The sequence below is a fragment of the Brevundimonas mediterranea genome, from assembly GCF_011064825.1.
Taxonomy (GTDB): Bacteria; Pseudomonadota; Alphaproteobacteria; order Caulobacterales; family Caulobacteraceae; genus Brevundimonas; species Brevundimonas mediterranea_A.
On record NZ_CP048751.1, the window covers coordinates 1,903,538 to 1,958,757 of the forward strand.

Annotated in this window: 57 protein-coding genes and 1 pseudogene (2 of these 58 running past the window's edge); 29 read left to right on the forward strand and 29 right to left on the reverse strand. The window is 65.9% G+C overall.

All coding sequences use genetic code 11. The annotated features are described in order from the left end of the window. From trbL to GYM46_RS09335, 8 genes are all read left to right on the forward strand, one after another. Positions 1–688 carry the end of a P-type conjugative transfer protein TrbL gene (gene trbL, locus GYM46_RS09300; protein WP_164952689.1) on the forward strand. It extends 728 nt beyond the left edge of the window, so the window shows 688 of its 1,416 coding nt (coding positions 729–1,416); the start codon falls outside the window, past its left edge; its stop codon occupies positions 686–688. Between the two features lie 2 nt (positions 689–690). Beyond that, positions 691–1,374, forward strand: a complete 684-nt coding sequence (trbF, locus tag GYM46_RS09305) for a conjugal transfer protein TrbF (protein WP_164952690.1) — start codon at positions 691–693, stop codon at positions 1,372–1,374. Then, a complete protein-coding gene (locus tag GYM46_RS09310) occupies positions 1,353–2,381 on the forward strand; it encodes a TrbG/VirB9 family P-type conjugative transfer protein (RefSeq protein WP_244304237.1) in 1,029 nt (342 codons plus the stop codon). Before trbF ends, GYM46_RS09310 begins: the two co-directional genes overlap by 22 nt. After that, the gene (locus GYM46_RS09315) at positions 2,378–3,595 is read left to right on the forward strand and encodes a TrbI/VirB10 family protein (RefSeq protein ID WP_035306090.1); all 1,218 of its coding nucleotides are present in this window, start codon (positions 2,378–2,380) and stop codon (positions 3,593–3,595) included. Before GYM46_RS09310 ends, GYM46_RS09315 begins: the two co-directional genes overlap by 4 nt. Then, positions 3,592–4,107 (forward strand): S26 family signal peptidase, encoded by a 516-nt coding sequence (locus GYM46_RS09320; RefSeq protein ID WP_164952691.1) that lies wholly within the window; start codon positions 3,592–3,594, stop codon positions 4,105–4,107. Before GYM46_RS09315 ends, GYM46_RS09320 begins: the two co-directional genes overlap by 4 nt. An 8-nt stretch (positions 4,108–4,115) precedes the next feature. After that, positions 4,116–4,706, forward strand: coding sequence for a lytic transglycosylase domain-containing protein (locus tag GYM46_RS09325; RefSeq protein ID WP_244304239.1), 591 nt, complete (start codon positions 4,116–4,118; stop codon positions 4,704–4,706). A 270-nt stretch (positions 4,707–4,976) separates the two neighbouring features. Then, the gene (locus tag GYM46_RS09330) at positions 4,977–5,183 is read left to right on the forward strand and encodes a hypothetical protein (protein WP_035306095.1); all 207 of its coding nucleotides are present in this window, start codon (positions 4,977–4,979) and stop codon (positions 5,181–5,183) included. Next, positions 5,171–5,575 carry a helix-turn-helix transcriptional regulator gene (locus tag GYM46_RS09335; protein ID WP_081836093.1) on the forward strand — a complete coding sequence of 135 codons (405 nt, stop codon included), beginning with the start codon at positions 5,171–5,173 and terminating at the stop codon, positions 5,573–5,575. The genes GYM46_RS09330 and GYM46_RS09335 overlap by 13 nt, the downstream gene beginning before the upstream one ends. 17 nt (positions 5,576–5,592) lie before the next feature. On the opposite strand, the gene GYM46_RS09340 is transcribed toward GYM46_RS09335, so the two are convergent. Both GYM46_RS09340 and GYM46_RS09345 read right to left on the reverse strand, forming a co-directional pair. Continuing rightward, the gene (locus GYM46_RS09340) at positions 5,593–5,838 is read right to left on the reverse strand and encodes a DUF7662 domain-containing protein (RefSeq protein WP_035306098.1); all 246 of its coding nucleotides are present in this window, start codon (positions 5,836–5,838) and stop codon (positions 5,593–5,595) included. Between the two features lie 81 nt (positions 5,839–5,919). After that, positions 5,920–6,492 carry a hypothetical protein gene (locus GYM46_RS09345; protein WP_035306100.1) on the reverse strand — a complete coding sequence of 191 codons (573 nt, stop codon included), beginning with the start codon at positions 6,490–6,492 and terminating at the stop codon, positions 5,920–5,922. Between the two features lie 731 nt (positions 6,493–7,223). Here GYM46_RS09345 and GYM46_RS09350 point away from each other — a divergent pair. The 6 genes from GYM46_RS09350 (at position 7,224) to GYM46_RS09375 (ending at position 15,518) form a co-directional block, all read left to right on the forward strand. Continuing rightward, on the forward strand, positions 7,224–10,202 hold the full coding sequence (locus GYM46_RS09350) for a TrlF family AAA-like ATPase (RefSeq protein ID WP_035306104.1): 2,979 nt from the start codon (positions 7,224–7,226) through the stop codon (positions 10,200–10,202). Between the two features lie 129 nt (positions 10,203–10,331). After that, positions 10,332–11,021 (forward strand): HNH endonuclease signature motif containing protein, encoded by a 690-nt coding sequence (locus GYM46_RS09355; protein WP_197019703.1) that lies wholly within the window; start codon positions 10,332–10,334, stop codon positions 11,019–11,021. 168 nt (positions 11,022–11,189) lie between these two features. Further along, the gene (locus GYM46_RS09360; protein ID WP_164952693.1) at positions 11,190–12,590 is read left to right on the forward strand and encodes a DUF6035 family protein; all 1,401 of its coding nucleotides are present in this window, start codon (positions 11,190–11,192) and stop codon (positions 12,588–12,590) included. Positions 12,591–12,701: 111 nt separating this feature from the next. After that, on the forward strand, positions 12,702–13,166 hold the full coding sequence (locus GYM46_RS09365) for a DUF6932 family protein (protein ID WP_035306160.1): 465 nt from the start codon (positions 12,702–12,704) through the stop codon (positions 13,164–13,166). Next, positions 13,166–14,425: an XRE family transcriptional regulator gene (locus GYM46_RS09370; protein ID WP_164952694.1), complete on the forward strand. Its 1,260-nt coding sequence runs from the start codon at positions 13,166–13,168 to the stop codon at positions 14,423–14,425. Before GYM46_RS09365 ends, GYM46_RS09370 begins: the two co-directional genes overlap by 1 nt. Before the next feature lie 7 nt (positions 14,426–14,432). Continuing rightward, positions 14,433–15,518 (forward strand): beta family protein, encoded by a 1,086-nt coding sequence (locus GYM46_RS09375; protein ID WP_035306113.1) that lies wholly within the window; start codon positions 14,433–14,435, stop codon positions 15,516–15,518. Here GYM46_RS09375 and GYM46_RS09380 read toward each other — a convergent pair. The 10 genes and pseudogenes from GYM46_RS09380 to GYM46_RS09425 all read right to left on the reverse strand — a co-directional run bounded on the left by GYM46_RS09380 (position 15,475) and on the right by GYM46_RS09425 (position 24,341). Next, on the reverse strand, positions 15,475–16,116 hold the full coding sequence (locus tag GYM46_RS09380) for a sce7726 family protein (RefSeq protein ID WP_146756758.1): 642 nt from the start codon (positions 16,114–16,116) through the stop codon (positions 15,475–15,477). The genes GYM46_RS09375 and GYM46_RS09380 overlap by 44 nt on opposite strands. A 335-nt stretch (positions 16,117–16,451) precedes the next feature. After that, the gene (gene istB, locus GYM46_RS09385) at positions 16,452–17,180 is read right to left on the reverse strand and encodes an IS21-like element helper ATPase IstB (RefSeq protein WP_003170613.1); all 729 of its coding nucleotides are present in this window, start codon (positions 17,178–17,180) and stop codon (positions 16,452–16,454) included. Then, positions 17,167–18,680: pseudogene (istA, locus tag GYM46_RS09390) on the reverse strand (IS21 family transposase). Before istA ends, istB begins: the two are co-directional and overlap by 14 nt. 84 nt (positions 18,681–18,764) lie before the next feature. Beyond that, positions 18,765–19,814, reverse strand: coding sequence for a hypothetical protein (locus GYM46_RS09395; protein ID WP_164952695.1), 1,050 nt, complete (start codon positions 19,812–19,814; stop codon positions 18,765–18,767). A gap of 3 nt (positions 19,815–19,817) precedes the next feature. Continuing rightward, a complete protein-coding gene (locus GYM46_RS09400; protein WP_184279839.1) occupies positions 19,818–20,669 on the reverse strand; it encodes a hypothetical protein in 852 nt (283 codons plus the stop codon). Continuing rightward, positions 20,666–21,664 (reverse strand): type II toxin-antitoxin system HipA family toxin, encoded by a 999-nt coding sequence (locus GYM46_RS09405; protein ID WP_231492452.1) that lies wholly within the window; start codon positions 21,662–21,664, stop codon positions 20,666–20,668. Before GYM46_RS09405 ends, GYM46_RS09400 begins: the two co-directional genes overlap by 4 nt. 241 nt (positions 21,665–21,905) lie before the next feature. Continuing rightward, the gene (locus GYM46_RS09410) at positions 21,906–22,241 is read right to left on the reverse strand and encodes a helix-turn-helix domain-containing protein (RefSeq protein WP_035306118.1); all 336 of its coding nucleotides are present in this window, start codon (positions 22,239–22,241) and stop codon (positions 21,906–21,908) included. Between the two features lie 76 nt (positions 22,242–22,317). Then, a complete protein-coding gene (locus GYM46_RS09415) occupies positions 22,318–22,869 on the reverse strand; it encodes a hypothetical protein (RefSeq protein WP_035306119.1) in 552 nt (183 codons plus the stop codon). Between the two features lie 200 nt (positions 22,870–23,069). Further along, a complete protein-coding gene (locus GYM46_RS09420; RefSeq protein WP_035306121.1) occupies positions 23,070–24,002 on the reverse strand; it encodes a hypothetical protein in 933 nt (310 codons plus the stop codon). A 12-nt stretch (positions 24,003–24,014) separates the two neighbouring features. Beyond that, positions 24,015–24,341, reverse strand: coding sequence for a hypothetical protein (locus GYM46_RS09425; protein WP_035306123.1), 327 nt, complete (start codon positions 24,339–24,341; stop codon positions 24,015–24,017). 190 nt (positions 24,342–24,531) lie between these two features. On the opposite strand from GYM46_RS09425, the gene GYM46_RS09430 reads away from it, so the two are divergent. Then, positions 24,532–25,404: a DUF2726 domain-containing protein gene (locus GYM46_RS09430; RefSeq protein WP_052004753.1), complete on the forward strand. Its 873-nt coding sequence runs from the start codon at positions 24,532–24,534 to the stop codon at positions 25,402–25,404. A 24-nt stretch (positions 25,405–25,428) separates the two neighbouring features. After that, positions 25,429–26,247 carry a hypothetical protein gene (locus tag GYM46_RS09435; protein WP_052004755.1) on the forward strand — a complete coding sequence of 273 codons (819 nt, stop codon included), beginning with the start codon at positions 25,429–25,431 and terminating at the stop codon, positions 26,245–26,247. A 128-nt stretch (positions 26,248–26,375) separates the two neighbouring features. Here GYM46_RS09435 and GYM46_RS09440 read toward each other — a convergent pair whose 3' ends face one another. The 3 genes from GYM46_RS09440 to GYM46_RS09450 all read right to left on the reverse strand — a co-directional run bounded on the left by GYM46_RS09440 (position 26,376) and on the right by GYM46_RS09450 (position 29,591). Beyond that, positions 26,376–27,668: a tyrosine-type recombinase/integrase gene (locus GYM46_RS09440; protein ID WP_035306125.1), complete on the reverse strand. Its 1,293-nt coding sequence runs from the start codon at positions 27,666–27,668 to the stop codon at positions 26,376–26,378. A 482-nt stretch (positions 27,669–28,150) separates the two neighbouring features. Next, positions 28,151–28,855 (reverse strand): integrase arm-type DNA-binding domain-containing protein, encoded by a 705-nt coding sequence (locus tag GYM46_RS09445; protein WP_008259777.1) that lies wholly within the window; start codon positions 28,853–28,855, stop codon positions 28,151–28,153. A gap of 463 nt (positions 28,856–29,318) precedes the next feature. Next, positions 29,319–29,591, reverse strand: a complete 273-nt coding sequence (locus GYM46_RS09450) for a DUF3429 domain-containing protein (protein WP_198004302.1) — start codon at positions 29,589–29,591, stop codon at positions 29,319–29,321. A 138-nt stretch (positions 29,592–29,729) separates the two neighbouring features. On the opposite strand from GYM46_RS09450, the gene GYM46_RS09455 reads away from it, so the two are divergent. From GYM46_RS09455 to GYM46_RS09465, 3 genes are all read left to right on the forward strand, one after another. After that, positions 29,730–30,116: a thiol-disulfide oxidoreductase DCC family protein gene (locus tag GYM46_RS09455; protein ID WP_050771674.1), complete on the forward strand. Its 387-nt coding sequence runs from the start codon at positions 29,730–29,732 to the stop codon at positions 30,114–30,116. A 3-nt stretch (positions 30,117–30,119) separates the two neighbouring features. Then, positions 30,120–31,658: a cryptochrome/photolyase family protein gene (locus GYM46_RS09460; protein ID WP_008263851.1), complete on the forward strand. Its 1,539-nt coding sequence runs from the start codon at positions 30,120–30,122 to the stop codon at positions 31,656–31,658. Between the two features lie 78 nt (positions 31,659–31,736). Next, positions 31,737–32,495: a M48 family metallopeptidase gene (locus tag GYM46_RS09465; RefSeq protein WP_008258901.1), complete on the forward strand. Its 759-nt coding sequence runs from the start codon at positions 31,737–31,739 to the stop codon at positions 32,493–32,495. On the opposite strand, the gene GYM46_RS09470 is transcribed toward GYM46_RS09465, so the two are convergent. From GYM46_RS09470 to ccmA, 6 genes are read right to left on the reverse strand one after another with little or no spacing between them, the layout of a single operon-like run. Beyond that, complete coding sequence (locus GYM46_RS09470) at positions 32,496–32,750, reverse strand: hypothetical protein (RefSeq protein WP_040349819.1); 255 nt, start codon at positions 32,748–32,750, stop codon at positions 32,496–32,498. 58 nt (positions 32,751–32,808) lie between these two features. Continuing rightward, positions 32,809–33,375 (reverse strand): DsbE family thiol:disulfide interchange protein, encoded by a 567-nt coding sequence (locus GYM46_RS09475; RefSeq protein WP_008261245.1) that lies wholly within the window; start codon positions 33,373–33,375, stop codon positions 32,809–32,811. Next, complete coding sequence (ccmD, locus tag GYM46_RS09480; protein ID WP_008264393.1) at positions 33,372–33,590, reverse strand: heme exporter protein CcmD; 219 nt, start codon at positions 33,588–33,590, stop codon at positions 33,372–33,374. The genes GYM46_RS09475 and ccmD overlap by 4 nt, the downstream gene beginning before the upstream one ends. A gap of 1 nt (position 33,591) precedes the next feature. Further along, positions 33,592–34,311, reverse strand: a complete 720-nt coding sequence (gene ccmC / locus GYM46_RS09485; RefSeq protein WP_008259219.1) for a heme ABC transporter permease CcmC — start codon at positions 34,309–34,311, stop codon at positions 33,592–33,594. 54 nt (positions 34,312–34,365) lie between these two features. Next, entirely contained in the window at positions 34,366–35,073 is a 708-nt protein-coding gene (gene ccmB / locus GYM46_RS09490) for a heme exporter protein CcmB (RefSeq protein ID WP_008259007.1), read from the reverse strand. Then, a complete protein-coding gene (ccmA, locus tag GYM46_RS09495; RefSeq protein ID WP_008261036.1) occupies positions 35,070–35,693 on the reverse strand; it encodes a heme ABC exporter ATP-binding protein CcmA in 624 nt (207 codons plus the stop codon). Before ccmA ends, ccmB begins: the two co-directional genes overlap by 4 nt. A gap of 354 nt (positions 35,694–36,047) precedes the next feature. On the opposite strand from ccmA, the gene acnA reads away from it, so the two are divergent. Then, positions 36,048–38,774 carry an aconitate hydratase AcnA gene (acnA, locus tag GYM46_RS09500; RefSeq protein WP_008264282.1) on the forward strand — a complete coding sequence of 909 codons (2,727 nt, stop codon included), beginning with the start codon at positions 36,048–36,050 and terminating at the stop codon, positions 38,772–38,774. 56 nt (positions 38,775–38,830) lie between these two features. Here the strand turns inward: acnA and GYM46_RS09505 are convergent, their stop codons facing one another. From GYM46_RS09505 to GYM46_RS09515, 3 genes are all read right to left on the reverse strand, one after another. After that, the gene (locus tag GYM46_RS09505) at positions 38,831–39,187 is read right to left on the reverse strand and encodes a hypothetical protein (protein WP_155988185.1); all 357 of its coding nucleotides are present in this window, start codon (positions 39,185–39,187) and stop codon (positions 38,831–38,833) included. A gap of 96 nt (positions 39,188–39,283) precedes the next feature. Continuing rightward, positions 39,284–39,805 carry a hypothetical protein gene (locus GYM46_RS09510; protein ID WP_008264401.1) on the reverse strand — a complete coding sequence of 174 codons (522 nt, stop codon included), beginning with the start codon at positions 39,803–39,805 and terminating at the stop codon, positions 39,284–39,286. A 106-nt stretch (positions 39,806–39,911) separates the two neighbouring features. Then, the gene (locus GYM46_RS09515) at positions 39,912–40,811 is read right to left on the reverse strand and encodes a hydrogen peroxide-inducible genes activator (RefSeq protein ID WP_008259481.1); all 900 of its coding nucleotides are present in this window, start codon (positions 40,809–40,811) and stop codon (positions 39,912–39,914) included. 143 nt (positions 40,812–40,954) lie between these two features. Between GYM46_RS09515 and katG the strand changes: the two genes are divergently transcribed. Next, positions 40,955–43,225 carry a catalase/peroxidase HPI gene (gene katG, locus GYM46_RS09520; RefSeq protein ID WP_040349818.1) on the forward strand — a complete coding sequence of 757 codons (2,271 nt, stop codon included), beginning with the start codon at positions 40,955–40,957 and terminating at the stop codon, positions 43,223–43,225. Positions 43,226–43,294: 69 nt separating this feature from the next. On the opposite strand, the gene GYM46_RS09525 is transcribed toward katG, so the two are convergent. The 3 genes from GYM46_RS09525 to GYM46_RS09535 all read right to left on the reverse strand — a co-directional run bounded on the left by GYM46_RS09525 (position 43,295) and on the right by GYM46_RS09535 (position 45,908). Continuing rightward, positions 43,295–44,068, reverse strand: a complete 774-nt coding sequence (locus GYM46_RS09525; RefSeq protein ID WP_008262462.1) for a glutaminyl-peptide cyclotransferase — start codon at positions 44,066–44,068, stop codon at positions 43,295–43,297. 4 nt (positions 44,069–44,072) lie between these two features. Further along, positions 44,073–44,900, reverse strand: a complete 828-nt coding sequence (locus GYM46_RS09530; protein ID WP_008260276.1) for a TerC family protein — start codon at positions 44,898–44,900, stop codon at positions 44,073–44,075. 111 nt (positions 44,901–45,011) lie between these two features. Further along, positions 45,012–45,908 (reverse strand): endonuclease/exonuclease/phosphatase family protein, encoded by an 897-nt coding sequence (locus tag GYM46_RS09535; protein ID WP_008260377.1) that lies wholly within the window; start codon positions 45,906–45,908, stop codon positions 45,012–45,014. Between the two features lie 265 nt (positions 45,909–46,173). On the opposite strand from GYM46_RS09535, the gene GYM46_RS09540 reads away from it, so the two are divergent. From GYM46_RS09540 to GYM46_RS09575, 8 genes are all read left to right on the forward strand, one after another. Further along, entirely contained in the window at positions 46,174–46,728 is a 555-nt protein-coding gene (locus GYM46_RS09540; protein WP_008260465.1) for a F0F1 ATP synthase subunit delta, read from the forward strand. Positions 46,729–46,803: 75 nt separating this feature from the next. Further along, positions 46,804–48,336 carry a F0F1 ATP synthase subunit alpha gene (gene atpA / locus GYM46_RS09545; protein WP_008260776.1) on the forward strand — a complete coding sequence of 511 codons (1,533 nt, stop codon included), beginning with the start codon at positions 46,804–46,806 and terminating at the stop codon, positions 48,334–48,336. A 34-nt stretch (positions 48,337–48,370) separates the two neighbouring features. Then, a complete protein-coding gene (locus GYM46_RS09550; protein ID WP_008263082.1) occupies positions 48,371–49,249 on the forward strand; it encodes a F0F1 ATP synthase subunit gamma in 879 nt (292 codons plus the stop codon). Positions 49,250–49,286: 37 nt separating this feature from the next. Then, positions 49,287–50,822 carry a F0F1 ATP synthase subunit beta gene (atpD, locus tag GYM46_RS09555; RefSeq protein WP_008261723.1) on the forward strand — a complete coding sequence of 512 codons (1,536 nt, stop codon included), beginning with the start codon at positions 49,287–49,289 and terminating at the stop codon, positions 50,820–50,822. 2 nt (positions 50,823–50,824) lie between these two features. After that, on the forward strand, positions 50,825–51,340 hold the full coding sequence (locus GYM46_RS09560) for a hypothetical protein (protein WP_035308967.1): 516 nt from the start codon (positions 50,825–50,827) through the stop codon (positions 51,338–51,340). Then, entirely contained in the window at positions 51,340–51,609 is a 270-nt protein-coding gene (locus GYM46_RS09565) for an ATP synthase F1 subunit epsilon (protein ID WP_008260049.1), read from the forward strand. The genes GYM46_RS09560 and GYM46_RS09565 overlap by 1 nt, the downstream gene beginning before the upstream one ends. Before the next feature lie 151 nt (positions 51,610–51,760). Then, the gene (locus tag GYM46_RS09570; RefSeq protein WP_208861698.1) at positions 51,761–52,636 is read left to right on the forward strand and encodes a hypothetical protein; all 876 of its coding nucleotides are present in this window, start codon (positions 51,761–51,763) and stop codon (positions 52,634–52,636) included. Positions 52,637–52,675: 39 nt separating this feature from the next. Then, on the forward strand, positions 52,676–53,809 hold the full coding sequence (locus tag GYM46_RS09575) for a serine hydrolase domain-containing protein (protein ID WP_008259976.1): 1,134 nt from the start codon (positions 52,676–52,678) through the stop codon (positions 53,807–53,809). On the opposite strand, the gene rarD is transcribed toward GYM46_RS09575, so the two are convergent. Further along, positions 53,806–54,729 carry an EamA family transporter RarD gene (gene rarD / locus GYM46_RS09580; RefSeq protein WP_008262675.1) on the reverse strand — a complete coding sequence of 308 codons (924 nt, stop codon included), beginning with the start codon at positions 54,727–54,729 and terminating at the stop codon, positions 53,806–53,808. The genes GYM46_RS09575 and rarD overlap by 4 nt on opposite strands. A gap of 194 nt (positions 54,730–54,923) precedes the next feature. Then, positions 54,924–55,220, reverse strand: the 3' portion of a protein-coding gene (locus GYM46_RS09585; protein ID WP_008259247.1) for an aspartate-semialdehyde dehydrogenase. It continues 750 nt past the right edge of the window; the window shows 297 of its 1,047 coding nt (coding positions 751–1,047); the start codon falls outside the window, past its right edge — the gene reads right to left on this strand; it ends in the stop codon at positions 54,924–54,926.

The window sequence follows — 55,220 nt, forward strand, 5'->3', positions numbered from 1 at the left end:
GATCCTTCTGGCCATGCTGTCGATGTTCATCCCCAATCTGGCCTCGGCCCTGGTGACGGGCGGGCCGGCCCTGGGCGCCGGAGCCGCCATCACGGCCGGAATCGCCGTCGGCGGCAGCACCGCCCTGGCCGGAGCCGGGATCGCGGGTGCGGGCACGGCGGTCGCAGGCGGCGCGGCGAAGATGGCGGGGCCGGCGCGGGCCGCAGCCGGCGCTGGAGCGGGCCGGTCTCCGACCCCGCCGATGTCGCCTCCGCCATCCACACCTCCCAAACCCTCCAATGACAATCCCTCACCGTCGGGTCCGCGCCGACCGTCGGGCGGGGCGATGTCCGCCGCGCCGACATTTCCCTCCAACGGCGTCTCCGAACCTGCGGTCGCCTGGCAACCTCGCCAAACGTCGGGATCGCCTTCGGGAGAAGCGTCGGGATCCGGCGGCGCGGCCAATGACGGCGCCGGTGCCGTGGCGCGGCCCGGCAGGCCCGCCGAAAAGATCGCGGCGGAGGCCCAGGCCGCCCGGTCCGATTTCCATCGGGCGGCCTCAGGATCGACCTCGTCAGGCGGATCGAGACCGCCGGCCCGCGCCCAGGCACTGCAAGCCTTCTTCGTCGCCAACGCCGGGCGCGGGCTCATGCCTGCCGGCGAAACCAGCGGCGTCCTGTCTCCCAATCTGAGAACCGAGGAGTCCTGACCATGCACCCCTTCTTTCGTCCCAAACGCGCCCTGGCCTCGGCGCCCGAGACGACCCCCTATCAGCGCGCCGGCCAGATCTGGGACGACCGGATGGGGCTGTCCCTGGCCCATGCTCGCAACTGGCGCCGTATCGCCGTCGCCAATCTGGTCCTCGCCGGTTTCCTTGGCGCGGGTTGGTGGGTCCAGGCCGACAGGGCCATAGTCAAACCCTTCGTAGTCGAGGTCTCCGACTGGGGCGAGACCCAGCGGATCACGGCGATCGGCGGCCGCTACGAACCGACCGAGGCCCAGATCGGCCATGCCCTGGCCGGCTGGGTGCGCGATGTCCGCTCCAAATCCATCGACCCCATCGTCATCCGGCAGAACTGGCTTCGGGCCTACGACCTGATGACGCCGAAGGCGGCGAGCTTCCTCAACGCCTGGGCCCAGACCCATGACCCGTTCGCCGAGGTCGGGCGCGAGGCTGTCAACGTCGAGGTGCTGAACGTCGTGCGGCGCACCGAGCGGACCTACGACCTGCAATGGCGCGAGACCCGCTTCGTCAACGGCCAGCAGGCCGGTGTCGAGCGCTGGCGCGCCCTGATCACAACCACGACCCAGCCGCCCCGCACGGAGGCCGAGCTGATGAAGAACCCCCTTGGACTGAAAATCGAGGACGTATCATGGACCCCCGACGCTTCCTGATCCTGGCCGGCCTGGGCCTCAGTCTGTCCGGCTGCGCCGTGTTCGGCCGAATCGCTGGGCCGCCGCCGGTGTCGCCCCTGCCTGTCTTTGCGGCCGAGGCCACAGCGGCCACGGAGACCGAGTCCCTGCCGCAGATGACGGCGCCGGTCGACGTGGAGCCGGTCTCCGATCCGACGCCGGTGGCCGCCGAAACTGTCGGTGTTCCCTACGAGGCGCAGCCGACGGCCGTGGCGCCCGCGACCGGCCTGACCGGCCGCCGCGCCATCGTCGCCGCCAATCTGGACGCCCGGGCCCCGTCCCGTTCGGACGCCTTCGTTGGCGGGGTCCAGGTGTTCGCCTGGTCTCCGGGTCGGGTGTTCGAGGTCTGGACAGCGCCTCTGCGGGTCACCACCCTGACTCTGGCGGCCGGCGAGACCCTGATCTCCAAGGCGGCCGGCGATACCGTCCGCTGGCAGATCGGCGAGACCAGCTCAGGCGACGGCGCAGGTCAGCGAACCCACGTCCTGCTCAAGCCGCTGCAACGAGGGCTCGAGACCAACCTGGTCCTGACCACCAACCGGCGGGTCTATTTCATCGACCTGAAGAGCGGTGACGCCTCAGGGTTCAATGCCGCGATCGCGTGGGACACCGAGGCGATGGATCCCCCGACCAGGGCGCCGATCGCCGAGGCGGCAGAGATCCGCGTGTCGGACCCGGTGGCGATGCCGGAGGGACCGATCGACGCCCGTTACCGGATAGAGCCGCAAGGGCGCCGTGCACGGTGGACGCCGGCTTCGGTCTTCAACGACGGGCAGCGCACCTTCATCACCTTCAATCCCGATCTTCAGATCGACGAGGCGCCGGCCCTGTTCGTGATCGCCGCCGACGGCGAGAGCCAGATGGTCAACTACCGCCAGGCCGGGGGTCTGTTCATCGTCGATCGCGTCTTTGATCGCGCCGAGCTCAGGCTCGGCGATCGTCGCCCCCAGATCGTTCGTATCCGCCGCCTCCAGGGAGCCGCCCGATGACCTCTTTCCAGGATAGCCCCCACAATCCCGACGACGTCGCTTCCTCGGCAGCGTCCGGCGTCGGCCCTGAGGTCAGACCCGACCTGGCCAGCGCGGCGAAGGCGCCGCCGCCCGGCCTGTCGATGCGGGCGCCGCGGCCGCCGGTCACCCGGCTGCGTAAGTCGGTCGTCCAGACGATCGTGATCGGCGGCGTGATCCTCGTCTCCGGCTCCTTGGCCTGGGCCTTCGTCGTCCAACCGGAACTGCGCGACAGCGCCCGGCTCCGCGCCGTCGAAGGCCGGGAGGACCAGGCCCGGGGCTCCGTTCGGCCCTCCGAAGCGGTCACCGATCAGCCGGCGACCTATGACCGGCTGCCCGAGCCCCGCGTTGGGACCGAGCCCGAGACGGCTGAGCCTGGTGTTCCGCCACCGCCGCCCGCGCCGGGCCGGTATAGCGCCGGTTATGCGCCATCGCGGACGACCCGGGCGACCGGGCCAAGTCCGGGCGAACAGGCGGCGCGATCGGGCTTGTTCTTCGAGGGGCAATCGACCGGGGCCGGTCCTGCCGCGCGTGCCGGGACGGCTCCAGCGACGGCCGGCGCTCGTGCGGACGCTGCGGACGTCGGCGCCACCTATAATGGCCACACCCTCACGGCGCCGCTGTCACCCTATGAGCTGAAGGCCGGCGCGATCATTCCTGCGGTCCTGTTGACCGGGGTGGACACCGCGCGCGCCGGGCCGGTCGTCGCGACGGTGTCGCAGAATGTCTATGACACTGTCAGCGGCCGCCATCTCGTCCTGCCCCAAGGGACCCGGCTTATCGGCCGTCATGAGGGCGAAAGCGCCTATGGCGACCGGAGGGCCTTCCTGACCTGGGACCGGCTGATCCTGCCCAACGGCAAGAGCTTGGTGCTGACCGGTGAGCCCGGCGTTGATGCGCAAGGCGCCGTGGGCGTGAGCGGCCATGTCGATCGGCGGCTATTCCCCTTGCTGGTCGGAACCCTGTTCGCCGGCGCGATCACCACCCTCGGCCAAATCGCCCGTGACGGAGATGGCGAGGGTTCGGGCGGCCTGCTCGGCGACGCCGGGGACGCCGCCGCCATCGAGGGCTCCCAGGTCGGGGGGCGGCTCGTGGACCGGGAGCTGGACGTCCGGCCGTCGATCCGTCTGCGCGCCGGCGCTGCGGTCCGCGTGATGATCACCCGCGACCTGATCCTGGAGCCGTACCGGCCATGACCTGGACCCCGCTCGATACTGGAAACCGCTGGGCCGTGCTCGGCGTCACCGTCTTCTTCCTCACCCTGGGCGCCCTGATCGCCGACCAGACGCCAGCCCTCGCTTTGGTCAACGAGAGCCCCAGCGTACCGCGTGGCCTGTATCTGCGACATCCAGGCGGCGCGCCGGAGAGGGGCGCGATGGTCGCTCTGCCCCAACCCCCCATCGCCCGGCGCTACCTGGGCGCGCTCGGCATGCCGGACGAGGTCCTTTTGATCAAACGGGTCGCGGCCGTCGGCGGCGATCCCGTCTGCCGGCAGGGAGCCTGGGTTCGGATACCGGGCCGGATGGCCCCGGTTCTGGATCGTGATCGTCGTGGCACGGCTCTGCCCGCTTGGACCGGGTGCCGCCGGCTCGCGCCGGACGAGCTCTTCCTGCTCGGCGATACGCCGGGAAGTTTCGACAGTCGCTATTTTGGCCCCGTCCGGACCCGAGACCTCGAGGGGGTGTTTCGGGAGACCCTGACATGGTGAGACCCTTTTTGGCCGCTCTGGCCCTGGCGCTTGCAGCGAGTAACGCATCCGCTCAAACGGTCGACTGGCGCAACGCCGGCGGCGATCTGTTCGGCCGTCCCGCCGCGCAGCCTGTGTCGGAAGTGGCGGGCGTCGATGACCTCACGCCCCGACTTCCGCCCCTGTCCCAGCCGTTCATGGACGCGATCGCCGTCGCCGCCGAGCGCCACGGTATCGACCCCAAGATGCTTCATGCCCTGGTGATCGTGGAATCCGCATACCGGGTCGATGCCGTGTCTCCGGTCGGGGCCGGCGGCCTGACGCAGTTGATGCCGGGAACGGCGGCGGATCTCGCGGTAAGAGACCGGTTCGATCCGATCGAGAACCTCAACGGCGGAGCGGATTATCTGGCCCGGCAGCTGCTCCGCTTCGGGGACGTCCGGCTTGCGTTCGCGGCGTATAATTCTGGGCCGGATCGTGTCGCCAGACTTGGGCGCATACCGAACATTGCGGAGACGCAAGCCTATGTCGCCGCAGCCGTTGACTGCTACCTCGCGCTCTCGGCCGGGAGGGGCGCCCGCAATTCCCGGCAGTGCCGGGTGCCGGAGACTGATCGATGATACCCGCCACAGAACCGGTGGCGGCGGTGACTGACGCGGCCGATGAGGATCTGCTGACCCGCAAGGAAGCGTCCGCCTTCCTGATCCAGTTCGGCATCCGCATGAAACCCGAGACCCTCGCTCGGCTGTGGTCCACCGGAGGCAACGGCCCTCCCTGTCTCCACGTTCGGCACAGGCCCTACTATCCGCGTGGCGTGCTTCGCGCTTGGGCGTTGGATCAGGTCAGCGACCTTCGCGCGTCTGCCCCGCCCGCGGCCAGGGGTCGGCGTCATGGCTGAGGCGGGATTGGAAGGGTTTAGAACGGAGTGGGCGCCCAGCGTCGCGGACCTGCTGGTCGACCCGGCGGTCAGCTTCGCCCTGAAGGACGTTCTTCGCACCTGGGAGGTTCGAGATCCGGTCGATGCGGCGCGGGACGCCCGGTTGCTGGCCGAGGTTCTGGAGCGCCGGGCGGACGAGGCGGTGTCATGGACAGTGTGAGCGAGCCGCCTCCGTTCGACGCGTTGGAAGACCGGATTCTCCCCTGGTCGCAGGTGAAGGTGATCTGCGGTCTGAGCCGGACGACGGTCTGGCGCATGCAGAAGACCGGAGATTTCCCGGCCTGCGTCCAGGTCTCGCAAAACCGAGTCGGATGGTGGCAGAGCGAGCTGCTGGCGTGGCGACGGGCGAGGACACCGAGGCGTCTGCCGGAGCCCCGGGCCATAGTGGAGAGGCCGGAGCCGGTTAGACCGCCAGTCAGGAGAACCCTGGAAGAGCCGCCTAGAAGACCGGCGCCTGAGGCTGCGACCGGTTCGGATCAGCCCGTCAGGAGCCGTCGGAAACGGAAATCTGGTGTTCCGGAAAACCAGGCTGCGTTCGACTTCGGAGGCTAGCGGGCGGACCGGGTCGATTAGACCCGCTTGAAACGGACGCGGTCGGCGCCGGCGATCAGGAAGGCGTCGAAGCCGGCGTCGCCCCAGGCCTTGCGCTGAACGTGGGTCGTGGCCGGGTCGGTTGTGTTCGCCCACCACTGCGGCAGGCCCGCGCTCTTGGGTAGCATATAGCCGATCTTGCGCTCCATCTCGGCGAAGGAGAGCTCGAGTTCATCGGTCTTCTGCTTGCGAAGATAATCCCGGAGCGGATCGTATTTGGCCATGGCGGTCTTTCATAGCTCAACGCGCCATAGAGGGGGCGGCGGGAAGGTGCCAGGCCTGAGTGCCCACCGCAGGCGCTTGGGTCAGTCCGGCGTGTCCGAACTCTGCAACCTTGCGAGCAGCGGCGAAAGCATTTTGAGCGTGTATTCGCGAACCCGATGAGCGTCCGCAGGCTGCTGCTCGTTGAGGTCCCCGATGTGCGCCAGCGCCATGCGCACAAAGGACATGCAGACGATCGCGCGCCGTTCCGGGACGGTCAGCGCCCGGAGCGGCCGCATCAGCCCCTCGATCACCGCGTCGGTACGCAGGTCGAGCTCGGCAAGTCCTTCGGCTGAGCGGATGTCGGGCCGCCAGGCTTGTCGCGCGTCGAGCTTGCCCTGATGGCTCCACTCCAGGCTGGCCAGGCCGTCCTCTTCAACCTGATCGGCGAGCGTCCGCAAAAGGCTGGCCGCCTCGAACCGCCGATCCCGGCTGCTGCTCTTATAGGTCACTCCGCTCATGGCGGCCGCGACGAAGGCCTCGGCGATGTCCCAGCCGGTCTCGGCGCGGGGCTGATCCAGGGCGGCTGAGTCGAACTCCCTGAGTTTGAAAAAGGCGCTCAGAGCAAGATCGTAAACCTGCGCCTTGTACTTCATACGCTCCGGAATGCCGCTCATAACGCTTCTGCTCCAACGATCTGCCGTCGACGCCTTTAGCGATTACCGCGACGGTCTTGTCGAGCCTTTGGGGTTCATGGGGAAGGGCGGCGCGCCTTGGCCTCCGACGACCGGCTGGTTAGTTACCGCCCTCGGGGGCGCGTCTCGCGCGGAGCAGATCTCCGATAGAGCGGCCACCGACACGGCAGACGGCGATGACGCGGTCGTGTACGATGACGCGGCCGCTCCTGCCGCGGCGTGCGTCGCAGACCACATTCTGTCCGAACGCGACCTGTCGCAGAAGCGACTGGGATAGCCGTCCGTCAGGCGAGTGGAGTTCGGGCGCGTCGAAATCCGCCAGCCGCACTTCGATCCAGCTATTGGGATCTCTGGAGCTGCCGACGCACAAACTGTCCCCGTCGCCGACATAGCGCACCGATCCCGTGAACGGCTGACCCGGCTGGGAGGGGAGCCGCCCCTCGCAAGGATCGGCCGATGCGGGTGTCGCCATAGCAGCCAGGAACAGGGCGCATAGCGCGAGAGCCGGGAGGCTGAGGAGGGGGCGGTACGTGTTGGGCATGAGCCTCGACAGGGTTGTGACAGACGGCGAAACAGCTGTCGCTGCTGAGCGATCTTTTCGGCTCGCACAAGTTCAGGAACAGAAGTCGCCCGAGTAGGGATGCAAGGTCATTGCACGCGAATTGATGATCGTTACACGATAGGGTGGCGTAAAAAAGCGGGACGGGGGAAGCATGATTAGTCGAGGTTCTGAGTGGCGCCGTTGGGAGCCTCACATCCATGCGCCCGGGACCGTGATGAACAATCAGTTCACCGGCCCCACGGCGTGGGAGGATTATCTATCCGCGCTTGAAAGGGCCACGCCGCTCATCGAGGCGATCGCCGTCACCGACTATTATGTCACCGACACCTATGAGCGGGTGTTGCAGCACAAGGCCGACGGGCGATTGCCGAAGGCGACGCTGATATTTCCCAATGTCGAGCTGAGACTGGATGTGGCGACCGCGAAGGGCGGATTCGTAAATCTGCATCTGTTCGTCAGCCCCGAGGACCCGGACCATATCGCCGAACTGCAGCGCCTTCTATCCCGGCTGCACTTCACCGTGCAGCAGGATCGCTACGACTGCACCCGCGCCGACCTGATACGCCTGGGCAAGAAGGCCGACCCGAACATAACCGACGACGGCGCCGCGCTCTCCTACGGGGCGAACCAGTTCAAGGTCAATTTCCGGCAACTGCGCGAGGTGTTCGGCGAGAGCGGATGGGCCAAGAAGAACGTCCTGATCGCCGTCGCCGGCGGCGCCACCGATGGCACATCGGGCGTGAGGGAGGCCGCCGACCAGACCATTCGTCGCGAGATCGAGGGATTTGCCGACATCATATTCGCCAGCAGCCAGGCGCAGCGGGAGTTCTGGCTCGGTCAAAAGGATCTCGACGCCCAGGCGATCCGCGCCCGATATGGCGGTTTGAAGCCCTGCCTTCATGGCAGTGACGCGCACAGGCTCGAAGACGTCGCCACGCCGTTCGGCGACCGATTCTCATGGGTCAAGGGCGGGCTGGAATTCGACACGCTGCGACAGGCCTGCATCGACCCCCGGGGCCGGGCCCATGTCGGCGCCGAGCCGCCGAAGTCCGCAACGCCGTCCCAGGTTATTTCCGAGATTGAAATACTCGACGCGCCTTGGCTCCAGACGTCGACCATCCCTCTGAACTCCGGCCTGGTGGCCATTATTGGCGCGCGGGGATCGGGCAAGACGGCCCTGGCGGACATGATCGCGGCGGGCTGCGATTCCATATCGGACGAGGCCTGGGCCGCCGATGAATGGGCGAACCCCTCGTTCCTGGTGCGCGCCCGGCCTCTTATCGGCCAGGCCAAGGTGAAGGTCAGTTGGGCGGCGGGCGCTCCAGGCACGCGGTCGTTGGATGGGGCCGATGCCAACGGCCCGCTGAGCTATCCTCGGGCGCGATACCTGTCCCAGCAGTTCGTCGAGGAACTGTGCTCATCCAGCGGCCTGACCGACGGACTCCTCCGCGAGATCGAGAGAGTGATCTTCGAGGCCCATCCCGATCATGATCGTGACGGTGCGTTGGACTTCGCCGAACTGCTGGAACATCGCGCTTCACGCCATCGTCTGGCGCGCGATCGTGAGGCCGAGGCCGTCTCCCAGATCTCGGAGCGGATCGGCACTGAACTCGAGAAGGAAAAGCTGGTCGCCAGCTATGAGGCCATGGTCGCGCAGAAGCGGCAACTGGTCGACGCCTATACCGCCGACCGCGCCAAGCTTGTTTCGGCGGGCAGCGAAAAGAGGGCTCAGCGTCACACCGAGCTGGCTGGCGCGGCCAACGAGGTCAGGACCAAGTTGCGGCGGTTCACAAACCAGCGGCAGACCTTCCTGGCCCTTCAGGATGAGGTGAGGGACCTTCGGCGCAACCAGGCGCCGGAGACACTGCGGCAAACCCAGGCCAGACATACGCACAGTGGAATGTCGAACGACCAGTGGGCCGCTTTCATTCTGGATTATACCGGGAAGGTCGATGACGACCTGAACGACTACGTCAAATGGGTTGATGGCAAGATCGCGGGGCTGAAGGGCGCTGCACCGCCAGCCGGTGATGCGAACACGGCGTTCTTTGCTGATGAGACAGACCTGACGACGCTGTCGCAGGCGGTCCTGGAAGCCGAGATGGGGCGGCTGGAAAAACTGGTCAGCTCCGACAAGGAAACGCAGCGGCAATACACGGCGCTGTCGGGCCGGATCGCGACCGAGACTGCGGCGATGCAGACCCTCGCGGCCAAACTTCAAGACAGCCAAGGCGCCAAGGATCGTGCCCGGGATCTGCAGGCCGAACGCGAAGAGGCCTATGGCCGGGCTTTCGACGCCCTCATCGCCGAACAAACCGTTCTGGAGGAATTGTACGGGCCCTTGATGGCGCGTCTGGCGGCGGCCTCCGGGACGTTGAAGAAGCTGTCCTTCTCTGTCGCGCGGGTCGCCGACGTGGCCCAGTGGGCGGGGCAGGCCGAGGAGGGTTTGATCGATCTCCGCAAGGGCGGGGCGTTCCGAGGCAAGGGCACCTTGCTTCAGAAGGCCAACGAGGTCCTCAAGCGGGCTTGGGAGACAGGGTCGTCAGCTGAGGTGGTGTCGGCGATGGCGGAGTTTCGTCGGCTTTATCAGAAGGAACTGCTCGACCACTCGCCGGTCGCCCACACCGAGCAGCTGGAGTTTCGGGCCTGGTCGAAACGCTTCGCTCAATGGCTGTTCAGCACTGGTCATATCGAGATCCACTACGGCATCGAATATGATGGCGTGGATATCCGCAAGCTGTCTCCCGGAACCCGCGGCATCGTCCTGTTGCTGCTCTATCTGGCGTTGGACGATGGCGATGGCCGCCCGCTGATCATCGACCAGCCGGAGGAGAACCTCGACCCGAAATCCGTCTTCGAAGAGTTGGTGGGTCTGTTCATCGAAGCCAAATCGAACCGCCAGGTGATCATGGTGACGCATAACGCCAACCTTGTGATCAACACTGACGCCGATCAGATCATCATCGCTGAGTCAGGGCCGCATCCGCACGGTGCCTTGCCGCCGATCACCTATCAGTCCGGTGGCCTGGAGAACGCTGACATCAGAAAAGCGGTTTGCGACATCTTGGAAGGTGGGGAAGGCGCCTTCCAGGAACGAGCCCGCAGATTGAGAGTCAGGCTGGAGCGATGAGGTGCTGAATAGGCTAAGTTCGGTCGAGCCGTTTGCTGGCGCGCGTCGCGCGAGATGAGGCCGTCGGAAACGACGATCAAAAGGCTCTTCGCGACGTCGGGGAATCTCTGCGCCTTTCCAAGGTGCGACTTGCCCATCGTCGAAGCCGTGGGGACGATCACCGGCGAAATCTGCCATATCCGGGCGCGAAATGAGGGCGGCCCCCGCTTCGACGTCACCCAGAGCGAGGACGAACGGCAGGGCTTCGAAAACCTGGTTCTGCTATGCCGTCGACACCATAAAATGGTGGATGCCGAACCCGATGTCTATTCCGTAGAGGCGCTCGAGGAGATCAAGCGGATCCGAGAAGGTGATATGGGACGGCCCGAACAGGCTACCGATGCTTTCTATGCGAAGATCCTCCTCGGCGACCTTCGGCGCATCGAGGTGACCAACAATAGTGGCAACGTCGTCATCGACAGCCCCGGCGCGATCATAGCCAAAACCGTCAATGTGAAGACCACCCGTAACACGGTAAAGATTCAGCCCGCGGCGGGCACGATCGGGGCCGATCTCAAGGCGAGCCGGTATACTCAGCACCTGATCAGCCGATACAATGAATTCGCGAGCGCCGATAAAACGCGCGACACGAAGTTCAGTTACGAGGCTATTTCCAAGAATATTGAAGCGAACTTCAGAGGCCCCTGGAGGATGCTGGCGATCGAGGACTTCGACGCCCTGTGCGTCTATCTTCAGCAGAGGATCAGCCGAACGCGCATCGCCAAGTCAAACGCGGCTAAAGGGATGAAGGCCTTCTCCAGCTTCGAGGACTATACCTAAAGGGCGAGCTGAGCGACGATGCGGCACGGCGAGACGCATTGGCGCCGATGTGACCGCACCTCTGCCGAAGGCGGACTTTAGCTTTACCAGCCGACTCACCAAGTCACGACCGATACTGGCGCACCGACTGTGTGCAATCCTTCCTGATTCGGAGTTGGCGGGACGGAAATGGCCCAGAAACCTCAGCGCATCATCGAGGTGGCGGTGATCGACAAGGTCGGTCCGATCACGGCCGAGCGGCTGATGGCGATGTCCGAGGCTGAGTGGGGCCTGCTGAGGCAACGCATTACCGACGCTCGGCGAGGACGGGATCACCGATCCATTGCCGCCTGTCTTCGTTGCGGCGGCGCCGTCTTCATCAAGGCGCGCGCCTTCCGTCAAAAACGGCTTCCCTATTTCGCCCACTTCAAGGGCGCCGTTGCCGCCTGTCCTTGGTTTACCGGCGATACCCAGGACCCCGATAGCCTGAAGGCGGGCCAGTACCACGGTCACCAGGAAAGCCCGGCGCACCGGCTGATCTGCGAGCAGATCGCCCAACTTGCCAAACAGGATCCAAGCTGCACGCGGGTGGCAGTAGACACCTATCTTGCACCTACCGCCGGCGGCCATGGCCGATACCCGGACGTACTCGTGACGTATACTAACGGCCGCACGGTCGCCTTCGAGATCCAGTTGTCCAACACCTTCCAGACGGAGATTTCCGACCGGTCACTGCATTACAGGCGCGAAGGGGTCGGTTTGATCTGGGTTCTGTTGGGGCACGAACTCCAGTCGGGCGATCTGCCGCAGTCGTTCCGTGACGTAATCCTCCGCCATCGGGACAACGCCTTCGTGCTCGATCAGGCGGCCATAGAGACGTCTCTAGCCGCTCGACGCCTGATGCTAACCTGCTTCCTGCGGAAGTCGGACGGCAGCTTCGGCGACGAGAGACAGGTCGCTGTCAATGATCTCACTTTTCCTGAAACCGGCTGGCCCTACTATGAGGATCGGGTCACGCCGAGTTTGCTGGCGCGAGGGGAGGCCGTGCGCGCGCCTTGGAAGGTGGCGCTGCAGGCCCGCACTGATTTCTCCTACTCGGAGCTCACGACGCCGGCGTTCATTGCGGCCAACAGCGATCTGTGTGCGCGCGTGCCCGGTCTGGCGCTTTGGCAGCATCAAAACCTCGATCGTTGGCAATTTGCGCACTTCATCGCGGTGATGTTCTCGACACTTCGCTACGCCGCGGGGGCGTTCAAGAACTACGCTTCCCGACAGCCGAACATCCAGGCGATGCTCAACAGCAAGTTGTCGGGACACCCCCTCATGCCCTTCGCGCCGGTTCTTCAAACGGTGCTCGCCCGAACCTCGGCAGGCCCCCTGCTCGAGGGCACCGTCGGCGTGCACCTCCGAAGGGCACTCGAGTTGGGCGAGGGCAATCTAGTGCTAGAGGCGCATGCGATCTGGCCGGCGATTCACGTCTTGCTGCCAGAAGTTTTCGATGGGGCGCTGCGGCTACAGCTGGAGACTCTTGGCGCCCTTCCGGCCTGGGCGAAGTCGAGCACCGACCATCTGGCTTATTCTTACGAATGATCCCGCCGGCCGGACGCCAAGCAGGCGTCGCCAAGGCCGTTCCGCACACACCTCCGCGCACACCGTTCACCCGACTGGACAATACATGCACACAACGATATTGTTGTGTTCATGATCCCTTCCCTTATTGATCCGGGCTTTGGCGCGCCTTGGGCGGTTCTGCCTTCGGGCGTCCACGAGACGACGCTGGAGGAGGTTGCCGCCCGGTTCGCCACCACGCCACACCGACAGTGGTTGTTCGGTGGTTTTCAACGGGCGGTGGAGGCGCTCCGGCTCGCCGGATGCCGTGCCGTCTACCTCGATGGCAGCTTCACCACAGCGAAAGACCACCCCGGTGATTTCGACGGCTGCTGGGATCATGCGGGGATGGACTTTTCCTTGCTTGACCCCGTTCTCCAGAACTTCGCCGGCAAGCGCGAGGCTCAAAAAGCCAAATATCTCGGCGAGATGTTTCCGGCCTTCGCCCCGAACGGCGCGACGGGCACCTTCCTCGATTTCTTCCAGATCGAGAAACATTCGGGCCAGCCCAAAGGCATTTTGCGGCTGACGCTCGCGACCTCGAAAGGGGCGTTGTAATGATCACGAACGAAAGACAGTACCGGTCCACGCGCGCGGCGCTGGACCAGCTGAAAGCCTCGGCGGGCGCGCCGGCGGCCACCAACGTCGATCCCGCGTTCGCCGTCATCGCGCGCGGTGCGCTCCAAAGCCAAGTGGCGGAACTCGAAGCCGATGTCGCCCTTTACGAGGCCCTGAAGTCAGGAGCGCAGACGACGTTCTCGGCCGCACGCCTTGCCGATCTCCCCGAGACGCTCATCCGCGCACGGATCGCGAGAGGCATGAGCCAGAAGGATCTCGCGGATTTTCTGGGGCTGAAGGAACAACAGGTCCAGCGATACGAAGCCGAACGCTATCGATCCGCGAGCCTTGAGCGTTTGATCGAGGTCTCCGATGCGCTCGACGTGCGCATCGAGAACCGTGCGTCGCTCGCCGGGAACGGGAGCCTGGAGTCGGTCGATCCCACCGCCTGGCAGGCTTTCCCTCTGGCCGAGATGTACAAGCGCGGTTGGTTCGAAGACTTCTCCGGAACGCTGACGCAGGCGCGCAAGTCCGCCGACCACCTCGTGCCGGCCTTCCTGCGGAGTGGCTCGGCCCGATTCGTCCCTGCCGGCTTGCACCGGAAGTCTGTGCGGTCGAACGGCGCTGTGCACGAACCGGCGATCGCGGCATGGGAAGCGCGTGTGCGACAGCTGGCCGCCCGAAACCCGCCGACGGCAACCTTCGATCCCGCCTTGATCGATGATGCCTGGATCGCTGCCCTCGTCGCCCTGACCCTGGATGCCGACGGCCCACTGAAGGCCGTCGACCACCTGCGCCAGATCGGCATCGCCTTCGTTGTCGAACGGCATCTACCCGGAACCCTGCTGGACGGCGCAGCCATGGGCTCGTTCGACGGCTACGGGCTGATCGGCCTGACGCTCCGCCATGACCGGCTGGACAATTTCTGGTTCACGCTTTTGCACGAGATCGGACACCTCAAGCTCCACATCGGCCCGGAAGCCTTTGCCGCCATCTTCGACGACACGGAGAGCCCGTCGGACGAGCGCCACGAAGAGGAGGCAGACGGCTTTGCACGGAACGCGCTGCTGCCTGTGGCTCAATGGGATCTCGCGGTGTCACGGTTCTCGCGCACGGAGAAAGCAGTGCTGACTGACGCCAAACGCTTCGGCGTCGGCCCAGCGGTCATCGCCGGCCGGGTTCGTCGCGAGGCTGGCGACTACACTGTTCTCCGTTCTCTCGTCGGCGCCGGGGAAGTGCGCCGCCAATTTGGTCTTTGAGGTTCAAATGGCGATCGCCCCGACCCAGTATGTCCCCCTCCTGCGCTGGCGGATGGGCGAGTATCAGGCCCTGTTCAAACTCGCGGCCGGACTGAAGCCGGCGGTCGTTCCTCTAATCGAGGTCCTGCCGCCGGACTTCGATTTCGAGCAATGGCGGCCGAAGAAGGAGATCGACGACCACCTCGGTGGTTTCGCGGCCAAGCTGGAAAAGAAGTGGAGCGATCGTCCCGCGCTCATCGACGGCCGCCAGTTGGCCCCTGCGACCCGCATGGCGGACGGCCGGCACACGATGACGTTCCTGTTCGATGAGGCCCGCAAGCTTGGGGCCTCGTTGACGCCGGTCATCAACCTCGAGAGCGACGCTGCCTACCGGAAGGCGGTCCACGACATCGATGCTATCGACATGAACGGCGCGGTCCTGCGGTGCACGCTCGAGGAGGCGCTCGATCCAGACTTTGACGATCATGTTGATGCCTTGCTCAAAGCCTTGGCGATCGACATTGCCCAACTCGACATCGTACTGGATCTGGGGGCGCCAGCCTATTCGCCCCAAGGCCCGCTTGTGGGCGTCATACGCGCCGCCCTGAACGGCGCGAGAATGCTGTCCGCGCGTAGCGTTGTCGTTATGGCGGCGTCCTTCCCCGAGACGATGACCGAGCTCAAACTCCCGATCCAGACCGTGTCGCGCGAAGAGTGGCGGCTTTACGCAGCCTTGGTGACGGCCCAGTCGCCCCAGGAACGACGTCCGTCCTTTGGCGACTATGCGGTCGCGGCGGTTAAATTCGCCCAAGGGGATATGCGATTTATGCGGGGATCCCCGAACGTACGCTATGCGGTGTCGGACGGCGGCTGGCTGGTCGCGCGCTCCAAACGCAAGAAGGGCGAGACTAACCAGGCCTACCCCGGCCTATGCGGTCTGATCCTAAGCTCGGGTCAGTACCACGGCGCAACGTTCTCGGAAGGCAGCGCCTATATCGAGGATTGTCACGCTGGCGCCGCCAAGCGCGGCAACCCCACGGTCTGGAAGTGGGTGGCGACCAACCACCATATCACTGTGGTCTTGGACGATCTCGCCAAACTGCCCGCGCCTTGAGCGTTTCCCTGACCCGCGCGCCTAGCACGCGTCGCGGCAAGGCGGAGGCGAGAATAGGATACAGAGCATCGCGAGGTGCTCTGAGCGTGCGCTCCGGGTGCCCGAGATCGCGTAGCATTTGAACGATCTCCGGGCGCCACAGCAAGCGCGCGAGTGTCACCGGATCGATAGAGCGGTTGACCTTTTCGTCACGGATTCGCCTAAGCGCGACTTCACCGTTGGCGCACCGTCGCGCTAGCACGACCCCCCACCAGTCGGGCACGAGGAGCCGAGCCGCGTCGAGGTGACGTTCGGCCACGATGAGAGAGGCCTTATCGACGACTTCGCCATAAGCGCTGACTTGGAACGGAAGGCGGGCCAGGGTATCCGCTTCGGCCTTGATCTCTAGCCCGCGGATGTGGCCGTTGATCACGGCGATATCGATCCGGCAGGATCCGTGATCGAGACCGAGTTCATCGATCACGAGCGTATCAGCGCTGCGCATCGCGGAGCCGAGCATACGTGCATAGACTGCACGCCGTACGTCTCCATCTTTGAACAGGGTTGCCATACCCCGGCATAGCTCTCGGGAATTGCTCAGGGCAAGCGGTTTGGCCATGCCAGCAAAGTCGTTGATCGACGCGACCGAACGAACTCAGGGCGACAAGGGGCGAAAAATGCTAGTCAAGGATCAGTTGCCGCGCATCTTCCAGGCCAACCTTGCGCGACTGTTTGAGCGGGTGGTCCAGCCCGCGATGGAGGCGCTGCCGGTTCATTCGTCGCTCGAAAGCTGTCAATCGGCGTCTAAAAGGGACCCCCTATCGGCGTGCAATAGGGACCCCCTTTTGAGGTTCGGGATGGACGTCACGAGCGCACCGCTTGCGAGGGTTGGGGCGTAGGGAGGGCGTAGCCCGACCGGAGGCTCAACCCTCGCCTGGCGTTCTTCGTGGAGGGTTAGCTGCGGTGTTTGAAGCGCCAGCTGTCGTTGCCGGTCTCGACGATGTCGCAGTGGTGGGTGATGCGGTCGAGCAGGGCCGTGGTCATCTTGGGATCGCCGAACACGGTCGGCCATTCGCCGAAGGCGAGGTTGGTCGTGACGATCACCGAGGTCCGCTCGTAGAGCTTGCTGATCAGGTGGAACAGCAGCTGGCCGCCCGAGCGGGCGAACGGCAGGTAGCCAAGCTCGTCGAGGACCACGACGTCGAGGCGGCAGAGGTGAGCAGCCAGCGCACCGGCCTTGCCCAGGCGGGTCTCCTCCTCGAGGCGGTTCACCAGGTCGACGGTGTTGAAGTACCGGCCACGCGCCCCGGCCCGCACGACGTTGGCGATGATGGCGGTGGCCAGGTGGGTCTTGCCCGTGCCGGTCCCGCCGACCAGCACGATGTTGCGCCGGTTCGCCAGGAAGGCGCCGCTGTGAAGCGAGCGCACCAGCCCCTCGTTGATCGGCGTGTCGTCGAACACGAAGGCGTCGAGGTCCTTCACGGCGGGCAGCCTGGCCGCCGCCATCCGGTAACGGATGGAAGCCGCATGCCGGTGGGTCGTCTCGGCGCGCAGCAGGTCGGCGAGGATCTCCATGGTCGTGCGCTTGCGCTGCAGGCCCGTGGTGACCGCCTCGTCGAAGGCTCCGGCCATGCCCTTGAGGCCCAGGCCGGTCAGGGCCGCCATCATCTCATGCCGCTGCATGCATGCCTCGCAAGCTGTCGTAGCGGTCGCAGTCCGCCAGAGGCGGATGCCGCAGCGCCAGGTCATCGGGCGTGACGATGCTCAGCGGCCGGGGCGGTTCGCGCCGGCGCGCCAGGATGTTGAGGATGACGTCGTCGCTGACGGTCCCGGCGGCGAGCGCCTCGCGCGCCGCGGCCTCGACCGGCTCCAGGCCGTCTTCCAGCACCGCCGCCAGAACCCGCACGAACCGGCGATCGGCTTCGTCGCCCGCACCCAGCTTGCGCCTCAGGCGGGCCAGCCCCGGCGGCAACTCCCAGTCCTGGAACGGCGCGCCATTGCGCAGGGCTCCGGGCTTGGTCGCCAGCACCGGGGGAGGTAGTGCCAGGGATCGTAGAGGGTCCGGTCACGACCGAAGAACCGGCGATGGTCGGCGACGACCTCACCCTCGCAGCGCACGACGATCCGGTCGGCATAGGCGCGGACCTGCACCGTACGGCGCCCGGCCTTCGCCATCACCGAGTAGCGGTTACGGTCGAAGCTGATCAGGCAGGTCCCCGTCACCGCGTGCTCGCTCTCGTGGAAGCCGTCGAACGGGCCCAGCATCGGCTGCAGCGCCGGCCGCTCGGCGGCCAGGGCCTGAGCAACCGTCAGCTCTTTCTGCTCGGGGTGCTGACGCAGCTCGCCCCAGCGCCGGCACTCCGCCTCCAGCCAGCCGTTCAGCTCCTCCAGGCTGGTGAAGCGCAGGCGCGGCTGGAAGAACCGTCCCCGGGCCGTCTGGACCTGGTGTTCGACCTGGCCCTTCTCCCAGCCCGCCGCCGGGGAGCAGGCCGTCGGCTCCACCATGTAGTGGCTCGCCATGACCAGGAAGCGCCGGTTGAACACCCGGTCCTTGCCCGTGAACACCGTCGTCACCGCCGTCTTCATGTTGTCGTAGATCCCGCGCGTCGGCACGCCGCCGAAGAAGGCGAACGCCCGCGCATGCGCGTCGAACAGCATCTCCTGGGTCTCGCGCGGATAGGCCCGAACATAGATCGCCCGCGAGGCGCACAGCCGCATGTGCGCCACCTTCACCCGCATCGGCTTGCCCGCGATCTCCACGTCCTCGTGGCTCCAGTCGAACTGGTAGGCCTCGCCCGGCCGGAACATCAGCGGGATGAACGATGGCGCGTCCGCCACGCCCCGGCGTCGCTTCAGCCGCCACCCCGCCGCGTAGCGCCGGACCGCGTCGTACGACCCGTCGAACCCCTCGCGCACCAGCAGGTCATGAACCCGCGTCATCCGCAGCTTCTCGCGCCGCGGCCGCGCCTCGTCCTCTTCCAGCAGCTCATCGAGCCTGGCCTGGAACGGCGCCAGCCTCGGCAACGGCTGCACCGCCCGCCGATAGGCGAACTCCGCATCCGGCTCCCGGATCGCCTTGCGCACCACCTTGCGCGACAATCGAAGGTCACGCGCGATCGCCTTGATCGCCTTCCCGGACGCAAACTCGCGCCGAATCCTCAACACCGTCTCCAACACCAACATCCCGAACTCGCCGCCTGACATCCGCCAAGCCGCCACCGTTAGACCTCAGGAATGAGGGGTCCTTATTCGACGCCGATCACACCGCTAACGGGGTCCCTTTTCCACGCCGATCCACAGCCAGAGGTCGGCGAGCGGCTGAGAGGCGATTGCGGCGACCAAATTTTCCCGATTGAGGCCGGCGATCAGCGGCAGTAGCGCGGCGCGGAATTGTGGGACAGTCACGCCTGCCAGAATGCGGTAGTCAGCGAGCGCCGCGGGGTCGGCGTTGTCGATGGTCGCTTGAAGGGCCGTCCGAGTCGGCTCCTGAAGCTGCGGCCAGAAATCCGGAAAAGCGGCGATGAACGCGATGGCGCGAGGGCGGTTCGCCGGCTCGAGGTTGTCTATGAGCCTGACGATCGCCAGCGATATATCCGGCCAGGCCTCAGCGGCGCGTTCGCGCACCGCGACCAGCGAGGGGATTATCTTGCGATGGAGCGGCTCCCATTGCGCGGGCACGCCCTTGAGAATGGATTTTGCGAGCACCGTGCCGAAGTTGCGGACGTTCTGAGCGCGGACGCGCGCCAGGTAGCGCTGGTCGACATAGTCCAGGATGCGCGCGTATTCCGTTGGAAAGCCGGGCGACTGCACGTCGATGTCGTACAGCTCGAAGATCGCTTTGCCTTGCAAGGGCTCCTGCGACAGAACAAGATCGACCGCATTGACGAGGTGAAGCCGCACCAGCTCGGGCGACGGCGCGAAGAGATCCGCCTCGGCCGAGAAGGCCGGGTGCGCGCAAAGATGTCTATCTTCGCGCAGGCGCTCCAGATGCGTTCGGGCGATGCGATTGACGACCTGAGTGTTGGCCGTTGCGTCTTCGAGGATGCCTCCCTCAAGCTGAAGCAGCTTGGGGATATCGCCTGTGACGGTCGCGTTGTCCCACGCCTGAAGAAATGCCGTGGCGGCCGCATCGCCCATAGCGCTCAGCTCGCGATACTTGGCGATCAGGTCGTAGACCAGGGCGACCCAGGCTGAGGTGAGTGCGCCACGCAGCGCGCCGGCCTTGTAGGCTTTCACCGCATCAAGAAAATACACCTTCGACTGCGGATGCCGAATTCGGGTGATGAGGATGTCGAGATCAACAAATCCAGTGTCCACGGTTCAGACCCCTCCAATTATGTGTCGGTCCCCGCCGAGCGGGATGATCCAGCCACCAGCGCGGTCCGGTCGGGCGACCGCGAGCGGTCGCGGAAAGGTCTGGCGTGTGAGCGTGCGCAGCGCCTGTGCGAGTTCGGCATGGCCAAGGGGCTCGATCAGGTTGGCGACATGCAGGCGGAGCAGCCCGATGAACGGGGCGTCCTTGTCTTGCGGATCAATGGGAACGCCCTCGTCGATGGGATCGCGAACCGACAGGTGAGCATCAGCGGGATTGGAATTGGCCACGCCCCAACGGGTGGCGACCGCGATCCGCTTTACGGTGACCTTTTGGCCTTTGACCGTCACGTCGATGCGCCCGGCTTGTGTCCAGGCGCGCGCGAGTGCTTTCGCGGGGCCTCCCGGGTCGTGACAGCTCTTGGCCTCCGCGATCGTGAGCGAGGTCAGATCGGATTTGCATGCGATCCAGTCAGGGAGGTCGCCTCGGGCGAGGCGCTTGATCCTGGCCTGCTTGCGGCGATCGAGATCGATCACTTGGTTGCCGAGATGGGCGAAAACGGAGAGGTCAAAATATCGTTCGAGATAAGCGCGGGCGACGAACCGCCCGAACAGGCCCGACAACGCGACCTTCACTTCGCGCGCCTGGCCCAGCGGCTGCCTGAAGAGGAAGGATGTGCCCGCGCCGGTCGGGGCGAGGAGAGCATCCAGGATCGACCAGGCGCCATAGGCTGCGCCCGGCGTCTGGAGCACTTCGCGGATGCCGGCGTCTTCGATGTCGGAGACGTCCAGCGCGATGGTCGCGCCCGGGAACGGGTCCAGTGATGGCGGCGTGAAGTTGTAGATGAAGGTTCGGGTCATAGCGCCAGCGCCCGCTTGAGATCATCGTGCTCGAAGGCGCTGGCCATCCGGGTAATTTCGGCGGAGCGGGCGCCGACGGCCTTGGCGGTGTCACGCCACGTCGCGGTCACGGTCGCGACCTCTTTGATGATGGCGCGGGCCTGCTGCAGCGTGAGGCCGAAGAACTCCGAAGCCGCCTCAAGCAGGTCGAGCGAGCAAGTGCCCTCATCGAGGTCGATGTTGGTCGTCAGCACACGCGCCTTGAGGTCGGTGGGCACAGGGTTGAGGTCGTAAGCGGGAGAGAGGGACCATCCCGTCTTGCCGAGCCAAAGGAAGCCATGGTTGCGCAGGTGATCATCGACATTGGAAATCAGCACGTTGAGGACGACCCGCCGATAGAGGGCATGAGCGTCGGTCTTCCCCTGAGCGCCATGTTGCGTAAGCGCGTCGACGATCTCCGGGTAGCTGCCGCGCTCGCCGTCCTTGGCGCCCATCATCGCCATGGCTGACAGGAAAGGCGTGCGGATCGGGCCGGCGCGATCGAAGCGCCGCGACAGCATCACCGCCTTGCCGGCGACCTCAATGAGTTCATGGTGAGGGGTGGTGATGCCCGCCTGGCCAGCCAGTCGGAGCGCGATCTCTTCCCACGTCTCTATGCTGTATTCGTCGGTCTCCTTCGGAAATTTGGCGATGGAGAGGTGTCCGTGCTGGTCGATGACCGACGCTTTGGGCCGGGCCCCGCCCAGGGAAGAGCCGGGGGCGAAGATGAGTTGAAGGTCCTCGTCCGTTTCCTCGTCGCGGAGGACCCGTTCGGTGATCTGGAGCAGCCGCCCGAGTTCGATCAGGGCGGGGACGCCGGCGCGGATCGGGGCCTGGAACATATCTTCGCCCGCCCAACGAAATCTGAGGGCCCCCAGGCGGGTCTCGTCGGCGACGCCGAGCAGGTAATCGCTTTCCGCAAGGGTGCGAACGGCGCGGCCTTCGCGTTCGGCAAGGCGGCGTTCGGCCCGTTGCATAAGACGTCGCCCCCATGTGTCGGGCGCTGAGTCTCCGATGGAGCCGAAAGTCGCCAGTCCGGCAGGAGGGGCGAAGGCACCGCGGGTCAGGGCAAGGGCAGGCTCTAGCGAGAACCGGTCTGGATCGGCGAGCCACGCGCCATCATATTCGAAAAGGATGGTCTCCGTGCCTCGAACGCGATTGCTCCTCGCCAGGCCGATAGGGCGCGTGCGTCCATCCAGGTCGAGATGTACCTCAAAGTCAGTCATCGCGAGATGATCCGCCTGTTCGCTTGAGATGGACGCGCTTGGGCAGTTCCGCGCTGGCCAGCGCTTGTCCGACCGGGTCGTTGCCGATGTCGGCGATCTGGCCCAGACCGTCGAGCAGGCCGAGCGCCTGAAGGACGCCAGCATAGATGCCGATGCTGACATTGGTGTCGCCAGCCTCGATCTTCTGCAGGGTCGAACGGGACGTGAAGGCGCGCTCCGCGACGACGGCCATTGGCAGCCGCCGACGCCGACGGGCGTCGTGGATGTCCGCGCCGAGCTTTCGCATGACGCGCCGCACGGCGGCGGGAGGCGTATGTGGTGTAGGCATTTGACACCTTCGCACTACGGATTGGCCTAATATGTAGTACGAAGCTTACAATTTATCTACCCCTCGCAGAGAGCGCCTAGCGGGCTTGCTTAACTGCTTTCATGATGCTCAAGGCGACCGAGAGGCTCAGACCCATGTCCAGGCACAACTTGAAGAACTCTTCCGAAGCCTGATGGGCCTCCAGACCGTATTGACGCACGAGTTTGCGGGCGTGTTTGCCAAGCGGGATAGCGTCGCTGAGCGAGACCCACTCGGGATTGCCGGCTTGTTCCTCGAAATCGAGAATAAGCGCTTCCGGCAAGTCGGCGCCGAGCAATATGTAGCGAAGGTGCTTGATGAAATTCGGGTGCGTATAGATGTCTTCGCCCCGGCAGTTATTGCGTTCGAACCCGCCCTTTCTCGACGCTTTGATCCGGCCGGGATTGTATTCGACATCGTTCCAGTAGCGGACCCTCTGGGGCGGCACGCCGTCTCGCTCGCTGAGCGAAGCCAGGAGGGCGAGAATGGGTTCGGCATTCGCGTTGTAGGCGGCATGGGCTTCATCGTGATTGCGATGAGACAGGCGCAGGTCGATCTTGGAGACCAGCGCTTCTTCGGCCTCGGTTAGGGCTATGCGGTACTTATCCATGCGATCCTTTCATCTGTCTTCAGCAGGGGATGACCAAACAATGCCGCCAAGGCTGATGGCAGCGAAACCGGCGGTGCAGGCGCCCGCACGTCAGAATGTCACGAGATAGGCGGGGTAGAACAACTCAACGGGCCCAAGCACATGCCTGTCCTTGAGGACGCTGGCGCGCCCTGCGCGTACTTCAGGGCCGCACGGCTTTTTCACCAGGAATGTTGCGGGAGCGGTGCAAGGTCAGCGGCAAGGAGCAATCGATTCAAGGTTGTGACCACGCGACGCCGCTTGTCTTCCAAAGCCTGTTGAACCGCGAAGTTCGGGATCATCAGCCAGTCATTGTGCTGGCTTACATCGCCGTTTCGCTCGGCTCTCAGCAAGGTGGTCCTGAAGTCGTTCAGCTCACCGGCGAGAGCCTCAGCTCCAAGACGAAGATCGTCATCGTTGAGCGTGCGAACCCCACCAATAGCCCGTTGCACCCGTCTCCCCTCCCTGTCGAGAAGATCACCGGTCGCGAGAAGGCGCTGAGTGTCGATTAGGGCCTGTTTGAAATTGTCGGCATGCTCGCAGCTCAACGGGTCGCGAAACGCAGGACGATCAAAAGCGACCGCGAAAAGCCCGAGCAGTTTCTGATCGCGCTCGGGCGCCGTGAGCCCCTGGGCGACGGTCCGATAATATTCATCCTGCAGCCGTGCATCGCGATTCAGGACCGCGTCATAGTCGCCCCAGGACCAGGTCAGGACACCGAACTTTCCAACCTTCTTGCGGGCAGCCGCCATGGCGGCCGCCTTGTTCTGGATTGCCCGGTCCGGCTTGGCCGTCGTCGCGAGAATAAACAGGTCCAGTTTCGCCGGATGGCTCTCGGCGCGCCGGACAGCGTCCGTCAACGCCTTGACCGTGATGGCCCCGCCAGCCAGAAGCACATTGTCCGCGTCGCGCTCATCGCGCTGTTTGCACTGGATGCCGATTGTGCGGCCATCTTCCGCCTGAACGAGCACGTCGAGTCCGTTCTGGCTCTGGCCCTGCCGCCCGACCTTCTGCGGCGTCGGGTCGCCGAACACGACACGGGCCGCGCCTACGGTCAGGTCTTCGAACTGCTGCCAATAGGCGGGCGGAGCGTGCCCCTGTGTAAGATCAGGCATGGGGCGTCCTTATCAGCGCAAGCGGGCGATGTTTGCGACGTAGCCGCCCAGAGAGGTTGGCTGCGTGACCTTGCCCCAGTACCGGGCGCTCGCGCTTGACACCTTTCGGAGGATCAGGAGGTCGAGATCAGAATCGAGGCCGGCGACCACCGCCTTGCCGACCACGTCGATGTCATCATCGGCTTCGAACAGAATGAACGAGGTCGTCTCGTCCCAGTAGCCCGAGTCGAAGACCTGGACGGCCGCATAGATCGACTGGCGGCGAAGAGACTCGACGCCTTTCGCTGCAGAACGTTCAGTCGCGACCATGAAGCTCAGCCAATAGTTTGCAGTGGCCATGTGCGGCACCCCCATCCCGTCGAAAACTCGACCATCGGAGATATGGATACGGCAAAGCTAGGCCGCAATCGCGGGTGGCCGTATCGCGCGACTACCGCGCAACGGTCGCGCACAGGAGGATCAATCCCTTTGTGCGGTTCGCCCTATGTTCTCGCCGTGCTAGGGCTGACGCGTCAACCCGGAGCCGGCCGTGAAACGCCTTTTCGATCATTACGAGCAGATGACCCACAACGCGGTCAAGCCGGTCGCCGACCGATTCGGCCTGTCCATTTTTCCGAAAGTTCGGGTCGCGGACGTGATTGATCCCGACGAGGTCGGGGCAACCGGCGACCTCAAGACCTACGCGCTAAAAGCGCACTTCGATTTTGTGATCTGTCGCAATGACTGTGACCCGGTCTACGCGATCGAGTTCGACGGAGCGTCGCACCGAAGTGTCCGCCAGCGGGAGCGAGACGCCAAGAAGGACGAGCTCTGCAAGCGAGATAACCTGCCGATCCTTCGGATTCACAGCGAGCATCTAACTACTGGCTACAGCCATCTCACTTTGCTTGGCTGGCTGGTCGAAGTGGCCGAGATGAAGGTGGCGTTCGACGCGGAGCAAGAAGCAGGGCGGATTTCTTGGGAAGAGGATTTCGACCCGTTTTTCCTTATGAGCATTGAGCCGGGCGAGCCGAAGTTTCCTTACTGGATCTCCGGGTTGCCGCGGGTGCGCATCGAGCGGCTGCACAAGCGCGGCCTGATCCACCATCCGTGCGGATCCGGCTTCTTTGGTCTGACGGACGACAAGCTTTATCGAGGCGCAGAACTGATCGCCGTCACCCCGACGGTCGGAATCCTGCTCAAGGGCGCGATGCGCGATCAGAACTTCCCGGCGCCCTTTGGCGACCTCCTGAGTGAAATTCTGTCCGTCAAGTTGGCCGACCGTGTCCAGCACTGGGTTCAGAGCGGCGAGGGCGGCAAACCGATGGAGGCTGTTTATGCGGAAGCCCGCGACCTGATGGGGGGCCTCCAGCTCCGAGGGAGTCATTCCTGCGGCGACGTCACAGATCGGTGGCACCTGTGACATTGTTTTCCGGAAAGGGCGAGCATGCAGTTCCGTCATGAGGCCCGTCAGGCACTTGCGCGGGCGAAGGCGCTGCTGGCCCAAGGTGACGACCAGGCGCTACGCTATGCCGCCTTGGAACTGCGCCTGACGCTCGAGGCGATCGCTTACGACCGGCTGCACGACTACAGGCGAGATGTCCCGCCCAGCGTCTATGAGACGTGGCAGCCACCTAAGGTTCTGAGGCTGCTTCTTGAAATCGACCCTCGGGCCGATACTCCACAGACCGTCAAGATCGCCCGCAACCTGGCTCCCGGAGTGGATGACGCGCGCGCCGCTGTCTTCTTCGAGCAGCCCATCCGCCAAGCGACGTTGAAGGACAATTACGGCGCCATTGGGAGCTACCTGCACTTCCCGACCCTGAAGCAGCTAAATGAAAAGGGCGGCCCCGATTTCGAAAAGTTGCGGCGGCGATGCGAAGCCTTGGTTGAGGAACTCGATCCTGTCGTCACGCCAGCGAAGACCTCCTTCATTATGGGGACCTTCTCTCACTGCCCGTGCTTCAGATGTGGCGAGGACATGCGCAAACGCTTGCCGCGCGACGAAGCAGGTCAGTTTCCTGCAAAATGCGTAGCCTGCGGCGCTGACCATCTCGTCTTCTTCGAGGAGGACGGGGAGGGAAAATGGACAACGAAAGCCTTTCCAGCGCCATGCGCACACGAGAATTGCGACGGTATCCATCGGATTTTTCCCGACGAGATCCGCCAGGGTTTCCAATGGACCTGTGACGCGTGCGGCCGCGATAGCGTGTTCGACTTCGCGATATGCCCAGTTCTTCCGCCCGAGACATCCAGCCAATGCTGAAGGGTCGGATTGATCGAAATTGCAGGTTTATTGGTCGGCCTATTGGGGCGCCCTGAGTGTCGTAACTTGCGGCCTGTCAAACTCGGATTGGATCCTTATGGCATACCTGCCCATCAGAGAGACGCTTGCTAAGTCACCTTAGGACTGAAGCGCTCGCCAATCCGTTCCGCAAGCGCCCGAACTGGGTCATCGCTCAAATGGGCGTACCGTTCTGTAGCGCGGCTGTTGGCGTGTCCCAGCGCCTTGCCGATCATCGGGAGGCTGGCCCCGTCGGCCAAGGCGAAGCTTGCGAAACTGTGGCGCAGGTCGTGGATGCGCACGCCTTCCAGCTTGGCTTTGGGGAGCACCTTGTCGCGCCAGATCTTGGACTCGGACGTCGCATATCCGTTGTCGCCCTTGGTGGCCGGGAAGACGAACTGGCTTCGCCCGCGCGTCTTGTAGAGACGCTGCAGGATTCCGAAGGCCATGTCGTTGAGCGAGATCCGACGATCCCCCGTGCGCCCACCGGCCTTGGTGCGGCTCGGCGGCAGCACGAGCCGGCGCCGGTCGAAGTCGACCTCCGTCCAGCGCAGACCAGCGATCTCGTTGCGCCGCGCACCCGTCAGAAGCAGAAGCCGATAGACCGCGCCCTGCCGTTCGGAGATCGTCGCATCCGCTTCCAGAGCGTCGAGCGCGGCGATCAGGTCCTGGGCCTGGGACTCGGACAGGAAGCGCTCGACCGCCGGTCGGCGCTTGCGTTCGACCTTCGCGCAGGGGTTCGGGCCGGCGAAATGGCCCTTATCGATCGCCCAGTTGAAGGTCGCCCGCAGGGTGGAATAGGTGCGGTCAGCGATGCCTGCTCCGCCCTTCACGATGGATCGACCACGAAATTTGGTCTTTACATCCTTGGCGGTCTTCCCGGCCGTGATCGATCGGATCATCCCGGTGATGTGGTCGCGGGTGACCGTATCAAGCGCCATCTTCCCAAGCAGGGGCGCGACGTGGCGCTCGAGGTTGGTCCGGTCCATGGCCCATGACGAATCCCGTTTGGTCGGTTTGTCGTCCGGCCCTTTCTCCAGATACAACTCGACCAGGCCTTTGACGGTGAGGCCCTCGATGCGCCTGCGGGCTTCTCCGGGATCGATGCCGCGCCGCGCATCGACCACCACCGACGCCGCCTCCTTGCGAGCCCGATCCGCCGTGAGCTTGTCCGGCCCATCCCCATGCTCGCCAAGCGTCAGCCAGCGCTGGATCCCGCGGACCCGATATTTGATGGCGAACATCCTTCGGACAGGCTTGGCGGCATGGCCCTGTCGGGTTTCGGTCCCGGGATAGATCCGGAGGCAGAAGCCTGCGATCTCGCTGTCCCAAATTCGACCCTCGCCGCTCTCCGGAACGGGCGCGCTCTCAACCACGCGCTTGGTGAGTTTTTGCTTCGTCATGGCGATGGAAATCTACGCTCATTTCCGAGCCACCGCTACCACTCCGCTACCAACTCAAGTGAAACCGGGCGAAACGCTCCGTAACCGGATAAACAAGAAAACCTAGTTAAAACAACATACAAAACTGATTTTTGGAACGTGCTGAAAAGCCCGGAAATGCTGATCCCCAACCTTGCCAAGGTTGGGGTCGAGAGTTCGAATCTCTTCGCCCGCTCCAGTCGAGACCAAGGTAGACAAGCAGTTAGCCTTCCCCTCCGGGGTCCCAAACTGCTTCCCAGTCACCCGAGCGACCCTCTGGGAAGCAAATGGGAAGCAGTGGGAAGCGCAAAATATCGCATCGTATAAAGTCACGGCGTAACTCCATTGCGTTGGTGTGATTTTGCGCGCGCGCTGACGAGCGTGCAAACAGAAAGCTCACAGGTTTGACGGCGAGGTCAGAGGCGCGTTGGCGGCCCGTCTGAAGGCGTTCGGCCGTTCTCTGGTCAGGTGTCTGCGATGCCAGCCAAAGAGCGGTTCAGTAGGGCCAAGGCCTCAGCGAGGTGCGCCTGCACGGCGACGGGCGACATATTCAAGTGCAGCCCAATCTCATCGTATCGCAGGCCCGCCATGCGATGGAGAAGAAATACATCTCGCGCCTCGGGTGGAAGTTCGGCGATGGCCTGAATTAGGGCCTGCCGTTCACCGGATGGCGGGCCGCGCCGAGCTCGCCGTTTCCGTCGGACCTTGAGAGCGGTCAGTCCTTTGATGGAGCGCGAGCCTAGGAGCGGGCGGATGTGGGTGTCGATCCGACTCTGATCCATGTCCAAGGTGGCGGGCTTGATGGGGCGCCGCCGCCGTCCAAGGATACGGCCCGACCGGGCGTGTTCCAGATACCAGTCGCAAAGCTCGCCCACCGTGAGGCCGTTGCGCATGGCGCGCCGTTCCTCCGACGGGTCTTCGCCGCGCGCGACGGCGGCGAGTTTCTGGCGGGCGAGGTCGCGGGCCTGGTGGACGGTCAATGCGCCGTGTTTGCCCAGGACGAGCCTTCGCGTCCGGCCTTCGGTGTTTCGGTACTGGACGAGATAGGTCTTGGAGCCCGTCGCCCTGGCGCGGACGCCGAAGCCCCGCAACTCGCTGTCCCATTCGAAGATGTCTGGGCCGCCTTTGGCGTCGAGCGCCTCAATGATCCGTTTGGTGAGCTTTCCCATGTCCCGCTTCTTTCAATGACTGATGTTCTCCGAAGTGCTTCCCAATTTTTGAGGCGGGGCTCTGGGAAGCACATGGGAAGCAGCAGAAGGGGTATTCGCCGGATATCCGGGCGAAGGGGAGGGTGGGGTATGTTGTATATTAGCGCAACGATATCGGCCGGTTATCGTAGAATCGGCGGTGATTAGAAACTGTAGAGAAAACGCTGTTTTTCGATTGCCAAGGTTGGGGTCGAGAGTTCGAATCTCTTCGCCCGCTCCAAGTCGAGACTGACAAAATCAGGGGCCTGTCGTTCTCGGCAGGCCCCGATTTTTTTGCCCTAGATCAACCCGGCGGCGAGGGTCAGGAGGCCCAGTCCGAGCGACGGGGGCGCGCGGAGAGCCAGCCATCCTTGGGGCGTCATGCCGGCGGCCTTGAGCCGGAGATCGACGCTCAGGCTGGCGGCGATGAGAACTCCCAGGATGATCAGGGATGGGCCGGGCCAGGTCTGGCCGGTCGCCCAGGGCCAGGCCGTCGCCAGGGCCGCGTCGCCCCACCACGCGCCATGGCGGCCAGACCCCACCAGACCCCGCCCAGGAAGCTGAAGATCAGGGCAGCGTAGGCGTAGGCGAGGCTGAGGGCCGCGAACCGGACGTCCGGCCCGCCGAGGATCAGGACCGCGACCGCCGCCGCTTGGGGCAGAAGTCCGGCGAAGCCCAACACGCGGGCGAAGGGCGGCAACACGGGGCGGCCGGTCATTTCGGCATCCATCGGATATCGGCCATCGGTCATCGATCTGGGCGGCGTCTGATCCAGGTTATAGAAATTTGCGTATAGGATTGCGACTGCGCGCTGCGTGCCCGGAAGGCCGTCGTCGTTGATGACTGGAGCCTTTCCTTGCCCCCAACCCCGACCCTAGCCCCGACCAAGGCCCCGCTGCTCGTCTGGTACGACGGCGGCTGCCCCCTGTGCCGCCGTGAGATCGCCTTGATGCGGCGGCTGGATCGCCGGGACGCGATCCAGTTCGTCGATGTGGCCTCAGGCGATGACGCGTCCTGTCCCCTGGATCGCGACGCCCTGCTCGCCCGGTTCCACGCCAGCGAGGACGGGCGGCTGTTGTCCGGAGCGGCCGCCTTTGCCGCCATGTGGCGGGCCATTCCCCTGCTGCGGCCCCTCGGGCTGGCGGCGCGCGCGCCCGCAGTGCTGGCGGGGCTAGAAGCCGCCTATCGGGTGTTTTTGAAGGTGCGACCCCGGCTTCAGGCCCTGGCCCGCAAGGCGGGGTGAGCCATGGCCATGCTGCGGCTGGTGCTGGGCGACCAGCTGTCCGATGGCCTGTCGGCGCTGGAGGGGCTTGAGCCCGGGGTCGATGCGGTCCTGATGGCCGAGGTGCGCGACGAGGCGGCCTATGTCCGCCATCACAAGCAGAAGATCGCCCTGACCTTCGCGGCCATGCGCGGCCATGCAGAGCGGCTGGCGGCGCGGGGCGTGCGGGTGCGCTATGTGCGGATCGACGATCCTGAGAACAGCGGTTCGATCACCGGGGAACTGGCTCGGGCTCTGGACGCCGGCGACTATGGGCGGGTCGTTCTGACCGAATGCGGCGAATGGCGGCTGGCTGAGCATCTGGCGGCCTTTGCGGAAGGGGCGAGCCTGCCGGTTGAAATCCGCGAGGATCGACGTTTCGTCTGTTCGCACGACCGGTTCCGGCGCTGGGCCTCGGGCAAGTCGCAGCTGCGGATGGAGTTCTTCTATCGCGAGATGCGGCGCGAGACCGGCCTGCTGATGGACGGCGCGCAGCCGGAGGGCGGGCGCTGGAACTATGACGCCGAGAACCGCAAGAAACTGCCGCGCGGCATGACGCCGCCGTCGCGGATGCGCATTCCGCCGAACCCGACTGCGCAGGACGCCATCGCCGATGTCGAGCGGCTGTTTGGGGACCATTTCGGGTCGCTGGAGGCCTTCGGCTGGCCGACGACGGCGGCGGAGGCCGAGGCGGTGCTGGCGCATTTCCTGGAGGCGATCCTGCCGTCGTTTGGCGACTGGCAGGACGCCATGGCGGAGGATCAGCCGTGGATGTGGCACGGGCTGATCTCGACCTCGCTGAATCTGGGCCTGCTCGATCCGCTGGACGTTTGCCGCCGGGCCGAGGCGGTCTATCGCGCCGGCCGCGCGCCCCTGAACGCCGTCGAGGGCTTCATCCGCCAGATCCTGGGCTGGCGGGAGTTCGTTCGCGGGATCTACTGGCTGAAGGCGCCGGAGTATCGGCTCAGGAACTTCCTGGACGCGGACCGGACCCTGCCGTGGTTCTACTGGTCCGGCGAGACGGACATGGCCTGCGTCGCCGATGCGGTGAAGACGACGCATGACAACGCCTACGCCCACCATATCCAGCGGCTGATGGTGACGGGAAACCTGGCCCTGTTGCTGGGTGTCCATCCCGACGCCGTGGACGATTGGTACATGGCCGTCTACGCCGACGCCTATGAGTGGGTGGAGATGCCCAATACGCGGGGCATGGCCCTGTTCGCCGACGGCGGAATCGTGGGGTCCAAACCTTATGCGGCGTCAGGGGCCTATATCGACCGGATGAGCGATTACTGCGGCGGCTGCCGCTATGACGTGAAGAGCAAGAGCGGCGACGCGGCCTGCCCCTTCAACCGACTTTACTGGGGCTTTCTGGAGCGCAATCGGGGCCGGCTGAGGGAGAATGTGCGGCTGGCCATGCCGTATCGCACCCTGGACGGTTTCGGCGTAGCCAGGCGCGCGGCGCTAGCGGCCGAGGCGGAAGCCTGTCGCAAACTGCTGGGCGCGACGCCAAAGGATTGAGCGGGAACCTCGACTGGAACCTCGACGCGGGCTGCGGGATTTGCTTGGCTGTTCCGCAAATCGTGCACGAGGCCGCCTGTGATCCCTGTTCGTCGCCCCTTCCGTGTCCTGGCCGTCGCCGCCGTTGCGGCCTCGGCCCTGTCCGCCTGCGCCTATAACGAGGCGCTGGGGCGCAATCAGCTGCTGCTGGTGGACAACGCCGCCCTGTCGCAGCAATCGACCGCCGCCTGGCGCGAGGCCATCGCCAAGCCGGGCGTCCAGACCTCCGGCGCCCAGGTTGATCGGATACGGCGTGTCGGCGGGCGGCTGGTGCAGGCGGCGGGCCTGGGCGGCCGGACCTGGGACTACGCCGTCTTCAGCGAGAAGAGCCCCAACGCCTTCGTCCTCCCGTCCGGCCAGATCGGCGTGACCGACAGCCTGCTGGCCCTGGTCCAGAACGACGACCAGCTGGCCAGCGTCATCGGTCATGAGATCGGCCATGTCGTCGCCAACCACGCGGCCGAGCGCGCCTCGAGCCAATCGCTGACCGCTGTCGGTCTGGCGGCCGTGGGCGGTGCGGCGGGACGCTATGGCGATGCGGTCAACGCCTATGGCGGTCTGGCGGCCCAGTACGGACTGCTGCTGCCCTATTCGCGGCGCGATGAGCTGGAGGCCGACCGGCTGGGCGTGGACTATATGGCGGCGGCGGGGTTCAGGCCCTCACAAGCCGTCGCCCTGTGGCGACTGATGGCGGCGCAACGCCAGGCCAGCGTCCCGCAGTTCGCCTCGACCCACCCGTCGGATGCGACGCGGATCGATCTGCTGCAGCAATATATCGCCAGCAAGGGCTGGAACTGATCAGACCTTGATGTCGAGATAGGTGCCCGGGCGCATGATCCGGGGCGTTTCCCCATCGGCTGCCGGCGGCGGCGCAATCGGGCGGGTCGCAGTGGCCACCGGCGCCTGGGCCTGAATCGGTGTGGTTTGAACCTGGGCCGCCTGGACCTGATTCATCGCGGCGCGGAAGAAGGCGGCCTGGGCGTTTCGCGCAGACGGAGCCTCGCCCACGGACGTGGGCAGGGACTGCGGCAAACCGGGGCGAATCGCGCTCATGCCCAATCGTTAACGCATCCGGAGCGATCAATCGTTAACAAGGCCTCTCGAAAGAGGGTTAACGCGCTTTTTCGTTCGGCAGGGGTCTCGGCGGGGCCTGCATGGAGGCGACGAGTCGTTCGATGTCGGCGTCGTTCAGCAGGGGACCGGACTGTTTGGCGGTGATCCGGCCCATGGCGTCGACGGCGAAGGTCTCGGGCACGCCGGATATGCCCAGGTCCAGACCGGCCCGACCCTCGCGGTCCACCAGAACCATGGAATAGGGGGCGCCCAGCTCGTCCAGGAAGGCGCGGGTGGCGACCGGCTCGTCCTTGTAGGCCACGCCGACGACGGCGATCCCCCGCGCCTTCAACGCCAGCAGCTTGGGGTGTTCGATCCGGCAGGGGGCGCACCAGGAGGCGAAGACATTGACCAGCATGGGCCGGCCCACGCCCGCTGTCTTCAGGTCCAGATTGCCGGGTCCGGCGGTATCGCCGGTCAGCATGGGCAGAACCGTTTCGGGGATGGGCTGGCCGACCATGGCGTCGGGCTTGAAGGCCGGATCGCGTTTCAGCGACCAGCCGATGAACAGGGCGGCGAGCGCGCTGAGCACCACCAGGGGCAGGAGGGCCAGCCAGCGGTTCATTCTTTTGGCCCTACCGCGCTTTGCGCTACTTGAGGGCGATTGGAGTCTGCGGCGTCTGATGTCGCGCTCTGGTCTTTTTCCAGACGCTCGAGTTCGCGCTTCCATTTGCGGGAGGCGATGACGGCGCGGGCGACCAGGGCCGCCAGCACCAGGGTGCTGACGCCCCAGGCGGGCCAGACGAAGGCGGCGTAGGGGGTCATGTCGAGGTCGAGCATCTTACGCCTCCAGCGCCTTTCGGGCGCGCAGGGTCAGGACGCGGCGACGGCGGACCTCGGTGCGGATCGCCGTCAGCCACAGGGCCGAAAACAGCACGCCATAGGCCGCCAGCATGGTCAGGAAGGGCGGCAGATAGACCGGGTCCAGGCCCGAGGATCCGGGGGTCAGGAAGCTGGCCGGCTGGTGCAGGGTGTTCCACCAGTCGACCGAGAATTTGACGATGGGCAGGTTGATCAGGCCGACCAGGCCCAAGACGGCGGCGGCGCGGGCGCCCTTCTGCTCGTCGTCGATCGAGGCCCGCAGCGCCATATAGCCGAGGTAGAAGAGAAACAGGACCAGCACGCTGGTCAGGCGCGCGTCCCACACCCACCATGTCCCCCACATCGGTTGGCCCCACAGCGAGCCGGTGAACAGGGCCAGGGCCGTGAAGGCGGCGCCGGGCAGGGCGGCGGCGCGGGCGGCGGCGTCGGCCAGGGCGTGGCGGAACACCAGGGCGAAGAAGCTGGAGACGCCCAGGGCCGAATAGGCGCCCAGACCCCAGACGGCGGCGGGCACATGGACGAACATGATCCGCACCGTGTCGCCCTGCTGATAGTCGGCAGGGACGGTGAAGCTGAGCCAGGTCCCGACCGCCAGCAGCACGGCCGCGACCGCCCAGAGCAAGGGCGTCAGGGGGCCGGTGAAGGCCATGAAACGCTGCGGGTTGGACAGGCCGAACATGGCGTCAGCGATTACGCGGGGTCGCGACGGCGGGCAAGCGGCGGATCACCTCCGTCATCCCTGGGCGTTCCTGACCGCCGCCGCCCCGGCGAAGGCGGCGATGACGCCGGCGAACAGGACATAGGCGCCCAGGAAGGCCAGGGCCGGGGCGGGCGACTGGCCCGAGGCGGCGCGTTCCAGCGCCCCGGCGCCGAAGACGACCGGGGGGATAAACAGGGGCAGGACCACGACGGCGATCAACAGCCCGCCCCGCTTCGCCCCAAGGGCCAGGGCGGCGCCCAGGGTTCCGGTGCAGGCGAAGCCCGCCCCGCCGATCAGGGCCGACAAGGCGGTGAGCGGGACCAGGGCCGGCGGCAGGCCCAGGGCCAGGGCCGCGACCGGGGCGGTGAGGGCCAGGGGCAGGCCGACGGCGATCCACTGGGCCAGGGCCTTGATCAGAACGACCGATTCCAGCGGCAGATGGCCAAGGGCCAACAGGTCCAGCGCCCCGTCCTCCAGATCCCGCTCGAACAGCCGCTCCAGCGACAGCAGCGAGGCCAGGGCCAGGGCCAGCCAGGCGATCCCTCCCGCCACGGGCGAAAGCGTGCGCGGATCGCCCCCGACAGCCAGGGGCAGGACGGCGGTCAGACAGGCGAAGAAGCCGCAGGCCAGCAGGGGGCCGCCCCCGCCGCTCCAGGCCAGGTCCAGCTCCCGCTCCAGCAGCACGCGCGTCGCGCCGCGCAGGCCGGGCGGGCGGGGTTCGGCGTCTATCTGACGGCTCACGTCAGGCCTCCCAGGTCCAGGCTGCGGGCCGGGAGGGGCAGGGGGTCGTGGACGGCGGCGAGGATCAGGCCGTCCGCGTCGAGATGGCGGCGCATCTGGTCGGCGAAGACGGCGCGCCAACGGGCGTCCAGCGGGGCCATCGGCTCGTCCAGCAGCCACAGGGCGCGCGGCGATCCGACCAGCCGGCCCATGGCCAGGCGTCGGCGCTGGCCGGAGGATAGACGTCGCACCTCGAGATCGAGCATAGGCTTCAGGCCGAAAGCTTCGACCGCATCGTCCATGCCGCATTGGACATGGCCCAGCCAGTCGCACTGGAAGCCCAGTTCTTCGCGCGCCGTTCGGCTGGTCTTCAGTCCGTCCTGATGGCCGAGGAAATGGGTTTCGCGGCCGCGCGCCAGCCGCTCGTCCAGCGGATTGCCGTCGCCGTCGTGGAAGGCGACCTCTCCCGCATCCGGCCGCAACAGGCCGGCGATCGTTCGCAGCAGACTGGTCTTGCCCGCGCCGTTGGCGCCCGTCAGCACCACGGCTTCCCCGGCTTGGATGCGCAGGTCGAGCCCCTGGAATAGGAGGCGCTCGCCGCGTGAGACGGTCAGGTCGGAGATCGAAAGGGTGTGGATCATTGGAAAATCTCCCTCCCCTTTATGGGGAGGGACGGCGAGGCGTCAGCCGAGCCCGGGTGGGGGCGTGTCCGCCGATGCGATCCTGACGGCCCCACCCTGATCGCTGCGCGATCGTCCCTCCCCATGAAGGGGAGGGAGAAATACGAGAGGGAGAAGAATGCCTTTGTTTTGAGAACCTTTCTCAATGTCCGCATCAAGGGTGTGGACACATGGACGGTGCGCGATGAGCGGACTATAGGCACGATTGCCGCAGCAGGCTTTCGCCGCGCGCGCAGGGGCCCTGTGAGCCGCTGCGTCTGCCGCGCGAAGGCGCAACCGGATTGTCGGGCGGCGCTGACCAGAGGAAAACTCTCCATGCCGTCCACCGACAGCTTCAACACCCGCCAGGACCTTTCCGTCGGGCGCAAGAAATACGCCTATTACAGCCTTCCGGCCGCCGAGGAAGCGGGTCTGACCGGGATTTCCCGTCTGCCGCGCTCGATGAAGGTGCTGCTGGAGAACCTGCTGCGCAACGAAGACGGCGTCTCGGTGACGCAGGACGACCTGAAGGCCGTCGCCGCCTGGGTCGAGAACAAGGGCTCGGTCGAGCACGAGATCGCCTTCCGCCCCGCCCGCGTCCTGATGCAGGACTTCACCGGCGTGCCCGCCGTGGTCGACCTGGCAGCCATGCGCGACGCCATGAGCGCCCTGGGCGCCGACGCCGCCAAGATCAATCCGCTGGTCCCGGTCGATCTGGTCATCGACCACTCGGTCATGGTCGATCACTTCGGCACGGCCAAGGCCTTCGGTCAGAACGTCGAGCGCGAATATGAGCGCAACATCGAGCGCTACAACTTCCTGCGCTGGGGTTCGTCGGCCTTCAACAACTTCCGCGTCGTGCCCCCCGGCACCGGCATCTGCCACCAGGTGAACCTGGAGAACCTGGCCCAGACCGTCTGGACCCTGGACGAAGGCAAGAAGACCGTCGCCTATCCCGACACTGTCGTCGGCACCGACAGCCACACCACCATGATCAACGGCCTGGCCGTCCTGGGCTGGGGCGTCGGCGGCATCGAGGCCGAGGCCGCCATGCTGGGCCAGCCGATCCCGATGCTGATCCCCGAGGTCATCGGCTTCAAACTGACCGGCCGTCTGCCGGAAGGCACGACCGCCACCGACCTGGTGCTGACCGTCACCCAGATGCTGCGCAAGAAGGGCGTGGTCGGCAAGTTCGTGGAGTTCTTCGGCGACGCCCTGCCGAACATGACCATTGAGGACCAGGCGACCATCGCCAACATGGCCCCGGAATACGGCGCCACCTGCGGCTTCTTCCCCGTCTCGGCCGCCACCATCGGCTATCTGACCGCCACGGGCCGCGACAAGGCGCGCGTCGCCCTGGTCGAAGCCTACGCCAAGGCCCAGGGCCTGTGGATCGACGAGACCTCGGAAGACCCGGTCTTCACCGACGTGCTGGAACTGGACCTGGCCACCGTCGTGCCGTCGCTGGCCGGACCGAAGCGTCCGCAGGACCGCGTCGAACTGACCACCGCCGCCCCGGCCTTCGAAACCGCCCTGGTCGACGTCTTCGCCCGTCCGACCGACGCCCCGCGCGCGGCCGTCGAGGGTGAGAAGTTCACGGTCGGCGACGGCGACGTCGTCATCGCCGCCATCACCTCCTGCACCAACACCTCCAACCCGTCGGTCCTGATCGCCGCGGGCCTGGTGGCGCGCAAGGCCCATGCGCTGGGCCTGAAGGCCAAGCCCTGGGTCAAGACCTCGCTGGCCCCCGGCTCGCAGGTCGTCACCGACTATCTGACCGACGCCGGCCTGCAAAAGGACCTGGACGCTCTGGGCTTCAACCTGGTCGGCTACGGCTGCACCACCTGCATCGGCAACTCGGGCCCGCTGGATCCGGCGATCTCGAAGGCGATCAACGACAACGCCCTGGTCGCGACCTCGGTCCTGTCGGGCAACCGCAACTTCGAAGGCCGGGTGAACCCGGACGTCCAGGCCAACTATCTGGCCTCGCCGCCGCTGGTCGTGGCCTACGCCATCGCCGGCTCGATGCGGATCGACATCACCAAGGATCCGATCGGCCAGGACAAGAAGGGCAATGACGTCTTCCTGAAGGACATCTGGCCGACCTCGCAGGAGATCGCCGACATCCAGAAGAAGTCGGTCACCCCGGCCATGTTCGCCAAACGCTACAAGGACGTGTTCAAGGGCGACAAGCACTGGCAGGCGATCAAGGTCGCCGGCGGCCAGACCTATGAGTGGGACGACGCCTCCACCTATGTCGCCAACCCGCCCTACTTCGAAGGCCTGTCCATGGACCTGACCCCGGTTCAGGACGTCGTCGAGGCGCGCGTCCTGGCCATCTTCGGCGACTCGATCACCACCGACCACATCAGCCCGGCCGGTTCGATCAAGAAGACCTCGCCCGCCGGCGTCTATCTGACCCACCACGGCGTCGAGGCGGCCGAGTTCAACAGCTACGGCGCCCGCCGCGGCAACCACGAAGTCATGATGCGCGGCACCTTCGCCAATATCCGCATCAAGAACCGGATCACGCCCGAGATCGAAGGCGGCGTCACGAAGCATTTCCCGTCGAACGACACCATGTCGATCTATGACGCCGCCATGCGCTACCAGTCGGAAGGCCGGCCGCTGGTCGTCTTCGCCGGCAAGGAATACGGCACCGGTTCGTCGCGCGACTGGGCGGCCAAGGGCACGCGCCTGCTGGGCGTTCGCGCCGTCATCGCCGAAAGCTTCGAACGCATCCACCGCTCCAACCTGGTCGGCATGGGCGTCGTGCCGCTTCAGTTCAAACAGGACGGCTGGCAGAAGCTGGGCCTGACCGGCGAGGAGATCGTCACCATCCGCGGCCTGTCCGACGCCAATGTCGGCAAGCTGCGTCCGCGTCAGGACCTGTGGGTCGAACTGTTCCGCCCGTCGGACGGCAAGATGGCCCGCTTCCCGGTCCGCTGCCGCATCGATAACCAGACCGAGATGGACTATCTGCTGGCCGGCGGCGTCATGCCCTACGTCCTGCGCAACCTGGCCCGCGGCCCGGAAACCGAGGCGCCGATCGCGGCTGAATAATCCGGCGACTGATCGCTGAAACAGAAGGGCCGGCGGAGCGATCCGTCGGCCCTATTCTATTTGGCGCTGAAGGTAGCGCCCATGCAGACAGGCACTTTGAAGGAGACGCGGTGTGTCAACTGCGACGATGCGCTGCTTTTGGATGCCTCGGTAGAACCGCCCGAACCATCGAACTTCATAATAGACGCTACCGTCAGCCCTCCTCCCAAACGGCCATCCTTAGACGAAGCGAGCTCTCCCCCTTCGGAGACTACAAGGGAAACGTCGAAATCGATGTAGGTGATCTCTGTAGTCTGTTGGCCGTTGATGCGACCGGGGGCTATTGCGAGGACTTCCCATGATCGCTCCTTGGCTGCTCGGACACCTCTAGCGATTTCGCTTAGGGTTTCATCGATCAGATCGCCTAGTTTCATCGTCTCGCTCTCCCATTTGAGGAGTTACCGCCGCATACGTCATCTAATTGCGCAAGACAAAAGGGCCGGCGGACGATCCGCGGACTCCTTTCGTTCTCATCCGACCGTGGCGTTGTGCGGGCCAGGCCGGCGAGGATTGCGGGCGAAGGCGGCGTCGCACAGGGCGCGGCCGAAGGCCTCGGACACGATCATCTGCCGGTCGCCCGCCAGACCGGCGATCCGGCCGCCGGCGCCGACGGACACCTCGATCGGATAGCGGCCGAGGATCTGGCCCTGACGGGCGGGATCGACCAGTTCGGCGACCGCGCGCAGCCGATGCTCGCCGTCGCCTCTGAGCAGGACCGCGAGGCGGCCTGCACGCTCGAGGTCCTCGACATGGACGCGAACCTGCACCGGATAGGTCCCGTAGGCGCACATATCCAGCTCCTCCATCACCTCTTCCGAGAAGGTTTCGGCGAAGTCGTCCTTCGCATCCAACCACTCGCTGGAGAGGACGACGGAGGACACGCGGGCGGTTTCGGCCAGACCCGGCGGCAGGTCCAGCGGCGGACCGCCCTGGACGACGGGCGCACAGGCGGCGGATGCGCTGAGCGTCAGTGCGGCGAACAGGCGTTTCATGGGCGTTCACTCCTCCCGCCGTCTGTGAACCGCGTCCCTCCGCTCATCCAGTGAACATTGGTTTATGTAAGTGAATTCGCCGTAAGTCGCCGAAGAGCTGGTTTCTTCAATCCAGCTTCAGCGCCTCGGCCAGCAGCCTAGCCTCGGCGGCGCGGCTGGAGCCGGAGCGCCAGGCGACGACGATTTCGCGGTGGGGCGGGACGCCGTCGGCCTGGTTCTCGAAGGCGCGGATGACGACCGAAGGCGTGTCGGCCAGGCCGGCCTGAACCGCCATCTTGGGCAGGAAGCTGACCCCCAGGCCCGAGCCGACCATCTGGATCAGGGTGTGCAGGCTGGTGGCGGCGAAGACGTCGTCGCCGCGCGGGGCCTCGATGTCCAGCGCCGCCAGGGCGTGGTCGCGCAGGCAGTGGCCGTCTTCCAGCAGGATCAGGTCCTCGGCCCGCAGCGAACCGGGCCGGATCGGGCCTGGCGCGGCCAGGGCGTGGTCGTGGGGGGCGGCGGCCATGATCTCGTCGTCGCCGATCCGGGCGTGTTCGACCCCCGGCGCGTCGTAGGGCAGGGCGATGACGGCGGCGTCGATCTGGCCCGCCTTCAGGGCGGCGATCAGGCGCGGCGTCAGGTCCTCACGGATGAACAGCTTCAGGTTCGGATAGGCGATCTTCAGCGACGGCAGTTTGGCGGGCAGCAGGAAGGGGGCCACGGTCGGGATGACGCCCAGGCGGAACCGGCCTGACAGCAGCCGGCCGGCGTTCTTGGCTGCCTCGACTAGGTCCTCGGTCCGCGCCAGCACGTCCTCGGCCCGGCGCACGGCCTCGACCCCCACCGCAGTCATGATGACGGCGCCGCGCGCGCGCTCGACCACGGGGGCGCCCAGGATCCGTTCCAGCTCCTGCACCCCGGCGCTGAGGGCGGGCTGGCTGACGTGGGCGGCCTCGGCGGCGCGGGAGAAGCTGCCGTGTTCGGCGAGAAGCTTCAGATACTGGAGTTGACGCAGGGTGGGGAGCATTTGGGACGAATAGGACCGGTCTATACAAAAATCAAAGATAATCGATTGGCTTTATGAAGCTGGGCTGCGCATGAATAGCCATGTCAGCCGAGGGGCTATCGTCAACACGCCCGCCGCATCGCGCCATCACAGGGAAGACCGCCATGACCACCGAAGCCAAATGCCCGTTCTCAGGCGCGACGACAGAGTCGGTCGCCGGGGGCGGGGTCCAGAACCGCGACTGGTGGCCGGGGCAGCTGCGCACCGACCTGCTGAACCAGCATTCGTCGCGCTCCAACCCGCTGGGCGAGGGGTTCAACTATCGCGAGGCTTTCTCCAAACTGGACTATGAGGCGCTGAAGAACGACCTGCGCCAGCTGATGACCGACTCGCAGGACTGGTGGCCGGCGGACTTCGGCCATTATGGGCCCCAGTTCATCCGCATGGCCTGGCACAGCGCGGGCACCTATCGGGTCGGCGACGGACGGGGCGGCGGCGGGCGCGGCCAGCAGAGGTTTGCCCCGCTGAACTCGTGGCCGGACAACGTCAACATCGACAAGTCGCGCCGCCTGCTGTGGCCCATCAAGCAGAAGTACGGCCAGGCCATCTCCTGGGCCGACCTGCTGATCCTGACCGGCAATGTGGCGCTGGAGACCATGGGCTTCCGCACCTTCGGTTTCGCCGGCGGTCGCGAGGACACCTGGGAGCCGGATCAGGACGTCTACTGGGGTCGCGAGACGACCTGGCTGGGCGGCGACGAGCGCTACGCGCGCGGTTCGCACGGCGTGGACAAGCCGGCTGATGAGGCCGTGCTGGTGACCGACGACAACGCGGACGGTCGTGAGCATACTCGCGATCTGGAGAACCCGCTGGCGGCGGTCCAGATGGGCCTGATCTACGTCAACCCGGAAGGCCCGGACGGCAATCCCGACCCGATCGCTGCGGCGCGCGACATCCGCGACACCTTCGCGCGGATGGCGATGAACGACGAGGAGACGGTCGCCCTGATCGCCGGCGGCCACACCTTCGGCAAGACCCACGGCGCCGGCCCGGCCGACCATGTCGGACCCGAGCCCGAGGCCGAAGGCCTGGAGGCGCAGGGCTTGGGCTGGGCCTCCAGCTTCGGCAGCGGAAAGGCCGGGGACGCCATCACCAGCGGCCTGGAGGTGACCTGGACCCAGACCCCGGCCCAGTGGAGCAACTTCTTCTTCGAGAACCTGTTCGCCTTCGAATGGGAGCTGGAGAAGTCGCCGGCCGGGGCCCACCAGTGGGTGGCCAAGGATGCGGGCTTCATCATCCCCGACGCCCATGATCCGTCGAAGATGCGCCGGCCGACCATGCTGACCACCGACCTGTCGCTGCGGTTCGACCCGGAATACGAGAAGATCTCGCGTCGCTTCCTGAACAATCCCCAGGCCTTCGCCGAGGCCTTCGCCCGCGCCTGGTTCAAGCTGACCCACCGCGACCTGGGGCCGCGCTCGCGCTACGTGGGCCCGGAAGTCCCCAAGGAGGAACTGGTCTGGCAGGATCCCGTGCCGGCCGTCGATCATCCGCTGATCGACGCCGGCGATGTGGCCACGTTGAAAGCCCAGGTGCTGGCCACGGGTCTCAGCGTGTCGGAACTGGTCGGCGTGGCCTGGGCCTCGGCCTCGACCTTCCGGGGCGGGGACAAGCGGGGCGGCGCAAACGGCGCGCGCATTCGCCTGGCGCCGCAGAAGGACTGGGCCGTCAATCAGCCCGAGCAGCTGGAGCGGGTGCTGAAGATGCTGGAAGGCGTGCAGTTCGCCTTCAACCAGGCTCAGGTCGGCGGCAAGAAGGTCTCGCTGGCCGACCTGATCGTGCTGGCCGGCGCGGCGGGTGTCGAACAGGCGGCCAGGGCGGCGGGACATGAGGTCGTCGTGCCCTTCACGCCGGGACGGACGGACGCCAGCCAGGCCCAGACCGACGTCGAATCCTTCGGCTATCTGGAGCCGGTCGCTGACGGCTTCCGCAACTATCAGAAGGCCCGCTACGCCGTTCCCGCCGAATCCCTGCTGATCGACCAGGCCCAGCGTCTGACCCTGACCGCGCCCGAGATGACGGCGTTGATCGGGGGGCTGCGCGCCATCAACATCAACGTCGGTGGGGCGACCCACGGGGTGCTGACGGACCGGCCCGGCGCCCTGACCAACGACGTCTTCGTCAACCTGCTGGACATGGACGTGAAGTGGCAGGCGACCTCGGACGCCAAGGCGGTGTTCGAAGGCCGAGACCGCAAGACGGGCGAGGCGAAATGGACCGGCACGCGCGTCGATCTGGTGTTCGGCTCGAACGCCGTGCTGCGCGCCCTGGCCGAGGTCTACGCCGGGTCGGACGGCCAGAAGAAACTGGTCGAGGACTTCGTGGCGGCCTGGGCCCGGGTCATGGAGTTGGACCGGTTCGACCTGCACGGCTGATTTAAGCCGGAGTACAGGCGGCGAGGGGGCGGACGCATGCAGGCGTCCGCCCCCTCGCTGTGTCGGGGATCAGCGCAGCTTGATCTCGAACAGTTGCGGCCACCGTTTGCCGGTGACGAACAGGCGTTTGCCGCCTGCGTCCCAGGCGATGCCGTTCAGGACGTCGTCGTTCGGGTCCAGGCCCGCATCCTGGGGGACCAGGGCCGTCAGGTCGATGAAGGCTTTCACGACGCCGGTCTCGGGATCGATGCGGGCGATGCGGTTGGTCTGCCACAGGTTGGCGAAGACCTCGCCGTCGATCCACTCCAGCTCGTTGATCTGGTCCAGCGGCTCGCCGTCGGCGGTGACGGAGATACGGCCGGTCTCGGCTAGGGTGTCGGGGTCGAGGAAGCGCAGCTGGTCCGTGCCGTCGCTCATGATCAGCCGCCGCCCGTCGGTGGTCAGGGCCCAGCCCTCGCCCGGATAGGAGAAGCCGCCCAGGGGCGAGAAGTCGTCCAGCTTCCAGATGAAGCCGATGTGGTTGCGCCAGGTCAGGCTGTAGAGCTTGCCGTTCAGCGTGGTCATGCCTTCGCCGAAATAGACGGTCGGCAGGTCGCGCTGGCGCACCACTTCGCCCGTCTCGAGCTGAACCTGACGGATGAAGGAGGGGTAGAGGCCCGTGCTCTCGTACAGGGCGCCGTCATGGAAGAAGAGGCCCTCGGTGAAGGCCGTCTTGTCGTGCGGATAGGCGCGGACGACTTCATAGGCCTGGACCGGAACCTCGGCCCGGGCCGGAAGGACGCCGCCTGTCGCCAGCAGCAGGCCGGAGACGAGGCCGGCGAGGCGTGACGACAGGCGGATCATCGGCTCAGGCCTTCTCGGCGGCGGCTTCCGCCTCGGCCTTCCTGGCGCGGGCCTCGGCCTGGTTGGCCTGGGCGCGGGCGGCCGTGGCCTTTTCCTTCTTCGTGGCGGAGCGACGGCCCAGCATGTTCAGGGCCTCGACCCCGGCCGAGAAGGCCATGGCGGCGTAGATATAGCCCTTGGGCACATGATAGCCGAAGCCGTCGGCGATCAGCACCATGCCGATCATCAGCAGGAAGCCGAGGGCCAGCATGACGACGCTGGGGTTCTCGTTGATGAAATTGGCCAGCGGGTCGGCGGCCAGCAGCATCACGGTCACGGCGACCAGGACCGCCACCACCATGATGGGCAGGTGTTCGGTCATGCCGACGGCCGTCAGAATGGAGTCGATCGAGAAGACCAGGTCCAGCAGGATGATCTGGAAGATCGCCGCGCCGGCGTTGGTGATCATCACGTCCTTCTTGTCCATCACGTCGTGGGTGGGCGTGGGATCGACGGTGTGGTGGATCTCCTTGGTGGCCTTCCAGACCAGGAACAGGCCGCCCGCGATCAGGATCAGGTCCTTCCACGAGAATTCGTTGCCCATCAGGGTGAAGACCGGCTGAACCAGACCCACCAGCCAGGCGATGATCGACAACAGGGCCAGGCGCATGACCAGGGCCAGGCCGATGCCGATGCGCCGCACCTTCTGGCGCTGATGCTCGGGCAGTTTGTTCGACAGGATCGAGATGAAGATCAGGTTGTCGATGCCGAGCACGACCTCCATCACGATGAGCGTCACCAGCGCGGCCCAGGCGGCTGGGTCGGAGAGCAGGGGCGTAATGCTGTCGAGCATTTAGGTGTCCTAGGTGGAAAAGCGTCAGCGTTAAGCGCTAGGGCCGCCGCAGGTTCCGATCAAGCGGTCGGGGGCGGCGCAATGGTCGCACCCCGGTCCTCAATTGTGCGATCATTTTTCGTCCGGCGCGACATCGACGACCACGGGGAAATGGTCCGAGATCACCTGGCCGCTGAAGGAATCGGTGGGTACGCCGTAGCGTTCGACCGAGAGGCCGGGAGCGACGAAGACATGGTCGATTGCGACGCCGTCATTGTCCCTGGCGATGTCGAAGTCGTTGTAGGTGCCGGCGGGACCGAACACGACAGGGCTGACGGCGCGGGCGTCGCGCAGCCCGGCGGCGAGGACGCGGCGATAGGGGGCCGTGTCCGGCCCGGCGTTGAAATCCCCCATCAGCACCACCGCCGCCGTCGCCCCCTCGACCGTCGCCGGGGCCAGATCGGCGGCCAGGGCGGCGCACTGTTCACGGGCGACCGCGCCGACATGGTCCATGTGGGCGTTGCGCACGTCCAGAAGCCGGCCGCTGGCCCGGTCGCGCAGCACGACGCGGGTCACGGTGCGCGGCAGGGCGGCGTCCCACCCCTTGGACGGACGGTCCGGCGTGGGCGAGCACCACAGGGTCTGGGTGCTGACCGCCTCGAATCGGGCGCGGCGCCAGAACAGGGTCGTCGTCTCGCCCGCCTGGGCGCCGTCGTCGCGGCCGACGCCGTAATGGTCATAGGCCGGCGCCTGATCGGCCAGATAGGCGACCATCGGAATCAGCGCCTCCTGAACCCCCAGGACGTCGGGATCGAAGAAGGCGATCTGGCGCGCCATGTGCGGCCGGCGCTGCAGCCAGTTCGGCGTGTCGTCGGGAGCGTCATAGCGGATGTTGTAGCTCATCAGCCGCACGGAGCGGGGAGCGTCCGCAGGGGCGGTCAGGCCGCCGGCCCGGGCGTGGGACGGGGCGGCGACGCAGGGCGCCAGGAGGGCGCAGGCGGCGGTGATCAGCAGCGGGTGCGGTTTCATCTCGGCTCTCGTCGGCAGGTCGGCTCGTGATTTCACATGGAGGGATGACCGGGGTGCGACACCCGATGCGACAGGGTGCGGCTTCATCACCCCTTCACACAATGTTGCGAGCAGCAAAACCCCGTGCTATCAGGCGCCCGGCTTGAAGGGGGCGTATTCACGAATACGGCCTCTGTCGTGCTTTCCGCAAGCATTTCAAGCTTTTGACCGTTGCGACCCTCGCATTCGGTCGCGACCCTGACACAACGACCTCGGACCCTAATCAGTGGCTGATGATTTCAGAACGACGGAAGTCGGCGATCGCTACGCACAGGCGCTGTTTGATCTGGCGCTGGAAACCGGCCGCCTGGACGCCGTCCGTGCTGACCTGACGTCGTTGAAGGCCGCCTGGATCGAGAGCGCCGACCTGCGCCGCCTGGCGACCTCTCCGGTCATTTCGGCCGAGGATCAGGGCAAGGGCCTCGTCGCCATCGCCGCCAAGGCCAAGTTCGAACAGACTACCGCCAACTTCCTGGGCCTGCTGGCCCAGAACCACCGCGCGCGGGACCTGCCCCATGTGATCGCCGGGTTCGAAGCCCGCTACGCCAAGCACGCCGGCATCGTCGCCGCCGAGGTCGTCTCGGCCCAGGCGCTGGACGCCAAGCAGCTGGCCGCGATCAAGACCGCGCTGAACGCCAGCCTGGGCAAGGCGCCGGAGCTGACCACGCGGGTCGATCCGGCCATCCTGGGCGGCCTGAAGATCAAGGTCGGCTCGAAACTGTTCGACGCCTCGCTGAAGACCAAGCTCGACCAGATGAAGTTCGCCCTCAAGCGAGCGTAAGCCCGCTCCCCGCCCCAAGAATGAAGCGCGCCTGATCGGCGCACCCGCAGAAGACTGAAGAACAGAGAGCCCGTCATGGACATCCGCGCCGCTGAAATCTCGGCCATCCTCAAGTCGCAGATCGCCAACTTCGGCGTCGAAGCCGATGTCTCCGACGTGGGCAGCGTGCTGTCGGTCGGCGACGGCATCGCCCGCATCCACGGTCTGGACAATGTCCAGGCCGGCGAAATGGTCGAATTCACCAAGGCCGGCGTCAAGGGCATGGCCCTGAACCTGGAACGCGACAATGTGGGCGCCGTGATCTTCGGCGCCGACGCCGCCATCGCCGAGGGCGACGACGTGCGCCGCCTTGGCGAGATCGTCGACGTGCCGGTCGGCAAGGGCCTGCTGGGCCGCGTCGTCAACCCGCTGGGCGAGCCGATCGACGGCAAGGGCCCGATCCAGTTCACCGAGCGCCGCCGCGTCGACGTCAAGGCGCCGGGCATCATCCCGCGCAAGTCGGTCCACGAGCCGATGCAGACCGGCCTGAAGGCCATCGATACCCTGATCCCCGTCGGCCGCGGCCAACGCGAGCTGATCATCGGCGACCGTCAGGTGGGCAAGACCGCCGTCGCCATCGACACCATCCTGAACCAGAAGAACGTCAACAAGACCGACGACGAGAGCGCCAAGCTCTACTGCATCTACGTCGCCATCGGCCAGAAGCGTTCGACCGTCGCCCAGATCGTCAAGACCCTCGAAGAGGCCGGGGCGATGGAATACACCATCGTCGTCGCCGCCACGGCGTCGGAGCCGGCCCCGCTGCAGTTCCTGGCGCCCTTCTCGGGCACGGCCATGGGCGAATATTTCCGCGACAACGGCATGCACGGCCTGATCGTCTATGACGACCTGTCCAAGCAGGCTGTGGCCTATCGCCAGATGTCCCTGCTGCTGCGCCGCCCGCCGGGCCGCGAAGCCTATCCGGGCGACGTCTTCTACCTGCACAGCCGCCTGCTGGAACGTTCGGCCAAGCTGAACGAGGACTACGGTTCGGGCTCGCTGACCGCCCTGCCGCTGATCGAGACCCAGGCCAACGACGTCTCGGCCTATATCCCGACCAACGTCATCTCCATCACCGACGGCCAGATCTTCCTGGAATCCGACCTGTTCTACCAAGGCATCCGCCCGGCCGTGAACGTCGGCATCTCGGTGTCGCGCGTCGGCTCCTCGGCCCAGACCAAGGCGATGAAGAAGGTCGCCGGCACCATCAAGGGCGAGCTGGCCCAGTACCGGGAAATGGCCGCCTTCGCCAAGTTCGGCTCGGACCTGGACGCCTCGACCCAGAAGCTGCTGGCCCGCGGCGCCCGCCTGACCGAGCTGCTGAAGCAGCCGCAATACTCGCCGCTGGCGATGGAAGAACAGGTCGTCTCGGTCTACGCCGGCACGCGCGGCTATATCGACGGCATCGCCGTGAGCGACGTCGGCCGGTTCGAGAAGGAACTGCTGGCCCGCATCCATGCGAACCACGCCAGCCTGCTGGAAGGCATCCGCACCAAGAAGGACCTGACCTCGGACATCGAAGCCGAGCTCAAGGACATCCTGGCTGCCTTCGTCAAGACCTTCGCCTGAACCCCGCCGGTAGTTAGAGGAAGAGCAACGCCGGATGGCCAGCCTCAAGGAAATGCGCAATCGGATCGGAAGCGTGAAAGCCACGCAGAAGATCACGAAGGCCATGCAGATGGTCGCCGCGGCCAAGCTGAAACGCGCCCAGGACCAGGCCGAGAGCGCCCGGCCCTATGCGCGCAAGATGGCCTCGGTCATCGCCAACCTGGCCGCCGGCGTCTCGGGCGCCGACGCGCCCAAGCTGCTGGCCGGCACGGGTCAGGACCAGCGTCACCTGATCGTGGTGGCGACGGCGGACAAGGGTCTGGCGGGCGGTTTCTCGACCAACGTCATCCGCGCCGCACGCGAGCGGATCGGCAGCCTGATCGCCAACGGCAAGGACGTGAAGATCATCGCCGTCGGCCGCAAGTCGCGCGATCAGCTGACCCGTCTGTACGGCGACAAGGTGGTCCACACCTTCGAGCTGAGCGCCCAGAAGACCATCGGCCTGCCGCTGGCCCAGCCGGTCGCCGAAATGATCGCCACGGCGTTCGAGGACGGTCAGGCCGATGTGGTCACCCTGTTCTACAGCCAGTTCAAATCGGTGATCTCGCAGGTTCCGACCGGCAAGCAGCTGATCCCCGCCGTGGTCGAGGGCGACGCCGCCCCGATCGACCTGAACGGCGCGGTCTATGACTACGAGCCGTCGGAAGAGGAAATCCTCGAGACCCTGCTGCCGCGCAACCTGACGACCCAGATCCTGGCCGCCCTGTACGAGAACCAGGCGGGCTTCTTCGGGTCGCAGATGGCGGCGATGGACAACGCCACGCGCAACGCCGGCGACCTCATCAACGCCCTGACGCTGCAGTACAACCGCAAGCGCCAAGCCCAGATCACCACCGAGCTGATCGAGATCATCGCCGGCGCCGAAGCCCTCTGATCCCGACCGAACAGACATTCCGATACGGACCCCAGCCATGACCGACACCGTCGCCCCCAAGAAGCCCGCCGCCCGCAAGCCGGCCGCCAAGAAGGCCGCTCCCGCAGCGGCTCCCGTCTCCGCCGTCGCCACGGGCAAGATCGCCCAGGTCATCGGCGCCGTCGTGGACGTCGAGTTCACCGGCCACCTGCCGGCGATCCTGAACGCCCTGCACACCCAGAACATCGACCAGAAGACGGGCGAGCCCTTCACTCTGGTGCTGGAAGTCGCCCAGCACCTGGGTGAGAACATGGTCCGCACCATCGCCATGGACACGACCGAGGGCCTGACGCGCGGCCAGCCCGTATCGGACACCGGCACCTCGATCCAGACCCCGGTCGGACCGGGCGTGCTGGGCCGGATCATGAACGTCGTCGGCCAGCCGATCGATGAAGCCGGCCCGATCCAGACCACGCAATACCGCCCGATCCACCGCGAGGCCCCGACCTTCGAGGAACAGACCAACTCGTCGGAAATCCTGGTTACGGGCATCAAGGTCATCGACCTGATCTGCCCCTACACCAAGGGCGGCAAGACCGGCCTGTTCGGCGGCGCCGGCGTCGGCAAGACCGTCACCATGCAGGAACTGATCAACAACATCGCCAAGGCTTACGGCGGTTATTCGGTTCTGGCCGGCGTGGGTGAGCGCACCCGCGAAGGCAACGACCTGTATCACGAGATGATCGAGTCCAACGTGAACGTGGACCCGGCCAAGAACGGCGGCTCGACCGAGGGTTCCAAATGCGCCCTGGTCTACGGCCAGATGAACGAGCCTCCCGGCGCCCGCGCCCGTGTCGCCCTGACCGGCCTGGCCCAGGCCGAGTATTTCCGCGACGAAGAGGGCAAGGACGTCCTGCTGTTCGTCGATAACATCTTCCGCTTCACCCAAGCCGGTTCGGAAGTGTCGGCTCTGCTGGGTCGTATCCCGTCGGCCGTGGGCTATCAGCCGACGCTGGCCACCGAGATGGGCAACCTGCAAGAGCGGATCACCTCGACCAAGAAGGGCTCGATCACCTCGGTCCAGGCCATCTACGTCCCGGCCGATGACCCCACCGACCCGGCGCCCGCCGCCTCGTTCGCCCACCTTGACGCGACGACCATGCTGAGCCGCGACATCGCCGCCCAAGCCATCTTCCCCGCCGTCGATCCGCTGGACTCGACCTCGCGGATCATGGACCCGCTGGTCATCGGCGAAGAACACTACAACGTCGCCCGTTCGGTCCAGGAAGTCCTGCAGCAGTACAAGGGCCTGAAGGACATCATCGCCATCCTGGGCATGGACGAGCTGTCGGAAGAGGACAAGCTGGTCGTATCGCGCGCCCGCAAGATCCAGCGCTTCCTGTCGCAGCCCTTCTTTGTGGCCGAGCAGTTCACCAACGCCCCCGGCAAGTTCGTCGAACTGGCCGACACCATCCGCAGCTTCAAGGGCATCGTCGCCGGCGAATACGACCACCTGCCGGAATCGGCCTTCTACATGGTCGGCGCCATCGAAGAGGCGGTCGCCAAGGCCGAGAAGATGGCGGCGGAAGCCTGATCATGCGCAAGGCCTTCGTCAGCCTCATTGTTTCCTTCCTGCTGGCGCCCGTTTCGGCGCAAGCTCAGGTCGGAGATTTTGAAGCCATGGCGGGGGCCTGCGACGCTTTTCTGGCTGATGGTCGTTTCCCCCCAGCTACGGCTGAGGCTGCGTTCTTCCTTGATAGAGGATTTAAGGGCGCGGCCATGACGGCCCGAGACGGCGAGGTTTCTCGAAGTTACACACGGTCCGGCACACCCGTTGATCCTGTTCGGATCATGGTGGCTCGACCGACAGAGACGGGCGGCGAAAGCTGCAGCGTGCTGGACCTGAGCGGCCCGGAGGCTGGCGATAGCTTCATCGTAAAGACTCGCGCTGAACGCTCTTGGACGTTCGATAGCGAGTCCGATGATGTGAACGGCAAGGGCGTTCTTTTCGAGCGAAGCGTCGCCACCAACATGATCTTTCTGTCGATATGGGGAACGGGCGGCGCCTACCCCGTTTCCATCGCATCCTATCAAATCGGAACATCGGACTGATGGCTGGCAAACTTTCCTTCTCCCTCGTCTCGCCGGAACGCGAGGTCTTCTCGGGCTTGGTGGACCAGGTGGATGCGCCGGGCGTCGAGGGCGACTTCGGCGTCCTGCCGGACCACGCCCCGTTCATGACCGCCCTGCGCGAGGGTCTGGTGACCGTCTATGTCGGCGCCGCCCGGACCCAGTATGACGTCAAGGGCGGCTTCGCCGACGTCAACGGCGAAGGCCTGACCATCCTGGCCGAACAGGCGACCGAGGTCGTCGCGGCCTGATCCTTTCCAAGGGTCGTAAAGATTGAGGCCCCGCATTTCGGTGCGGGGCCTTTTTGTCATGCGACCGTGATGGAACTTCGGTAGCGCGGAGACAACCTTCGCGCTTGTCGGGATGAATGGCATGGGTTCGGTAGTCTGGTTCAAGGCCCTGGTGGCGATGGCTGCGTTGGTGACGCCGGGCGCACAGACCGACGCCCCCATAGCCGTCGACCGGACGCCACTCGCCGCCGCCGTGGACTATTGTGTCGCCGTGGCGGAGGCCGACATGACTGACGCCCCTCCGATTGTCGAAGGCCCCAGGGATTTTCAGAGACTCGACGGCCGGTACGGCGCGCAAAGATGGGCCACGGGCGCGCCGGACAGTTCCGGCGGGATCATGGTTGAGCCGAACGACGGCAGTTGTTCGGTCTATGCGTTCAAAGCCTCGGAAGCCGATGTGGCGGCTTTGTTCGAAGCGCGAGAGGGCTATGAGCCATATAACCAGGCGGGTACGGCTTATCTTCGTCTGTTCGACGGCGGCGGTGTTCTCGCCTACTCAAGGCCTGTGGGGGGAGACGGGGGCGTGGTTCTATCTGTCGCCTCCAGAAAGAACGAGCCCAAGCAGGTCAGCGACATGTCCGGTGAGAGCGCGCCGATAGAGGCCTTGGCTACAGGGCTGGCCTTCTGCCTTGCGGCCGGAGAGGCGGAGCTTCTGGACTTGCCGCCGGTGGACGGCCCCGCCCACTTCGCTGAAGAAGCCGGACAATACGGCCAAAAATCTTGGGCGGCGGGGACGCCCCGCGCCCTGCGCTCGGTGGACATATCCATGAACGAGGCCCAGTGTTTCATCCTGGCCCATGGCTTTGCTTCGGACCAAGTCGCGGCGTGGATGGCGGAAAAGACTGACTATGCCGTGATCGAGGATCGTCACCACGCACGTCAGGTCCGCGATGGCTGGGTCCAGATCGTATGGGGGAAACTCAAAGACGATGCGACCCTTATCCTTGTGACGACGAGGAAGGGTGAGGACAGGCCGGATGTCCTTTGACCCTTTCCCCGGCCGGAGGTCCGGGGCTATGACCGCGCCATGACCGACCCCATCGATATTCAAGGCCATTGCGAACCGCGCTTCGACGCCGTGCGCGAGGCGTTCGCCGCCAACTTCACCGACGCGCCCGAGGGGCTGAACGAGCAGGCGGCGCGGTTCAGCGTGCTGATCGGGGGGGAGACGGTCGTCGATCTGTGGGCGGGTCATGCCGACACGGCGCGGACCACGGCCTTCACCGAGACGACCCTGACGCCGGTGTTCTCGACCGGCAAGGCGGTGATGGCCCTTCTGATCGCCACCGCGGTCGAGGCGGGCCGGCTGGATTACGAGCAGACGGTCGCCAGCCTGTGGCCAGCGTTCGGGGCGGCGGGCAAGGCCGGAATCACCGTGGGCCAGTTGATGAGCCACCAGGCGGGCCTGCCGGGCTTTTCCGAGGCGGTCGATCCGTCGGTCTGGTTCGAGGCGGCGTCCGTGCTGGCGCGGCTGGCGGCCCAGGCGCCGATGTGGGAGCCCGGCACGGCGTCCGGCTATCATCCCGTCACGGTCGGCTACATGGCCAACGAGGTCTTCCGCCTGGCGACGGGGCGGACCATGGGCCAGGCCTTGCGGGCGGACTTCCCCGACCTGGATCTGTGGATCGGCCTGCCCGAGAGCGAGCATGGCCGGGTGGCCCAGATGCGCAAGCCCACGGCGGCGCCCAGTCTGGGAACCGTCGATCCGATCAAACAGGCGGCCTTCCTGGACCGGGGCTCGGCCCCCGGCGGGCGGGGGTCGGCCGAATGGCGCAAGATGGAGATCCCTTCGGCCAATCTGCACGGCACGGCCCTGGGCCTGGCGCGGATCATGGGGGTGGTCGCCAATGGGGGCGTTCTGGAGGGACGGTCGGTGCTGTCGGCCGGGACGCTGGACCAGTTGAGGCGCGAGCGGATCCACGGCCCGGACAAGGTGCTGCCCTATGTGATCAGCTGGGCGGCAGGTCTGATGCGCAACGACGGGCTGAACGTCTTCGGGCCGGGCGAGTCCTTCGGCCACTACGGCTGGGGCGGGTCGATGGCCATGGCCGACCCGTCGCGTCGGCTGTCGGCCGCCTATGTGATGACGCGTCAGTCGCCGCACCTGATCGGCGACCCTCGCCCCCGGCGGCTGCTGGCGGCCCTATACGGCGCGCTCTAGACCGTTTCGGACAGGACGACGGCGCGCCGTGCGGCGCGCGACCGCCGCGCGGCGCCGATCGCGAACACCCCCGCTCCGGCCCAGATGAAGCCGAAGGAAACGATGCGCAGCGGCGTCAGGGCCTCGCCCGCCCAGACGCCGCAGGCGAACTGGAGCGTCGGCGCCAGGAACTGGATGAAGCCGAGGGTGGACAGGGGCAGACGTCGCGCCGACCAGGCGAACAGCACCAGCGGAATGACCGTCGCCGGGCCGTTGACCAGGGCCCAGGCCAGGCCGGCGGGGGAGGCGAAGCCCGTCGCCTGGCCGTGCGTGGCCAGCCAGGCCAGGAACAGGGCGCCGATGGGCAGCAGCACCAGACATTCGACGAACAACCCGGTCTGGGCCGAGGCCGGCACGCGCTTTCGGATCACCGCATAGGCGCAGAAGGTGACGGCCAGGGTCAGGCCGATGATCGGCACATGGCCCAGGGCGATGGTCTGGATCACCACGCCGACGGCGGCCAGGCCGATGGCGAGGCCGCTCCAGCGGTCGATCCGTTCACGGAATAACACCGCCCCCGCCGCCATGTTCAGCAGCGGGTTGATGTAGTAGCCGAGGCTGGCCTCCAACGTCGCATGATGGGTGGTGGCGAAGACGTACAGGCTCCAGTTCGTCGCGATCATCGCCGCCGACAGGGCCAGCCAGGCCAGGGTGCGCGGCGTCGCCAGCACCTGTTTCGCCTCGCCCCATTGGCCTGCGAGCAGCAGGAACAGACCCGCCACGAAGACCGACCACACCGCCCGGTGGGCCAGGATCTCGGGCGCGCCGAACCCATGGGCCGCCAAGGCCATGAACAGCAGGGGCAAGAGGCCCCACAGGCTGTAGCAGGCGACGGCGGTGGCGACCGCGCGGGGATCGTTGGGGGTGGCGGCGGCGGTCATTGGCGACTCAACTTCACTTTCGTCATTCTCCGGCAAGCCGCGCCTTCGCGGCGCAGACCGGGGAACCCAGCGGCGCCGAAGGCGAAATCTCCCAGCAGCATGACGGCCGAAATCGTGTCCGCGACAGGTTCGCGCTCACGCGCGCCGCTGGGTCCCCCGGTCGCGCTACGCGCGCCGGAGGATGACGAAAGACATTACACCGTGATCGAACGATACCCCGACGACGAGGTGATGACGCCCGTCTCGTCCAGCAGCTGGGCGATCTGGACGGCGTTCAGGGCGGCGCCCTTGCGCAGATTGTCGGACACGACCCACAGGTTCAGGCCGTTCTCGACGGTCGGATCCTTGCGGATGCGGCTGACATAGACGGCGTGTTCGCCGGCGGCGTCGACGGGGGTGATATAGCCGTCGTGCTCCTGCTTATCGATCACCAGCACGCCCGGCGCCTCGCGCAGGATGGCGCGGGCCTCGTCCGGGGCGAGGGGGCGGTC

What these genes read in the sequence shown, in the direction of transcription:
- trbF (WP_164952690.1), top strand. Translation starts at nt 691, where the DNA reads ATGCACCCCTTCTTTCGTCCCAAACGCGCCCTGGCCTCGGCGCCCGAG.
- GYM46_RS09310 (WP_244304237.1), top strand. Translation starts at nt 1,353, where the DNA reads ATGGACCCCCGACGCTTCCTGATCCTGGCCGGCCTGGGCCTCAGTCTG.
- GYM46_RS09315 (WP_035306090.1), top strand. Translation starts at nt 2,378, where the DNA reads ATGACCTCTTTCCAGGATAGCCCCCACAATCCCGACGACGTCGCTTCC.
- GYM46_RS09320 (WP_164952691.1), top strand. Translation starts at nt 3,592, where the DNA reads ATGACCTGGACCCCGCTCGATACTGGAAACCGCTGGGCCGTGCTCGGC.
- GYM46_RS09330 (WP_035306095.1), top strand. Translation starts at nt 4,977, where the DNA reads ATGGCTGAGGCGGGATTGGAAGGGTTTAGAACGGAGTGGGCGCCCAGC.
- GYM46_RS09335 (WP_081836093.1), top strand. Translation starts at nt 5,171, where the DNA reads ATGGACAGTGTGAGCGAGCCGCCTCCGTTCGACGCGTTGGAAGACCGG.
- GYM46_RS09340 (WP_035306098.1), bottom strand. Translation starts at nt 5,838, where the DNA reads ATGGCCAAATACGATCCGCTCCGGGATTATCTTCGCAAGCAGAAGACC.
- GYM46_RS09345 (WP_035306100.1), bottom strand. Translation starts at nt 6,492, where the DNA reads ATGAGCGGCATTCCGGAGCGTATGAAGTACAAGGCGCAGGTTTACGAT.
- GYM46_RS09350 (WP_035306104.1), top strand. Translation starts at nt 7,224, where the DNA reads ATGATTAGTCGAGGTTCTGAGTGGCGCCGTTGGGAGCCTCACATCCAT.
- GYM46_RS09360 (WP_164952693.1), top strand. Translation starts at nt 11,190, where the DNA reads ATGGCCCAGAAACCTCAGCGCATCATCGAGGTGGCGGTGATCGACAAG.
- GYM46_RS09365 (WP_035306160.1), top strand. Translation starts at nt 12,702, where the DNA reads ATGATCCCTTCCCTTATTGATCCGGGCTTTGGCGCGCCTTGGGCGGTT.
- GYM46_RS09370 (WP_164952694.1), top strand. Translation starts at nt 13,166, where the DNA reads ATGATCACGAACGAAAGACAGTACCGGTCCACGCGCGCGGCGCTGGAC.
- GYM46_RS09375 (WP_035306113.1), top strand. Translation starts at nt 14,433, where the DNA reads ATGGCGATCGCCCCGACCCAGTATGTCCCCCTCCTGCGCTGGCGGATG.
- GYM46_RS09380 (WP_146756758.1), bottom strand. Translation starts at nt 16,116, where the DNA reads ATGGCCAAACCGCTTGCCCTGAGCAATTCCCGAGAGCTATGCCGGGGT.
- istB (WP_003170613.1), bottom strand. Translation starts at nt 17,180, where the DNA reads ATGCAGCGGCATGAGATGATGGCGGCCCTGACCGGCCTGGGCCTCAAG.
- GYM46_RS09400 (WP_184279839.1), bottom strand. Translation starts at nt 20,669, where the DNA reads ATGACCCGAACCTTCATCTACAACTTCACGCCGCCATCACTGGACCCG.
- GYM46_RS09405 (WP_231492452.1), bottom strand. Translation starts at nt 21,664, where the DNA reads ATGCAACGGGCCGAACGCCGCCTTGCCGAACGCGAAGGCCGCGCCGTT.
- GYM46_RS09410 (WP_035306118.1), bottom strand. Translation starts at nt 22,241, where the DNA reads ATGCCTACACCACATACGCCTCCCGCCGCCGTGCGGCGCGTCATGCGA.
- GYM46_RS09415 (WP_035306119.1), bottom strand. Translation starts at nt 22,869, where the DNA reads ATGGATAAGTACCGCATAGCCCTAACCGAGGCCGAAGAAGCGCTGGTC.
- GYM46_RS09420 (WP_035306121.1), bottom strand. Translation starts at nt 24,002, where the DNA reads ATGCCTGATCTTACACAGGGGCACGCTCCGCCCGCCTATTGGCAGCAG.
- GYM46_RS09425 (WP_035306123.1), bottom strand. Translation starts at nt 24,341, where the DNA reads ATGGCCACTGCAAACTATTGGCTGAGCTTCATGGTCGCGACTGAACGT.
- GYM46_RS09435 (WP_052004755.1), top strand. Translation starts at nt 25,429, where the DNA reads ATGCAGTTCCGTCATGAGGCCCGTCAGGCACTTGCGCGGGCGAAGGCG.
- GYM46_RS09440 (WP_035306125.1), bottom strand. Translation starts at nt 27,668, where the DNA reads ATGACGAAGCAAAAACTCACCAAGCGCGTGGTTGAGAGCGCGCCCGTT.
- GYM46_RS09445 (WP_008259777.1), bottom strand. Translation starts at nt 28,855, where the DNA reads ATGGGAAAGCTCACCAAACGGATCATTGAGGCGCTCGACGCCAAAGGC.
- GYM46_RS09450 (WP_198004302.1), bottom strand. Translation starts at nt 29,591, where the DNA reads ATGACCGGCCGCCCCGTGTTGCCGCCCTTCGCCCGCGTGTTGGGCTTC.
- GYM46_RS09460 (WP_008263851.1), top strand. Translation starts at nt 30,120, where the DNA reads ATGGCCATGCTGCGGCTGGTGCTGGGCGACCAGCTGTCCGATGGCCTG.
- GYM46_RS09470 (WP_040349819.1), bottom strand. Translation starts at nt 32,750, where the DNA reads ATGAGCGCGATTCGCCCCGGTTTGCCGCAGTCCCTGCCCACGTCCGTG.
- GYM46_RS09475 (WP_008261245.1), bottom strand. Translation starts at nt 33,375, where the DNA reads ATGAACCGCTGGCTGGCCCTCCTGCCCCTGGTGGTGCTCAGCGCGCTC.
- ccmD (WP_008264393.1), bottom strand. Translation starts at nt 33,590, where the DNA reads ATGCTCGACCTCGACATGACCCCCTACGCCGCCTTCGTCTGGCCCGCC.
- ccmC (WP_008259219.1), bottom strand. Translation starts at nt 34,311, where the DNA reads ATGTTCGGCCTGTCCAACCCGCAGCGTTTCATGGCCTTCACCGGCCCC.
- ccmA (WP_008261036.1), bottom strand. Translation starts at nt 35,693, where the DNA reads ATGATCCACACCCTTTCGATCTCCGACCTGACCGTCTCACGCGGCGAG.
- acnA (WP_008264282.1), top strand. Translation starts at nt 36,048, where the DNA reads ATGCCGTCCACCGACAGCTTCAACACCCGCCAGGACCTTTCCGTCGGG.
- GYM46_RS09505 (WP_155988185.1), bottom strand. Translation starts at nt 39,187, where the DNA reads ATGAAACTAGGCGATCTGATCGATGAAACCCTAAGCGAAATCGCTAGA.
- GYM46_RS09510 (WP_008264401.1), bottom strand. Translation starts at nt 39,805, where the DNA reads ATGAAACGCCTGTTCGCCGCACTGACGCTCAGCGCATCCGCCGCCTGT.
- GYM46_RS09515 (WP_008259481.1), bottom strand. Translation starts at nt 40,811, where the DNA reads ATGCTCCCCACCCTGCGTCAACTCCAGTATCTGAAGCTTCTCGCCGAA.
- katG (WP_040349818.1), top strand. Translation starts at nt 40,955, where the DNA reads ATGACCACCGAAGCCAAATGCCCGTTCTCAGGCGCGACGACAGAGTCG.
- GYM46_RS09525 (WP_008262462.1), bottom strand. Translation starts at nt 44,068, where the DNA reads ATGATCCGCCTGTCGTCACGCCTCGCCGGCCTCGTCTCCGGCCTGCTG.
- GYM46_RS09530 (WP_008260276.1), bottom strand. Translation starts at nt 44,900, where the DNA reads ATGCTCGACAGCATTACGCCCCTGCTCTCCGACCCAGCCGCCTGGGCC.
- GYM46_RS09535 (WP_008260377.1), bottom strand. Translation starts at nt 45,908, where the DNA reads ATGAAACCGCACCCGCTGCTGATCACCGCCGCCTGCGCCCTCCTGGCG.
- atpA (WP_008260776.1), top strand. Translation starts at nt 46,804, where the DNA reads ATGGACATCCGCGCCGCTGAAATCTCGGCCATCCTCAAGTCGCAGATC.
- GYM46_RS09550 (WP_008263082.1), top strand. Translation starts at nt 48,371, where the DNA reads ATGGCCAGCCTCAAGGAAATGCGCAATCGGATCGGAAGCGTGAAAGCC.
- atpD (WP_008261723.1), top strand. Translation starts at nt 49,287, where the DNA reads ATGACCGACACCGTCGCCCCCAAGAAGCCCGCCGCCCGCAAGCCGGCC.
- GYM46_RS09560 (WP_035308967.1), top strand. Translation starts at nt 50,825, where the DNA reads ATGCGCAAGGCCTTCGTCAGCCTCATTGTTTCCTTCCTGCTGGCGCCC.
- GYM46_RS09565 (WP_008260049.1), top strand. Translation starts at nt 51,340, where the DNA reads ATGGCTGGCAAACTTTCCTTCTCCCTCGTCTCGCCGGAACGCGAGGTC.
- GYM46_RS09575 (WP_008259976.1), top strand. Translation starts at nt 52,676, where the DNA reads ATGACCGACCCCATCGATATTCAAGGCCATTGCGAACCGCGCTTCGAC.
- rarD (WP_008262675.1), bottom strand. Translation starts at nt 54,729, where the DNA reads ATGACCGCCGCCGCCACCCCCAACGATCCCCGCGCGGTCGCCACCGCC.